This window comes from Xanthomonas sp. JAI131 (assembly GCF_013410075.1).
Taxonomy (GTDB): Bacteria; Pseudomonadota; Gammaproteobacteria; order Xanthomonadales; family Xanthomonadaceae; genus Xanthomonas_A; species Xanthomonas_A bonasiae.
Genome location: NZ_JACCCN010000005.1, coordinates 110,398 through 164,926 on the forward strand (window position 1 = coordinate 110,398; position 54,529 = coordinate 164,926).

Annotated in this window: 53 protein-coding genes, 2 tRNA genes and 1 other RNA gene (1 of these 56 cut by a window edge); 41 read left to right on the forward strand and 15 right to left on the reverse strand. The window is 70.3% G+C overall.

The genetic code is table 11. From position 1 onward, the window contains the following. Positions 1–28 precede the first annotated feature (28 nt). Complete coding sequence (locus HDC36_RS20080) at positions 29–286, reverse strand: DUF2798 domain-containing protein (protein ID WP_179570642.1); 258 nt, start codon at positions 284–286, stop codon at positions 29–31. A 198-nt stretch (positions 287–484) separates the two neighbouring features. Next, the gene (locus HDC36_RS20085) at positions 485–1,534 is read right to left on the reverse strand and encodes a glycosyltransferase family 9 protein (protein ID WP_179570643.1); all 1,050 of its coding nucleotides are present in this window, start codon (positions 1,532–1,534) and stop codon (positions 485–487) included. A gap of 20 nt (positions 1,535–1,554) precedes the next feature. Here HDC36_RS20085 and HDC36_RS20090 point away from each other — a divergent pair, with 20 nt between their 5' ends. The 7 genes from HDC36_RS20090 to HDC36_RS20120 are packed head-to-tail and all read left to right on the forward strand — an operon-like array spanning position 1,555 to position 5,700. Next, positions 1,555–2,304 (forward strand): 3-deoxy-D-manno-octulosonic acid kinase, encoded by a 750-nt coding sequence (locus HDC36_RS20090; protein ID WP_179570644.1) that lies wholly within the window; start codon positions 1,555–1,557, stop codon positions 2,302–2,304. Next, positions 2,304–3,059 carry an MBL fold metallo-hydrolase gene (locus tag HDC36_RS20095; RefSeq protein ID WP_179570645.1) on the forward strand — a complete coding sequence of 252 codons (756 nt, stop codon included), beginning with the start codon at positions 2,304–2,306 and terminating at the stop codon, positions 3,057–3,059. The genes HDC36_RS20090 and HDC36_RS20095 overlap by 1 nt, the downstream gene beginning before the upstream one ends. Beyond that, positions 3,056–4,096 carry a GTP 3',8-cyclase MoaA gene (gene moaA, locus HDC36_RS20100; protein WP_179570646.1) on the forward strand — a complete coding sequence of 347 codons (1,041 nt, stop codon included), beginning with the start codon at positions 3,056–3,058 and terminating at the stop codon, positions 4,094–4,096. Before HDC36_RS20095 ends, moaA begins: the two co-directional genes overlap by 4 nt. A 5-nt stretch (positions 4,097–4,101) precedes the next feature. After that, positions 4,102–4,479 (forward strand): nuclear transport factor 2 family protein, encoded by a 378-nt coding sequence (locus HDC36_RS20105; RefSeq protein ID WP_179570647.1) that lies wholly within the window; start codon positions 4,102–4,104, stop codon positions 4,477–4,479. Between the two features lie 31 nt (positions 4,480–4,510). After that, the gene (gene moaC, locus HDC36_RS20110) at positions 4,511–5,026 is read left to right on the forward strand and encodes a cyclic pyranopterin monophosphate synthase MoaC (RefSeq protein WP_179570648.1); all 516 of its coding nucleotides are present in this window, start codon (positions 4,511–4,513) and stop codon (positions 5,024–5,026) included. Beyond that, a complete protein-coding gene (locus tag HDC36_RS20115) occupies positions 5,023–5,268 on the forward strand; it encodes a MoaD/ThiS family protein (protein ID WP_003468589.1) in 246 nt (81 codons plus the stop codon). Before moaC ends, HDC36_RS20115 begins: the two co-directional genes overlap by 4 nt. Before the next feature lie 3 nt (positions 5,269–5,271). Continuing rightward, positions 5,272–5,700, forward strand: a complete 429-nt coding sequence (locus HDC36_RS20120) for a molybdenum cofactor biosynthesis protein MoaE (protein WP_179570649.1) — start codon at positions 5,272–5,274, stop codon at positions 5,698–5,700. Positions 5,701–6,195: 495 nt separating this feature from the next. Here the strand turns inward: HDC36_RS20120 and ffs are convergent. Both ffs and HDC36_RS20130 read right to left on the reverse strand, forming a co-directional pair. Next, an RNA gene (ffs, locus tag HDC36_RS20125) (signal recognition particle sRNA small type) lies at positions 6,196–6,292 on the reverse strand. A 99-nt stretch (positions 6,293–6,391) separates the two neighbouring features. Then, positions 6,392–6,484 (reverse strand) — tRNA-Ser (locus HDC36_RS20130). A 239-nt stretch (positions 6,485–6,723) separates the two neighbouring features. Here HDC36_RS20130 and dnaX point away from each other — a divergent pair. The 4 genes from dnaX (at position 6,724) to HDC36_RS20150 (ending at position 10,126) form a co-directional block, all read left to right on the forward strand. Beyond that, on the forward strand, positions 6,724–8,595 hold the full coding sequence (gene dnaX, locus HDC36_RS20135; protein WP_179570650.1) for a DNA polymerase III subunit gamma/tau: 1,872 nt from the start codon (positions 6,724–6,726) through the stop codon (positions 8,593–8,595). Positions 8,596–8,601: 6 nt separating this feature from the next. Further along, on the forward strand, positions 8,602–8,922 hold the full coding sequence (locus HDC36_RS20140; RefSeq protein ID WP_003479775.1) for a YbaB/EbfC family nucleoid-associated protein: 321 nt from the start codon (positions 8,602–8,604) through the stop codon (positions 8,920–8,922). A gap of 97 nt (positions 8,923–9,019) precedes the next feature. Beyond that, positions 9,020–9,631 (forward strand): recombination mediator RecR, encoded by a 612-nt coding sequence (gene recR, locus HDC36_RS20145; RefSeq protein WP_179570651.1) that lies wholly within the window; start codon positions 9,020–9,022, stop codon positions 9,629–9,631. 147 nt (positions 9,632–9,778) lie between these two features. After that, entirely contained in the window at positions 9,779–10,126 is a 348-nt protein-coding gene (locus tag HDC36_RS20150; protein ID WP_003479777.1) for a histidine triad nucleotide-binding protein, read from the forward strand. A 108-nt stretch (positions 10,127–10,234) separates the two neighbouring features. Here the strand turns inward: HDC36_RS20150 and HDC36_RS20155 are convergent, their stop codons facing one another. The 4 genes from HDC36_RS20155 to HDC36_RS20170 are packed head-to-tail and all read right to left on the reverse strand — an operon-like array spanning position 10,235 to position 14,616. After that, complete coding sequence (locus HDC36_RS20155; protein ID WP_179570652.1) at positions 10,235–10,762, reverse strand: Slp family lipoprotein; 528 nt, start codon at positions 10,760–10,762, stop codon at positions 10,235–10,237. Beyond that, a complete protein-coding gene (locus HDC36_RS20160; protein ID WP_179570653.1) occupies positions 10,759–12,708 on the reverse strand; it encodes a DUF3488 and transglutaminase-like domain-containing protein in 1,950 nt (649 codons plus the stop codon). Before HDC36_RS20160 ends, HDC36_RS20155 begins: the two co-directional genes overlap by 4 nt. Further along, positions 12,701–13,657, reverse strand: coding sequence for a DUF58 domain-containing protein (locus tag HDC36_RS20165; protein WP_179570654.1), 957 nt, complete (start codon positions 13,655–13,657; stop codon positions 12,701–12,703). Before HDC36_RS20165 ends, HDC36_RS20160 begins: the two co-directional genes overlap by 8 nt. A 5-nt stretch (positions 13,658–13,662) precedes the next feature. Next, entirely contained in the window at positions 13,663–14,616 is a 954-nt protein-coding gene (locus tag HDC36_RS20170; protein ID WP_179570655.1) for a MoxR family ATPase, read from the reverse strand. A gap of 36 nt (positions 14,617–14,652) precedes the next feature. Here HDC36_RS20170 and HDC36_RS20175 point away from each other — a divergent pair, with 36 nt between their 5' ends. The 3 genes from HDC36_RS20175 to HDC36_RS20185 are packed head-to-tail and all read left to right on the forward strand — an operon-like array spanning position 14,653 to position 19,392. Further along, complete coding sequence (locus tag HDC36_RS20175; RefSeq protein ID WP_179570656.1) at positions 14,653–16,500, forward strand: glycosyltransferase family 39 protein; 1,848 nt, start codon at positions 14,653–14,655, stop codon at positions 16,498–16,500. Positions 16,501–16,549: 49 nt separating this feature from the next. After that, entirely contained in the window at positions 16,550–17,545 is a 996-nt protein-coding gene (locus tag HDC36_RS20180; RefSeq protein ID WP_179570657.1) for a glycosyltransferase family 2 protein, read from the forward strand. Beyond that, positions 17,542–19,392: a glycosyltransferase 87 family protein gene (locus HDC36_RS20185; protein ID WP_179570658.1), complete on the forward strand. Its 1,851-nt coding sequence runs from the start codon at positions 17,542–17,544 to the stop codon at positions 19,390–19,392. Before HDC36_RS20180 ends, HDC36_RS20185 begins: the two co-directional genes overlap by 4 nt. Positions 19,393–19,596: 204 nt before the next feature. On the opposite strand, the gene HDC36_RS20190 is transcribed toward HDC36_RS20185, so the two are convergent. Then, entirely contained in the window at positions 19,597–20,169 is a 573-nt protein-coding gene (locus HDC36_RS20190; RefSeq protein ID WP_179570659.1) for a Maf family nucleotide pyrophosphatase, read from the reverse strand. Between the two features lie 126 nt (positions 20,170–20,295). On the opposite strand from HDC36_RS20190, the gene HDC36_RS20195 reads away from it, so the two are divergent. The 16 genes from HDC36_RS20195 (at position 20,296) to HDC36_RS20270 (ending at position 33,134) form a co-directional block, all read left to right on the forward strand. Beyond that, positions 20,296–20,805, forward strand: coding sequence for a YceD family protein (locus tag HDC36_RS20195; RefSeq protein ID WP_179570660.1), 510 nt, complete (start codon positions 20,296–20,298; stop codon positions 20,803–20,805). A 104-nt stretch (positions 20,806–20,909) separates the two neighbouring features. Continuing rightward, positions 20,910–21,104, forward strand: a complete 195-nt coding sequence (gene rpmF / locus HDC36_RS20200) for a 50S ribosomal protein L32 (RefSeq protein ID WP_009608206.1) — start codon at positions 20,910–20,912, stop codon at positions 21,102–21,104. Between the two features lie 96 nt (positions 21,105–21,200). Then, entirely contained in the window at positions 21,201–22,184 is a 984-nt protein-coding gene (locus HDC36_RS20205; RefSeq protein ID WP_179570661.1) for a beta-ketoacyl-ACP synthase III, read from the forward strand. 221 nt (positions 22,185–22,405) lie between these two features. Beyond that, a complete protein-coding gene (locus tag HDC36_RS20210; protein ID WP_179570662.1) occupies positions 22,406–23,065 on the forward strand; it encodes a glutathione S-transferase family protein in 660 nt (219 codons plus the stop codon). Positions 23,066–23,193: 128 nt separating this feature from the next. Beyond that, positions 23,194–24,138, forward strand: a complete 945-nt coding sequence (gene fabD, locus HDC36_RS20215; protein WP_179570663.1) for an ACP S-malonyltransferase — start codon at positions 23,194–23,196, stop codon at positions 24,136–24,138. An 88-nt stretch (positions 24,139–24,226) separates the two neighbouring features. After that, positions 24,227–24,970: a 3-oxoacyl-ACP reductase FabG gene (fabG, locus tag HDC36_RS20220; RefSeq protein ID WP_179570664.1), complete on the forward strand. Its 744-nt coding sequence runs from the start codon at positions 24,227–24,229 to the stop codon at positions 24,968–24,970. A 153-nt stretch (positions 24,971–25,123) separates the two neighbouring features. Beyond that, positions 25,124–25,363 (forward strand): acyl carrier protein, encoded by a 240-nt coding sequence (gene acpP / locus HDC36_RS20225; protein ID WP_046981398.1) that lies wholly within the window; start codon positions 25,124–25,126, stop codon positions 25,361–25,363. A 129-nt stretch (positions 25,364–25,492) separates the two neighbouring features. Beyond that, the gene (gene fabF / locus HDC36_RS20230) at positions 25,493–26,728 is read left to right on the forward strand and encodes a beta-ketoacyl-ACP synthase II (protein WP_179570665.1); all 1,236 of its coding nucleotides are present in this window, start codon (positions 25,493–25,495) and stop codon (positions 26,726–26,728) included. A 425-nt stretch (positions 26,729–27,153) separates the two neighbouring features. Continuing rightward, positions 27,154–28,503: an aminodeoxychorismate synthase component I gene (locus HDC36_RS20235; RefSeq protein ID WP_179570666.1), complete on the forward strand. Its 1,350-nt coding sequence runs from the start codon at positions 27,154–27,156 to the stop codon at positions 28,501–28,503. Positions 28,504–28,578: 75 nt separating this feature from the next. Beyond that, positions 28,579–29,640 carry an endolytic transglycosylase MltG gene (mltG, locus tag HDC36_RS20240; protein WP_179570667.1) on the forward strand — a complete coding sequence of 354 codons (1,062 nt, stop codon included), beginning with the start codon at positions 28,579–28,581 and terminating at the stop codon, positions 29,638–29,640. Next, a complete protein-coding gene (gene tmk, locus HDC36_RS20245) occupies positions 29,637–30,305 on the forward strand; it encodes a dTMP kinase (protein ID WP_179570668.1) in 669 nt (222 codons plus the stop codon). The genes mltG and tmk overlap by 4 nt, the downstream gene beginning before the upstream one ends. After that, positions 30,302–31,264 (forward strand): DNA polymerase III subunit delta', encoded by a 963-nt coding sequence (locus HDC36_RS20250; protein ID WP_179570669.1) that lies wholly within the window; start codon positions 30,302–30,304, stop codon positions 31,262–31,264. The genes tmk and HDC36_RS20250 overlap by 4 nt, the downstream gene beginning before the upstream one ends. After that, the gene (locus tag HDC36_RS20255; RefSeq protein ID WP_003468813.1) at positions 31,261–31,614 is read left to right on the forward strand and encodes a PilZ domain-containing protein; all 354 of its coding nucleotides are present in this window, start codon (positions 31,261–31,263) and stop codon (positions 31,612–31,614) included. The genes HDC36_RS20250 and HDC36_RS20255 overlap by 4 nt, the downstream gene beginning before the upstream one ends. Before the next feature lie 76 nt (positions 31,615–31,690). Then, positions 31,691–31,765 (forward strand) — tRNA-Val (locus HDC36_RS20260). Positions 31,766–31,976: 211 nt separating this feature from the next. Further along, the gene (locus tag HDC36_RS20265; protein WP_179570670.1) at positions 31,977–32,312 is read left to right on the forward strand and encodes a hypothetical protein; all 336 of its coding nucleotides are present in this window, start codon (positions 31,977–31,979) and stop codon (positions 32,310–32,312) included. Positions 32,313–32,378: 66 nt separating this feature from the next. Further along, positions 32,379–33,134 (forward strand): DNA-formamidopyrimidine glycosylase family protein, encoded by a 756-nt coding sequence (locus HDC36_RS20270; RefSeq protein ID WP_179570671.1) that lies wholly within the window; start codon positions 32,379–32,381, stop codon positions 33,132–33,134. Between the two features lie 136 nt (positions 33,135–33,270). Here HDC36_RS20270 and HDC36_RS20275 read toward each other — a convergent pair whose 3' ends face one another. After that, positions 33,271–33,993 carry a helix-turn-helix transcriptional regulator gene (locus HDC36_RS20275; protein ID WP_179570672.1) on the reverse strand — a complete coding sequence of 241 codons (723 nt, stop codon included), beginning with the start codon at positions 33,991–33,993 and terminating at the stop codon, positions 33,271–33,273. 123 nt (positions 33,994–34,116) lie between these two features. On the opposite strand from HDC36_RS20275, the gene HDC36_RS20280 reads away from it, so the two are divergent. The 3 genes from HDC36_RS20280 to HDC36_RS20290 all read left to right on the forward strand — a co-directional run bounded on the left by HDC36_RS20280 (position 34,117) and on the right by HDC36_RS20290 (position 36,503). Then, the gene (locus HDC36_RS20280) at positions 34,117–34,566 is read left to right on the forward strand and encodes a nuclear transport factor 2 family protein (RefSeq protein WP_179570673.1); all 450 of its coding nucleotides are present in this window, start codon (positions 34,117–34,119) and stop codon (positions 34,564–34,566) included. Between the two features lie 246 nt (positions 34,567–34,812). Further along, a complete protein-coding gene (locus tag HDC36_RS20285) occupies positions 34,813–35,424 on the forward strand; it encodes a hypothetical protein (RefSeq protein WP_255432839.1) in 612 nt (203 codons plus the stop codon). Between the two features lie 788 nt (positions 35,425–36,212). After that, complete coding sequence (locus tag HDC36_RS20290; protein WP_179570674.1) at positions 36,213–36,503, forward strand: hypothetical protein; 291 nt, start codon at positions 36,213–36,215, stop codon at positions 36,501–36,503. Between the two features lie 50 nt (positions 36,504–36,553). Here HDC36_RS20290 and HDC36_RS20295 read toward each other — a convergent pair whose 3' ends face one another. The 5 genes from HDC36_RS20295 to HDC36_RS20315 all read right to left on the reverse strand — a co-directional run bounded on the left by HDC36_RS20295 (position 36,554) and on the right by HDC36_RS20315 (position 43,861). Continuing rightward, on the reverse strand, positions 36,554–39,748 hold the full coding sequence (locus HDC36_RS20295; RefSeq protein ID WP_255432841.1) for an error-prone DNA polymerase: 3,195 nt from the start codon (positions 39,746–39,748) through the stop codon (positions 36,554–36,556). Then, positions 39,745–41,196 carry a DNA polymerase Y family protein gene (locus tag HDC36_RS20300; protein WP_179570675.1) on the reverse strand — a complete coding sequence of 484 codons (1,452 nt, stop codon included), beginning with the start codon at positions 41,194–41,196 and terminating at the stop codon, positions 39,745–39,747. The genes HDC36_RS20295 and HDC36_RS20300 overlap by 4 nt, the downstream gene beginning before the upstream one ends. A gap of 10 nt (positions 41,197–41,206) precedes the next feature. After that, on the reverse strand, positions 41,207–41,842 hold the full coding sequence (gene imuA, locus HDC36_RS20305) for a translesion DNA synthesis-associated protein ImuA (protein WP_179570676.1): 636 nt from the start codon (positions 41,840–41,842) through the stop codon (positions 41,207–41,209). Further along, on the reverse strand, positions 41,842–42,450 hold the full coding sequence (lexA, locus tag HDC36_RS20310) for a transcriptional repressor LexA (RefSeq protein WP_179570677.1): 609 nt from the start codon (positions 42,448–42,450) through the stop codon (positions 41,842–41,844). Before lexA ends, imuA begins: the two co-directional genes overlap by 1 nt. 175 nt (positions 42,451–42,625) lie before the next feature. Continuing rightward, a complete protein-coding gene (locus HDC36_RS20315) occupies positions 42,626–43,861 on the reverse strand; it encodes a citrate synthase family protein (RefSeq protein ID WP_179570678.1) in 1,236 nt (411 codons plus the stop codon). A 119-nt stretch (positions 43,862–43,980) separates the two neighbouring features. Here HDC36_RS20315 and prpB point away from each other — a divergent pair, with 119 nt between their 5' ends. From prpB to HDC36_RS20355, 8 genes are all read left to right on the forward strand, one after another. After that, entirely contained in the window at positions 43,981–44,868 is an 888-nt protein-coding gene (gene prpB, locus HDC36_RS20320; RefSeq protein ID WP_179570679.1) for a methylisocitrate lyase, read from the forward strand. A 31-nt stretch (positions 44,869–44,899) separates the two neighbouring features. After that, positions 44,900–45,502, forward strand: a complete 603-nt coding sequence (locus HDC36_RS20325) for a DUF1003 domain-containing protein (protein ID WP_179570680.1) — start codon at positions 44,900–44,902, stop codon at positions 45,500–45,502. A gap of 41 nt (positions 45,503–45,543) precedes the next feature. Then, a complete protein-coding gene (gene prpC, locus HDC36_RS20330) occupies positions 45,544–46,710 on the forward strand; it encodes a 2-methylcitrate synthase (protein WP_179570681.1) in 1,167 nt (388 codons plus the stop codon). A 215-nt stretch (positions 46,711–46,925) separates the two neighbouring features. Beyond that, positions 46,926–49,541, forward strand: coding sequence for a Fe/S-dependent 2-methylisocitrate dehydratase AcnD (gene acnD / locus HDC36_RS20335; RefSeq protein WP_179570682.1), 2,616 nt, complete (start codon positions 46,926–46,928; stop codon positions 49,539–49,541). A 66-nt stretch (positions 49,542–49,607) separates the two neighbouring features. Beyond that, positions 49,608–50,069, forward strand: coding sequence for an SRPBCC family protein (locus HDC36_RS20340; protein ID WP_179570683.1), 462 nt, complete (start codon positions 49,608–49,610; stop codon positions 50,067–50,069). A gap of 36 nt (positions 50,070–50,105) precedes the next feature. Continuing rightward, positions 50,106–51,299, forward strand: a complete 1,194-nt coding sequence (gene prpF / locus HDC36_RS20345) for a 2-methylaconitate cis-trans isomerase PrpF (protein WP_179570684.1) — start codon at positions 50,106–50,108, stop codon at positions 51,297–51,299. A 404-nt stretch (positions 51,300–51,703) separates the two neighbouring features. Then, entirely contained in the window at positions 51,704–53,923 is a 2,220-nt protein-coding gene (locus HDC36_RS20350) for a TonB-dependent receptor (RefSeq protein ID WP_179570685.1), read from the forward strand. Between the two features lie 75 nt (positions 53,924–53,998). After that, a protein-coding gene (locus tag HDC36_RS20355) for a nucleoside hydrolase (RefSeq protein ID WP_179570686.1) crosses the window boundary here: on the forward strand, positions 53,999–54,529 show its 5' portion. 516 nt of this gene lie beyond the right edge of the window; 531 of the gene's 1,047 nt are visible here — the first part of the coding sequence; its start codon is at positions 53,999–54,001; its stop codon lies beyond the right edge, outside the window.

Sequence of the window (54,529 nt, forward strand, 5' to 3'; positions counted from 1 at the left end):
CGGCCCGTGCGGGCCAGGGACGGGTGGATCAGGCGCGGGCGACCAGGAGTGCGGTCAGCCGGCGCACCAGCGGCAACGCCAGCAGCAGGGTGGGGAAGGCGATCAGCCACGACAACGCCCAGGCGCCCAGCCACAGCGCGTATACGCCCGGCGCCAGGCCGACCGTGCGCAGGGTACTGATCATCGAGACCACGCAGGTCATCAGGATCGACAACAACAGCGGCATCACCCAGCCGGCATGGCGGGGATGCAGCTTGCGCGGGAAAAACCGAGGGGAACGGGACATGGTGCGAACTCCGTAAGCCGGTCGAAGCAAAGGCGCCACCCGCACGCGCCGGGGCGCTCACGGGAAACGGCCCCGGACGAATCCGGCGCGGTTGGCGCGTTGCTTGACGTAAACGCTTACGGCGGCGTCCGCAGACCGAAACGGTGGCGAACGCGCTCGCGCATGGTAAGGCCGCGCTCGGCCCGCGCACAAGCCGGCTTACATGCCCTGGTCGGTGCGGTAGCGCTCGAACGCGGCGATCGCGTCGTCCACGCCGATCAGCGCCATCACCGCGTCGACTTCGATCTTGCTGCCCCATTTCAGGTGTTCGGCCGGTTTGCCGAGGAACTTGCGCGCCGCCGCGTCGTACTTGTCCACGCAGTAGCGGATGTCCGAATACGGGCCGCTGCGGCGCGGGTTGCTCGCCGCGTGCAGGCCCAGCACCTTGCTGCCCACGGCATTGGCGATGTGCATCGGGCCGGAGTCGGGAGTCATCACCAGCGCGGCGCGCTGCAGCAGCGCCGGCAGCTGCTTGAGCGTGTCGCGCCCGACCAGGTCCAGCACCGGCGCGCGCATCGCCGCGACGATGGCATCGGCGGTGCTGCGCTCCAGCTCGCTGCGCCCGCCGCACAGCACCACCCGCCAGCCCTGCGCGGCGGCGTGGTCGGCGACCGCGGCGTAGCGGTCGGCGTACCAGTTGCGGCGCACGTGGCTGGAGCAGGGCGAGATCAGCAGTGCCGGGCGGCCGTCCTCGGGCCATTGCGCCTGCGCCCAGGCGTGCGCGTCGTCCGGGATCGGCAGGTCCCAGCGCACCTCGGTCTGGCGCAGGCCCAGCGGTTCGCAGAAGCTGCCGATCGCGTCGAGCACGTGGATGCCGGGGCGGTCGGGGATGCGTTCGTTGACGAACAGGCCGTGCAGGTCCTTGGAGCGGCTGCGGTCGTAGCCGATGCGGCGTCGCGCGCGAACGAACGCGGACAGCACGTTGGCGCGCAGCGCCACCTGCATCTGCAGCAGCGCATCGAAGCCCTGCGCCGGCAGGTCGCGGCGCAGCGCGCGCATGCCGGCCAGGCCGCTGCGCTTGTCGTAGTCGTGGAAAATCACTCCGGGCAGGCCGTCGAGCAGCCTGTGCCCGGCCTTGTCGATGATCCAGTGCAGCGGCGGCGCGGCGGGCCAGGCGCGCTGCAGGGTGCGGACCAGCGGCACCACATGGGTCACGTCCCCCAGCGCCGACAGGCGCAACAGGCACAGCGAAGGGAGCGTTGCTGCCATGGTGTTGTTAGACTCGCTGAATGGTTGCATTCGACGCCACCGAAGCGCTGACGCCGTACCGCGAGGGCCGCGGCTATGGCGCCATTCTGTTCGACCGCCAACGGCTGCGGCAAGCCGAGCCGGCGCTGTTCTCCGCCGCGTACTGGGCCGAGCGCGCGCGCCCGGTGGACGAGGGCGGCCGCGGCGGCGCCTGGTTCGTCGATGCCCCGTTCGGCGCCAGCGTGCTGCGCCAGTACCGGCGCGGCGGCCTGGTCGCCAAGCTCAGTCGCGATCGCTACCTGTGGTCCGGCGCCGACCGTACCCGCAGCTTCGCCGAGTTCCGGCTGATGCGCGCGTTGATCGCGCGCAAGCTGCCGGTGCCGCGGCCGCTGGCCGCCTGCTACCTGCGCCAGGGGCTGCGCTACCGCGCCGCGATCCTGATGGAGCGGCTGGAAGGGGTGCGCTCGCTGGCCGACCGCGCGCATGTCGCCGGGCGCGGCGCGCCGTGGGAGGAGACCGGGCGGCTGGTCGCGCGCTTCCACCGCGCCGGGCTGGATCACGCCGATCTCAACGCGCACAACATCCTGTTCGACGGCAACGGCCGCGGCTGGCTGATCGATTTCGACCGCGGCGTGCTGCGCATCCCGGCCACGCGCTGGCGCGAGCGCAACCTCAAGCGCCTGCACCGCTCGCTGCTGAAGCTGCGCGGCGAGCGCAGCGTGGACGAGGTCAACAAGGACTACGCGCGCCTGCGCCGCGCCTACGACCTGGCCTGGAACCGGGGCTACTGATGGCCTGGGCGCTGCGCTTCCAGGGCGTCGGCAATGCGTCGGCGGTGGAACTGGGGTCGCCGATGGCCACGATCGAGCGCGATGGCGCGCCGTGGCTGAGCATCGACTGCGGCGGCGAAGGCCTGGGCGCCTACCAGGCGCACTATGCGGCGATGCCGCAGGCGCTGTTCGTGACCCATGTGCATCTGGACCACGTGGCCGGGTTCGAACGGCTGTTCGTGGACGCCTATTTCTCTGCGCGGCGCGGCAAGGTGCGGGTCTACGTGCCGGCGCCGGTGCTGCCGCTGCTGCATCGCCGGATCGGCGACTACCCGAACGTGCTGGCCGAGGGCGGCGCCAATTTCTGGGACGCGTTCCAGCTGATCGCGGTCGGCGATGCGTTCTGGCACGACGGGGTGCGGCTGGAGGTGTTCCCGGTACGCCACCACTGGCCTGACACCGCCTACGGGCTGCGCCTGCAGGGTGCGCTGGTGTGGAGCGGCGATACCCGGCCGATCCCGGAAATGCTGAGCCGTTATGCCGGCGACGGCGAGCTGGTCGCGCATGACTGCGGCCTTCACGGCAATCCGTCGCATACTGGGGTGGATGACCTGGAGCGGGAATATCCCGCCGAGTTGCTGCAACGCATGATGCTGTACCACTACGCCAGCGCCGAGGATGCCGAGGCCTTGCGCGCGCGCGGCCACCGCGTCGCGCGGCCGGGCGAGTGCGTGGCGCTGCAGACGCCGCGCGCGCCGCAGGTGCCGGCGCCATGAGCGCCGTCCTGCGTCCGCCGCTGCCGCTCGCGCCCATCGCGCCGTTGGATCGGCTGGGGCGGCCGTTGCGCGACCTGCGCCTGTCGGTGATCGAGGCCTGCAATTTCCGCTGCGGCTACTGCATGCCGGCCGACAAGGTGCCCGACGACTACGGCTTCGATGCGGCCTCGCGGTTGTCGTTCGAACAACTCGAGACGCTGGTGCGCGGCTTCGTGCGCAACGGCGTCAGCAAGCTGCGCCTGACCGGCGGCGAGCCGCTGCTGCGCCGCGACCTGCCCGAACTGGTACGGCGCCTGGCGCGCATTCCCGGTCTCGACGACCTGGCCATGACCACCAACGGTTCGCTGCTGGCGCGGCACGCGCAGGCCCTGCGCGATGCGGGATTGCGCCGGGTCACGGTGAGCCTGGACGCGATCGATGCGGCGACCTTCCGGCGCATGTCCGGCGACCGCGGCGAGGTGGCGCAGGTGCTGGCCGGCATCGACGCGGCGGTGGCGGCCGGGCTGGGGCCGGTGAAGATCAATTGCGTGGTCCAACGCGGCATCAACGACGACCAGGTGCTGCCGCTGCTGGCGCACTTTCGCGGTAGCGGCCACGTGCTGCGTTTCATCGAATACATGGACGTGGGCACCTGCAATGCCTGGCGCCGCGAACGGGTGGTGCCTTCGGCCGAACTGCATGCGCGCATCGCCGCACGCTGGCCGTTGCGCGCGCTCGATCCGCACTACGTCGGCGAAGTCGCGGCGCGCCATGCCTTCGTCGATGGCGGCGGCGAGATCGGCTTCGTCAGTTCGGTCAGCGCGCCGTTCTGCGGCGATTGCCATCGCGCGCGCGTGTCGGCCGACGGCCAGCTCTACACCTGCCTGTTCGCCGCCGCCGGCACCGACCTGAAGCCGGCCCTGGCCGGCGGCGAGGACGCGCTGGCCGAGCGCGTGCGGGCGCTGTGGGGCCAGCGCGGCGACCGCTACAGCGAACTGCGCGGCGATGCGCGCGCGGCGCGCGGCAAGCACGTCGAGATGTTCCTGATCGGCGGATGAGCGGAATGGACGAGGCGCTGAAGCAGCGGTTGTTCGCGCTGGAGCTGGAATTGCTGGAGCCGGCGACGCGCGCCTCGGTGGCGCGGTTGTCGGCGCTGCTCGACGAGGCGTTCGTCGAATTCGGCGCGTCCGGGCGAAGCATCGACAGGCAGGCGTTGCTGCAGGCATTGCCGGCAGAGGCCGGCGCGGTCCGCTATCGCGCGTTCGATTTGCAGGCGTGGTTGCCGGCGCCGGATCTGGCGCAGCTGCGCTATCGCAGCGAGCGCCGCGATGGCGACGGCGCGCCGGTGCGGCATGCGCTGCGCAGTTCGCTGTGGCGCTGCCGCGACGGCGAATGGCGCATGCTGTTCCACCAGGGCACGCCGATTCCCGGCGCCGCCTGAGCAAGGTGCCGTGGGAGCGGCAGCGCAGTCTATGAGCGAAGAAAAGGCCAACTACGCCGTCGCGGCGCGCAAGCGGCTGACCCATCTGGACCCGCAGGGGCTGCCGACGATGGTGGACGTCTCGGCCAAGGCGGTCACCGCGCGCGTCGCGGTGGCCGAGTCGCGGGTACGCTTTCCCGCGGCGGTGGCCGCGCAATTGCGCGCCGACGCGCTACGCAGCGCCAAGGGCGGCATCGTCGACACCGCGGTGATCGCCGGCACCATGGCGGTCAAGCGCACCCACGAACTGATCCCGTTCTGCCATCCGTTGCCGATCGACGGCTGCCGCTTCGCGATCGACTGGGCGTCGCCGCAGGTGCTGCGGATCGAATGCACGGTGCGCACCGTGCACCGCACCGGCGTGGAGATGGAGGCGCTGACCGGCGCCAGCGTCGCCGCGCTGACCGTCTACGACATGTGCAAGGCGCTGACCCACGCGATGACGATCGGCCCGGTGCGGCTGCTCGGCAAGCGCGGCGGCAAGCGCGACGTCGGGAGCGCGGCATGAGCGTGCGCGTGACCGTGCTGTATTTCGCCAGCCTGCGCGAGGCGGCGGGCATCGAGCGCGAACAGGTGCAGACCGCGGCCGCCGACCTGCGCGCGCTGTACGCCGAACTCGACGCGCGGCATGGCCTGCGCTGGCCCTCGCAGCGCCTGCGCGTGGCCGTGGACGGCGCCTTCGTGGGCTGGGACGACGCGCTGCGCGAGGGCAGCGAAGTGGTGTTCATTCCGCCGGTCTCGGGAGGCTGACCGATGTCCGACACGCACCGCTTCCATCTCGCCGACAGCGCCCTCGACATCGCCGCGCTGCGCGCGCCGCTGGCGCATGCGCAGGCCGGCGCCTACGCCAGTTTCGAAGGCTGGGTGCGCGACCACAACGATGGCCGCGCGGTCGATGGCCTGCGCTACGAGGCCTATGCGGCGCTGGCCGAGGCCGAAGGCCGGCGCATCGCCGACGAAGCCCTGGCCCGCTTCGACATCCTCGACCTGCGTTGCGTGCATCGCGTCGGCGACCTGGCGATCGGCGACTTGGCGGTCTGGGTGGGCGTGGTCGCGGCGCACCGCGACGCCGCCTTCGGCGCCTGCCGCTACGTCATCGACGAGGTCAAGGCGCGGGTGCCGATCTGGAAGCGCGAGCGCTACCGCGAAGGCGACGCCGGCTGGTTGCACCCGGAGACCTAGCGCCTGCGGTGTCGGCCGCGACGCGGCGGACCAGCAGGCGCGAACGCCGCAAGCAGGCGTCGAATCGGCCCGTGCGGCTGCGCTGCGAAATTAGGGTGGCGACCCCGCCGGCTGACCGCGCTGAGGGAGCGCTGCCGTTGCGGGGATGTCCGGGCCGTCGCCACGGCCGCTGCCAATGACTGGCCAGGACTTGAGCGGATTGCCGCCATGCGATCCATGGCCATAGCTCGCGCGGACAACGCCATCTGTACAGGCGTCGAATCGGCCCGTGCGGCTGCGCTGCGAAATTAGGGTGGCGACCCCGCCGGCTGACCGCGCTGAGGGAGCGCTGCCGTTGCGGGGATGTCCGGGCCGTCGCCACGGCCGGTGCCAATGACTGGCCAGGACTTGAGCGGATTGCCGCCATGCGATCCATGGCCATAGCTCGCGCGGACAACGCCATCTGTACAGGCGTCGAATCGACCCGTGCGGCTGCGTTTCAGAATTAGGGTGGCGACCCCGCCGGCTGACCTCGGCGCCCGCGTCGATCGATACCGTTGCTGCCTTCCGGCCCTGGCGGAGTTTTCGACCTAGCGTCGCGAGGGGCCGACGGGGCCACCATAGAGACGAAACCGCGCCGTGGCGCGGTCTTTCCCTTTGAGTTCTTTCGCCGGCGGCGAAGGAACCCTGCGAGGGAAGCGCAATTCGAATCTGGCGGAGAGAGGGGGATTCGAACCCCCGAAGCGCGGTTTAGACGCTTACACACTTTCCAGGCGTGCTCCTTCAACCACTCGGACACCTCTCCGGACCTGCCGGCGCGAGGTAGCCGACGGCAGGGGCGGGATTCTAGCCGTCGCGGGCCCCGTTAACAAGGAGAGCTGTCTGCGGAAGCGGGGACGCGCCGCCAGTGCCGGCTGCCGGTCGCGGAAGCGCGCTGGCCGGCCGCCGTCCTGGCCAGTGGCGGCGGGCCGGTCGCGGCTGCCGCTGAACGATCGACGCGGCGCGACATGGCACAATGGCGGTTCAGATGAAGACGGTTGCCTGATGTCCTATCTCGTTCTCGCCCGCAAGTGGCGCCCCAAGCGTTTTGCCGAGCTGGTGGGGCAGGAGCACGTGGTCCGCGCGCTCACCAATGCGCTGGACAGCGGGCGCGTGCACCACGCGTTCCTGTTCACCGGCACCCGCGGCGTCGGCAAGACCACCATCGCGCGGATCTTCGCCAAGTCGCTGAACTGCGAGCAGGGCACCAGCGCCGACCCGTGCGGGCAGTGCCCGGCGTGCCTGGACATCGACGCCGGCCGCTACATCGACCTGCTGGAGATCGACGCCGCGTCCAACACCGGCGTGGACGACGTGCGCGAGGTGATCGAGAACGCGCAGTACATGCCCTCGCGCGGCAAGTACAAGGTGTACCTGATCGACGAAGTGCACATGCTGTCCAAGGCGGCGTTCAACGCGCTGCTGAAGACGCTGGAAGAGCCGCCGGAGCACGTCAAGTTCCTGCTGGCGACCACCGACCCGCAGAAGCTGCCGGTGACGGTGCTGTCGCGCTGCCTGCAGTTCAACCTCAAGCGCCTGGACGAGGAGCAGATCCAGGGGCAGATGACCAGGATTCTGGCCGCCGAGCAGATCGAGGTCGACGCCTCGGCGATCGTACAGCTGGCCAAGGCCGCCGACGGCAGCCTGCGCGACGGCCTGTCGCTGCTCGACCAGGCCATCGCCTACGCAGGCGGCGCGCTGCGCGACGACGTGGTGCGGGCGATGCTGGGCACGGTCGACCGCACCCAGGTCGGGGCGATGCTCGAGGCGCTGGCCGATGGCGACGGGCAGCGCCTGCTGCAGGTGGTCGCCGGGCTGGCCGAGTTCTCGCCGGACTGGGGCGGGGTGCTGGAGGCGCTGGCCGAGGCACTGCACCGGATCCAGGTGCGGCAGCTGGTGCCGGGCGCGGCGGCGGCCGGCCTGGACGGGCTGGACCCGGCGCCGTTCGCCGAGCGCCTGCGTCCGGAAATCGTGCAGCTGTGGTACCAGATGGCCTTGAACGGCCGCCGCGATCTGTACCTGGCGCCGAGTCCGCGCGCCGGGTTCGAGATGGCGGTGCTGCGCATGCTGGCGTTCCGCCCGGCGGGCGCGGCACCGCTGCCGGCCGCATCCGGGTCGGGGACGACGACGGAAGGCCGTACGCCCGCCGCACCGGCGGCGGCGCCTGCTGCCGCTGCGGCCAGCGTCGCCACGCCGTCCGTCGCCGCGATGCCTGCGCCCGCCGCACCGATGATGGCGCCAGCGCCGACAGCGGCCGCGGTCGCAGACAAACCGGCACCGGCACCCGCACCGGTCGCGGCGCCCGCCGTGCTCGACCCGCCGTGGGAAACCGCGGCACCGGCACCGGCACCGGCAACGCCGCCCGCCGCGACCATGGCGCCGGTCGCGCCGGTCCCCGCGCCCGCGGCCGAGCCGGAAATGGCGATGGTGCCACCGCTGGCCGTCGCTGCGCGCACGCCGACCGAATACGCCGCGCCGCGCGTGCTGCACGCGGCCGAAGACTGGCTGGAACTGGTCGCCGATTGCGGCCTGACCGGGCCGTCGCGGCAGCTCGCGGCCAACTCGGCCTTCGTCAGCCACGCCGACGGCGTGCTGCGGCTGTCGCTGTCGCCGGGCTTCGAATACCTGCAGTCCGAGCGCTCGCTCGGCGAACTGGCCGCGGCGCTGGCCGACGCGCTGGGCAGCCGACCGAAGATCGTGATCGAAAGCGGCATTGCGGTCGATGCCGAGACCCTGCACGAGCGCTCGCACCGGCAGCGCGGCGAGCGCCAGAGCGCGGCCGAGACCGCGTTCCTGCACGACCCGGCGGTGCAAGCGCTGATCCAGCAGCAGGGCGCGCGGGTCGTGCCCGATTCCATCCGCCCCTACCAAGAGTAATCAAGCATGCGTGGGAACATCGCCCAATTGATGCAGCAGGCGCAGAAGATGCAGGAAAACCTGCAGCGCGCCCAGGAAGAACTGGCCCAGCTGGAAGTCACCGGCAGCGCCGGCGGCGGCATGGTCAGCGTGACCCTGACCGGCGCCAAGGAGTGCCGCAAGGTGCGGATCGATCCGAGCATCCTCTCCGACCAGGAGATGGCCGAGGATCTGATCGCCGCCGCCTTCAACGATGCCTCCAACAAGATCGACGCCGAGTCCAAGTCGCGGATGGGCGCGGCCACCGCCGGCATGCCGATCCCGCCGGGGATGAAGCTGCCGTTCTGAGCAGACGGGATTCGGGAATGGGGAGTGGGGATTCGCCAAGGCAAGAGCGAAGCCGCTGCGTCCCGATCCCGGATCCCGACGTCCGACTCCCGAATTCATGTCTTCCCTGCTCGAACAACTGATCGAGGCCTTCCGGATCCTGCCGGGCGTGGGCCAGAAGTCGGCGCAGCGCATGGCCTATCACGTGCTCGAGCGCGAGCGCGAAGGCGGGCTGCGCCTGGCGAACGTGCTGGCCGAGGCGGTGGAGAAGGTCGGCCACTGCACGCAGTGCCGCGATTTCAGCGAGACCGAGCTGTGCGCGATCTGCGCCAGCGCCGGCCGCGACCGCCAGCAGCTGTGCGCGGTGGAGTCGCCCGCCGACCGCCTGGCGATCGAGCACGCCACCGGCTACCGCGGGCTGTATTTCATCCTGCAGGGGCGGCTGTCGCCGCTGGACGGGGTCGGCCCGCGCGAGCTCGGTCTGGACCGGCTCGGGACGCGGCTGGCGCAGGGCGAGATCGCCGAATTGATCATCGCCACCAATTCCACCGTCGAAGGCGAGGCCACCGCGCACTATCTGGCGCAGCTGGCGCGCCGCCATGGGGTACGCCCGAGCCGGCTGGCGCAGGGCCTGCCGCTGGGCGGGGAACTGGAATACGTGGACCGCGGCACGCTGTCGCATGCGTTCGGCAGCCGCAACGAAGTTCCGCGGGGCGGCGCAGGCGAGTAGGGCCTGCCGTCAGGTTGCACCGCTCCTGCGCGCGCGCGCGGGGACAAGCACCAGGAAGGACGACGCGGGGGCCTCGCGCGGCAGTGCCTGCGTGCCGCCGAATTCGGCTATAACGACTGCCCCCCTTTCCGCTGTGCGAGCCAGTCCATGGACACCATCTTCGGCAAGATCATCCGCCGCGAAATTCCCGCGAGCATCGTGTACGAGAACGACGACGTGCTCGGCTTCAAGGACATCGCGCCGCAGGCGCCGGTGCACGTGCTGTTCATTCCCAAGCAGGTGGAGATCCCCACCCTCGACGACCTGGCGCCGGAGCAGGCGCCGCTGGTCGGCAAGCTGGTGCTGGCCGCCGCCGCGTATGCGCGCGAACAGGGTCTGGCCGAGGACGGCTACCGGGTGGTGATGAACTGCCGCGAGCATGCCGGGCAGACCGTGTTCCATCTGCACCTGCACCTGCTGGCCGGCGCGCCGCTGGGCCGCTTCGGCACGCCCTGAGCGGCCGGCGCGGCGCGATTTGCCACAGCCCTGCCGGGCAAACGGAAAACGCCGCTTTTCAGCGGCGTTTTCTTCTCCATCATGGCACAACGCGTGCCAGCGGGCGGCTTACCACCAGCCGCGGCCCCAGCCCCAGCGTGGACCCCACGGATCCCACGGGCCCCAGGGGCCGTACGGGTAGGCGGGCACCACGTCGACCTGGCGCACCACCGGCCACAGGTAGACCACGTCGGCGTCGATCTTCGGCAGGCGGTAGTCGTACTCGCCGATGCGGGTGCTCTCGTAGCCGGCGACGTGGCCGATGAAGGTCACCTCGCGGCCGGGTTCGAACACCGCCGGGTCGTAGAAGCCGGAGCGGCAGGCGATGAAGCGGCCGTCGCTGGCGTCGGCCGAGTCGCTGTCCGGGCGGCCGCTGGCGCTCAACGGCCGCGACAGCATCTGGAAGCAGGTCTGGCCCTGGCCGGGCTTGGTCTGGATGATCTTGCCGCCCCAGCGCACCGAGGTACCGACCTGCTGGCCGGCGACCGAGTCGCGCGGGGTGACGGTGGCGAATTGGCCTTGCAGCGGCTTGGGCGCGGTCGCGCAGGCTCCCAGGGCGAGAACGGCCAGGACGGGGAACAGCAATCGGATCTTCATCGAGATGCTCCGGTGTGCGGACGGTGCCTGCGCAGGTCGCGCAACAATGAAGCCCTGTCCGAATCAGCGCCAGCGTAGCGCGAATCAGCGAAACGTTGGCTGAGCGAAAGCAACGCGTTTGCCTCCATCACCTGGTGTACACGCAGCGCCCACGTCAAGGCCGGTTCGTGCGCCTCGCGGCCCAGGCCGAGCCGGGCGTAGCGCCGGCCCAGCCGGCGCCAGGCGCGCAGCAGCGGGTCGCGCTCGCGTTCGCCGCGGGCCAGCAGCCAGGCCATCCAGCCCAGCAGCAACGCGGCGAAGCCGGCGAACAGGGCGACCAGTTGCGCCGGCTCCAGCTTGGCGATGCCCAGCTCGCTCAACAGCCGCTGCTGGCGGTTGGCGTCGAAGGACAGCACCAGGTCGTTCCAGCCGCGGCGCAGCCAGTCGCCGACGTCGCGCAGCTGCCAGTCGGCGATGCCGCCCCGGGTGCCGGCAGCGCTGCCGAGGCGGTCCTCCAACGTGTCGTAGATGCGTTCCGGGGCGACCGCGGCGGTCGGGTCCACGCGCACCCAGCCGCGCTGCGGCAGCCACACTTCGGCCCAGGCGTGGGCGTCCATGCGCCGCACCACCCAGTAGTCGCCGAACGGATTGCGGGTGCCGCCGGCATAGCCGGTGACCACGCGCGCGGGGATGCCGGCGCCGCGCATCAGCACCACGAAGGCGGAGCTGAAGTGCTGGCAGAACCCGGCCTTCTGCTGGAACAGGAATTCGTCGACGCCGTCGCGGCCGGGCAGCGGCGTTTCCAGCGTGTAGGCGAAATCGCGGCGGATCCATTGCAGCGCGCGCGCCACGATCGCGGCGTCGTCGGCGCCGGCCTGTTGCCGCCATTGCCGGGCCAGCGTCAGGGTGCGCGGGTTGTAGCCGGGCGGCAGCGCCAGCGCGCGCTGGCGCTGCGCCGACGTCAGCGTGCTCTCGAAGCGCAGCGGCGGCGCCGAGCGCAGGCGCCAGCGGCTCAGCGCGCCGAGCGGGCGCTCGCTGTGCAGCACGTAGTCGGCGGAGAGGCGGGTGCCCTCGGGTGCCTGCAGCGGCAGGTCCAGCGCGACCAGCTGGCGGCGGTCGGTCGGCTCGACCTCGATCTCGTAGTCCCACGCGTTCGCGCTGGTCTGCACCGCCGGCGCCGGCAGGTAGTCGTTGCCGCGTTGCGCACGCCAGGTACGGCCGTCGAAATCCCACAGCACCGGCCCGCGCCAGTAGCGCTGCGCCGGCGCTGGCACGCGGCCGAAGAACTGCACGCGCAGCGCCGGGGTGTCGTCGGCCATCAGGTCCAGCCACTGGCCGGGACTCATCGTGTCCGACAGGCCAGGCCGCGCCAGCGCGCGCTCGGGCACGCCCCACAGCGGCGAGCCCAGCCGCGGGAACAGCCAGAACGCGGCCAGTGCCAGCGGCAGGCCCAGCGCCAGCAGCCGGCCGACGCCGCGCAGCTGGCCGCGCAGCGGCGGCGCCGCGCTGTGGCCTTCCTGGTCGGCCAGGCGCTGCATGCACAGCAGCGCGGCGATCACCGCGGCCAGTCCGAGCAGCATCGTGACCGGTCCCTGGTCCAGCAGGAACGCGGCGAACGGCGCGAACAGGGCGAAGCCGAGCAGGCTGCGCGCGTCGCGCAGCGTCTTCAGTTCCGACGGCTTGATCGCCAGCATCGCCGCGAGCATGGCGCAGCCGGTGTCGCGGCCGAAGCGCATGCCGACCTGCCAGTAGATCGCCGCCAGCATCGCCGCCACCAGCAGCAGGCGCAGCGCGGCCGGCAGCGGCCGCCATGCCGAGCTGGCGCCGATCAGCAGCGCGGTCGCCGCGAACAGCAGCGCCAGCGCGCCAGGCAACTGCAGCAGCAGCGGCAGCAGCGACAGCAGGCCGGCGGCGAGCGCCCAGTGGCGGCTGGCGTCGCTCAGCGCGGGCGAGCGCGGCTCAGCCATGCGGCAGCAGCGCCAGCGCGCGCAGGCACAGGTGCCGGTGTTGCGGGCCGCGGCCCGGACCCAGCGGCGGCTGCCCCGGCAGCAGCAGGCGATAGCGGCGGCCGTCGCGCTCGGCCTCGTTGACCCAGCGCGCCAGCCGCGCGATGCGGCGCTCGTAGGGCAGCGCCGGCAGGGTGCGCCAGTCCAGCACCACGTCCACGCCGATCGGGCGTTCGTATTCGCGCACCAGCAGCGTGTCGCGGCGCGCCGAGTGCTTCCAGGAGATCGCGCGCGGCGCATCGCCGTCGCGGTACGGGCGCAACTGGTGCAGCTCTTCGCCGAGCGCGTGCAGGCGGGTCTGGGTCGGGGTGCCGTCGCCGTGCGGCAGCGGCGGCCCGTCGTGTTCCGGTTGCGGGTAAACCAACAGCGGTGCGTCCGGCCAGAACCAGGCCCAGGCGCGCAGCAGGCCCAGCGGCTGGGTGGTGGAAACGCGGATGCGCTGCAGGTCCAGCCAGCCGCGGCGTTCGGTGGGCAGCTCCAGGTCGGCTTCGTTGGCGCCGTCGCCGTGCAGGTCGATGTAGGTGTGCCGGTCGGCATGCGCCACGCGCAGGCCGCGGCGGTGCCGGGCGTCGTCGGCGGCCAGCGCCAGGCGCAGCCGCAGCGGGGTGCCGGCCGCGACCGGTTCGGCCGACAGCGCGTCCAGGCGCAGTCCCGACAGCTGTAGGTGCGCCGCGATCGCGCTGGCGATGGCGGCCGCGCCGAGCAGCATCGCCAGCAGCAAGGCGGGGTTGTTGTTGTAGTTCAGCGCGCCAAGCAGCATCGCGCCGAGCAGCAGCGCCAGGAAGCCGCCGAACGGCGTGGGCAGGATGTAGATCCGGCGCCGGTCCAGCCGCACCGGCAGCGGCTCGGGATCGCGCGGCCGCGCCAGCCGTGCCAGCGCCTGCCGCCACTCGCGCAGCCGTGCCCGCATTCGGGTCAGTCCACTGCGACGCTGTGCAGGATCGCCTTGGCCAGCGCTTGCCCGGAGGCCGATTCCTGTTCGGCCACCAGGCGGTGCTCTGCGACCGCCACGAACAGCGCCTGCACGTCCTCGGGCAGCGCATGCGCGCGACCCAGCAGCAGCGCGTGCGCCTTGGCCGCGCGCAGCAGCGCGATGCCGGCGCGCGGCGACAGCCCCACGCGCACGCCCGGATGCTGGCGGCTGCGCGCGAGCAGCGCCTGCACGTAGCCGACCAGCGCGTCGCTGGCATGGATCTGCTCCACGCTGTGCCGCAGCGTGGCCATGTCGGTGTCGCCGAGCAGTGGCCGCGCCTGTGCGATCAGGTCGCGGCGGTCGCTGCCGCTGAGCAGCGCGCGTTCGGATTCGGCGTTGGGATAGCCCAGCGCCAGCCGCAGCAGGAAGCGGTCCAGCTGCGAATCGGGCAGCGGGAAGGTGCCCGACAGGTCCACCGGATTCTGCGTGGCGATGACGAAGAACGGCGCCGGCAGCGGATGCGTGGTGCCGTCCAGCGTGACCTGCTGTTCGGCCATCGCTTCCAGCAGCGCACTCTGCGTGCGCGGCGGCGCGCGGTTGATCTCGTCGGCGAGCAGCACGTGGGCGAACACCGGGCCGGGATGAAACTGGAACTGGCGCGATTGCGCGTCGTACACCGACACGCCGAGCACGTCGGCCGGCAGCAGGTCGGAGGTGAACTGCACGCGCTGGAAGCTCAATCCCAGGCTCGCGGCCAGCGCATGCGCCAGCGTGGTCTTGCCCAGCCCGGGCAGATCCTCGATCAGCAGATGTCCGCCGGACAACAGCGCGACAAACGCCAGCCGCACCTGTTGCGGCTTGCCCAGAACCAGCGAATTGACCTGCTGCTGGGCCTGCGCGAGCGCCTCGCGCAGCGTATCGGTTAGCATTTCCGGCAAGCGGGGCGGAGTAGGCATCGCATTCTCGCAACGGTTTAGGGGAGTCTAAAGGCAATGCAAGGCGAACAACGTGCACGCACCACCTTCATGGTGCTGTGGATGCTGGTCACCGCAGCCAAGCTGCTGGTGGCCGCGCGCCTGCCGTTGTTCGTCGACGAGGCGTTCTATTGGCAGGAAGGCCAGCACCTGGCCGCCGCCTATTCGGATCTGCCCGGGCTGACCGCCTGGCTGGCGCGGCTGGGCGTGGCGCTGGGCGGCGAGCACCTGCTGGCGCTGCGCGCGCCGTTCCTGCTGGTGTCGGCGGCGATGCCGTGGCTGATCGCGCGCATCGCCACGCGCTGGTTCGGTGCGGTGGCCGGTTGGCGCGCCGGCAGCCTGACCTTGCTGATGCCGCTGTCGGGCACGCTCGGCATCCTCGCCCTGCCGGACGTGCCGATGGCGCTGGCGACGATCCTGTGCATGGACGCCAGCGCGCGGCTGCTGCGCCAGATCGATGCGATGAGCGCGGTGGAGCTGGCGCTGGGCCTGACCCTGGGCGCGCTGAGCCATTACCGCTTCGCCGGGGTGATCGGGGTCGGCGCGATCGCGCTGCTGCTGATCCCGCAGGGCCGGCGCATGCTGCGCGATCCGCAGGTGTGGGTGGCGCTGGCGATGGGCATCGTCGCCTGGCTGCCGTTGCTGGCTTGGAACGCCGACAACGGCGAGGCCGGGGTCAGGTTCCAGCTGATCGACCGGCATCCGTGGAGCTTCCAGCCCAGCGGCATCGCCTTCGTGCTGATCCAGGGCCTGCTGGTCACGCCGCTGCTGGCGGTGGCGATGTGGAAAGTGGCGCTGGTGGCCACGCGCGGCGGCGGCAGCGGTGGCGCGCGCGTGCAGTGGCGCTATTTCGGCCTGCTCGGCGGCGTGTCCACGCTGGGCATCTTCCTGCTCGGTTTCTTCACCGATGCCGAGCGCATCAGTTTCCATTGGCCGTTGCCGGGCTACCTGGCCTTGCTGATCGCCGCGCCGGTGATCCTCCACGGCTGGCCGAAGCCGCTGCGCCGCGCGACCTGGCTGCTGACCGGGCTGGGCCTGGTCGGCGCGTTCGGCTACTACCTGGCGGTGTCGGTGCCGGCGGTGCGCGAGCATGCCGCCGGCGACAAGTACTACCCGCGCAACTTCGCCGGCTGGAAGCCGCTGGCGTCGGCGGTACGCCGCGAACTGGCGGCGATGCCGGCGGGCACCCAGGTGCTGGCCGACAATTTCAAGGTCGGCGCCGAGCTCGGTTTCGAGCTGGGCGATGCCGACATCCAGGTGCTGCCGCATCCGCTGAACGACAAGCACGGGCGCAGCGCGCAGCTGCGCCAGTGGGGCCTGCTCAGCGACGGCCGGCGCGATGGGCCGCGGCTGCTGGTGCTGTCGCCCAGCGACATGAAATACCGGCTGCTGCTGCAGCGCTATCACGCGGTTTGCGAGCTGGTCGGCCCGTTGCCGCCGCCGAAGGTGGTATCCAGCGATCACGGCAGCCAGCGCTTCCTGCTGTTCGCGCTGCCGGCGCAGCGCCTGCCGGGGCCGTGCACGACGCCGGCGATGGCCTGGTTCAATGCGCCGGAGGTGGGCGACAAGGTGGCGCCCCATTTCGCGGTGTCCGGCTGGGCGTTCAAGGACGGCGTGGGCATCGCCCGGGTCGAGGTGCTGCTCGACGGCAAGGTCGCCGCGCAGGCGCGCTACGGCGAGAACTACGACATCACCGCGTTCTGGAAGATCTCCACCGATCCGGGCCATCCCAACGTCGGCTTCCGCGCCGAACTCGATGCCAGCGGATTGGCGCCGGGCACGCATTGGCTCGGCCTGCGCCTGCATGGCCGCGACGGCAGCGTCGAGGAGTGGTGGGAGCAGCCGATCGAACTGCGCCGCCGCTGATAGCATGGCGCGCCTTTCCACGCCCGCCGCGCAGGACCGCCCACCGCCCATGCCGAGTCTTTCTGCTGCCCACGCCGCGGCCATGCCGCGGATCGCGGTGCTGGTTCCCTGCCACAACGAAGCGGCCACGATCGCCCAGGTCGTCGCCGCGTTCGCCGCGCAGTTGCCGACGGCGAGCATCCACGTGTTCGACAACAATTCCAGCGACGCCACCATCGCGCGGGCGCGCGCGGCCGGCGCGCAGGTGCGCGAAGTCGCACTGCAGGGCAAGGGCAACGTGGTGCGGCGCCTGTTCGCCGATGTGGATGCCGATGTGTACGTGCTGGTCGATGGCGATGCGACCTACGACGCGGCGATGGCGCCGGCGCTGATCGAGCGCCTGCTGCGCGATGGCCTGGACATGGTGGTCGGCGCGCGGCGCAGCGAGGAGGCCGCCGCCTACCGCGCCGGGCACCGCGTCGGCAACGTGCTGCTGACCCGCTGCGTGAGCTTCCTGTTCGGGCGCAGTTTCGACGACATGCTGTCCGGCTACCGGGTGTTCTCGCGCCGCTACGTGAAGTCGTTTCCCGCCCATGCCGCCGGCTTCGAGACCGAGACCGAACTGGCGGTGCACGCGCTGCAGCTGCGCATGCCGGTGGCGGAGGTGGCCACGGCCTACGGCGCGCGGCCGCAAGGCTCGCAGAGCAAGCTGCGCACCTGGCACGACGGCACCCGGATCCTGCTGACCATCCTGCGCCTGTTCAAGGCCGAACGGCCGTTGCTGTTCTTCTCGCTGGGCTTCGGCGCCTGCGTGCTGCTGGCGCTGGGGCTGGCGGTGCCGCTGGTGCTCACCTACGCGCACACCGGCCTGGTGCCGCGCTTTCCGACCGCGATCCTGTGCTCGGCGCTGGTGCTGCTCGGCTTCCTGTTGCTGGCCTGCGGGCTGATCCTGGACACGGTGACCCGCGGCCGGGTCGAGGCCAAGCGCCTGGCCTATCTGGCGATCCCGGCGCTGCCGTTGCGGTCGCCGGCGGCGTCTCCCGCAGCCGAAGACGACCGCGCATGAGTGCGGCAAGCGCGGCAGTGCCGCGTCCAACTCGCCGCCAGCGCCTGCTGCGCGCGCTGGATCGCCGCTTCGCTTTCCACGACCGCGGCAACGTGATCGCCGCCGGCATCGCGGTCGCGCTGCTCGGCGGCGTGCTGTCGCTGCTGCTGGGCCAGGACGCCAACTGGGATCTGCGCAACTACCACCTGTACAACGGCTATGCCGCGCTGCATGGCCGCCTGGGCACGGACCTGGCGCCGGCGCAGCTGCAGAGCTACTTCAATCCGCTGCTGGACATGCTGCACTACGCGCTGATGACCGGCCTGCCGGCGCCGCTGGCGGGATTTGCGATGGGCGCGCTGCACGCGCTGGCGTTCCTGCTGCTGGCCGGCATCGTCTGGCAGGTGCTGGACCCGCGCCTGGACCGGGCGCGGCTGGCGCCGTGGCTGGCCCTGGCCGGCATGTGCAGCGCCGCGTTCCTGTCCGAATTCGCCGGCACCATGGCCGACAACAGCAGTGCGCTGCCGGTGCTGGGCGCGTTGCTGGCCGCGCTGCACGCGCAGCGCCGGCAACAGGCGGCCGGGCAGGGCGTGGCGATTGCGTGGTGGGCGCTGGCCGGTGCGTTGCTGGGCCTGGCGCTGGCCTGCAAGCTGACCAATGCGGCGTTCGCGCTTGCGCTGGGCGTGGCGGCGCTGGCCGCGGGCGGCCGCATGCGGCAACGCGTCGGCGGCGCCGCGGTACTGACCGCGGTCACCGTGCTCGGCTTCGCGGTCCTGGCCGGGCCGTGGTTGCTGGGCGTGTGGAAGGCCTTCGGCAACCCGCTGTTCCCGCAGTTCAACAGCCACTTCCTGGCGCCGCTGGCGCAGCCGGTGGCGCTCAGCGATACGCGTTGGCTGCCGCAGGGCTGGTTGCAGCGGCTGAGCTGGCCGCTGCACTTCTCGTTCGCGCCGAACCGGGTCAGCGAGGTCGCCTTGCGGCAGATCGTCTGGCCGTTGCTTTACCTGGTCGGCCTGGCCGCGCTGCTGCGGTTCGCGCTGCGCCGGCCACCCCGGCCCGCGGCGGCCAGCGACGTGGTCGCGCCGGCGTGGCGCGCGCTGCTGGTGTTCTTCGTGGTCGCGTATCTGGCCTGGCAGTCGGTCTTCAGCATCCAGCGCTACCTGGTGGTGCCGGAGTTGCTGGCGCCGCTGGTGCTGTGGGTCGGGCTGCGGCGCTTGCTGCCGGCACGCATCGCCGCCCCGGCGGCGCGCTGGACGCTGATCGCCTGCGCGCTGGTCGCGCTACAGGGCTGGGGCGACTGGGGCCACGAGCGCTGGGCGCGCGCGGCGTTCCGGGTGCAGGCGCCGAGCATGCCGCAGCCGGCGCGCAGCCTGGTGCTGCTGGTCGGCGACGTGCCGCAGTCGTGGCGCATCCCGTTCCTGCCGGCGCAGGCGGCGTACGCGTCGGTGGCGTCCAATTTCCCCGAGTCGCCGGCCTACGCCGAGCGCGTGCAGGCGCTGCTGGCCGAACGCGGCCAGGGCTATGCGCTGTTGCCGGCGACGGTGGATCGCAACGTCGCGCGGTTGCAGCGGCTCAATGCGCTGGCTGCGCGGCTGGGCCTGGACCGGGGGCCGGACTGCCGGCTGATGCGGCGCCTGGCGCACCGGCCGGTACGCGCGGCGGTGACCGAGCGCGATGGCCGCTGCCAGTGGACGATCCTGCCGGAGCGGGCCATCGACATCGCCGCGGGCGACCGCGCGGCGCTGGCCCTGGCCGACCAGCAACTGGCCCGCTACGGCCTGGCCTTGCAGCTGGGCACCTGCGCAGTCCACGAGTCCTGGGTCGGGCAGGCGCGCTTCCCCTACCAGTGGTGCCGCGTCGGCCGGCGTTGACGCCGGCCTCGCCGGGCTAGGGCGTGTCATCGATTCCCGAGTAGGTCGCGTTGGGCCTGACAGGCCCAACCCGCAGGGCCGCTCTTGTGCGCCTTCGGCGCTACGTCATCGCCCGGGCGGAACCATCCTCCATACCTTCCCGCTCTTGCTTGCCTCGTGCACCCACAAGAGCGGCGCGATCTGCTCGGGGATTGATGGCGCGCCCTAGGGCAGCACGTAGCCGGCCTCGCGCAGCAGCCCGGCCAGGCCGATCAGCGGCAGCCCGACCAGCGCGGTCGGGTCCTGGCTGTGGATCGCGCTGAACAGGCTGATGCCCAGGCCTTCGCACTTGAAGCTGCCGGCGCAGTCCAGCGGCTGCTCGGCGGCGATGTAGCGGGCGATCTCCTCGGCCTGCAGCACGCGGAAGCGCACTTCGGTCAGGTCGCACAGCTGCAGCGCCCGCTTGCCGCGCAGCAGGCACACCGCGGTATGGAAACGCACGCTGCGCCCGGACATCGCCGCCAGCTGCGCCTGCGCGGCCTCGGCATGGCCGGGCTTGCCCAGCGGCTGGCCGTCGAGTTCGGCGACCTGGTCGGAGCCGATCACCCAGGCATCGGCGGCGCCGGCGGCCACCGCTGCGGCCTTGGCCCGCGCCAGGCGCTGCGCCAGCGCCAGCGGCGCTTCCCCGGGCAGCGGCGTCTCCTCGACCTGCGGGCGGGCGCTGTCGAACGGCAGGCGCAGGCGCTGCAGCAGCTCGCGGCGGTAGACGGAGGTGGAGGCCAGGATCAGGCGCGGCATTGGCGAGGTCGGGCAGGGCGGCGCGGGCGCCGGGGCCGGCAGTCTGCGGCGCTGCGTGCGGCCGGGCAAGCAGGAGGACAGGACGGTTTGACAGAGCCTGTCCTAGTCCTTAACATTCTGCGGCTTATGTCCGCGAACGTGCCCGAACTGTTGGATGCCTGGCGGATGGTCGCAGCGCGCAGGGTCTTCGAAGACCGCCTGCCGCTCTCGGCGATGACCCGTCTGCAAGGCAGCCTGGCCGATACCGAAGGCGAATGCCGCTACACGCTGGAATTCGGCCGCGACGCTGTACTGCAAGTGTCCTACGTCGAACTGACGCTCGAAACCGAGCTGCCGCTGATCTGTCAGCGCAGCCTGCAGCGCTTCCTGCTGCCGGTGTCCAGCGTACAGCGGCTGGGACTGATCCGCAGCGAGGCCGAAGAGGCCGCGCTGCCGCCGGATTACGAGGCCTTGCTGGTGCCGGACGACGGCATGCTGCGGCCCGCCGATCTGGTCGAGGACGAGTTGGTGCTGGCGGTTCCGCTGGTGCCGGTGGCGCCCGGAAGCGAGGCGGTCGAACAGGACTGGCCGGCGACCGAGGAAGAGGTGAGCAAGGCCAACCCGTTCGCGGCGTTGGCGGCGCTGAAGAAACAGTAGCGGTCGGCCCGCCGGCGCGCTGCCTTGAAGGTTGTTGCCGGACGCGCGCGTCCTGCGCGACGTAATGACGACAGATGTAAACGAACCGAGTTTGGAGCAATCCCATGGCTGTGCAGAAATCCCGTGTCACCCCGTCCCGCCGCGGCCAGCGCCGTTCGCACGACGCCCTCAGCGCCAAGCAGCTGTCGACCGACCCGACCAGCGGCGAGATCCACCTGCGCCACCACATCACCGCCGACGGCTACTACCGCGGCAAGAAGGTGATCGCCACCAAGACCTCGCAGGTCGAAGAAGATTGATCCGTGCCCGTCCCTCGCGCCGCGGCGGACGGAGTCACCCATCTTCACAGGCCGCGCCCGCGCGGGCGGCCTGCGTAACAGGCAACAGGAATCAGCATGAGCAAGCGGATCTATTCCAGGATCGCGGGCACCGGTAGCTATTTGCCTGAAAAAGTGTTGACCAACGACGATCTGTCGCACATGGTCGATACCAGCGACGAATGGATCCGTAGCCGTACCGGCATCCGCGAGCGGCACATCGCCGCGCCGGGCCAGACCGCCGGCGACCTCGGCTACGAAGCCGCGTTGAAGGCGATCGAGGCGGCCGGTATCGAGGTCGCCGCGCTCGACATGATCGTCGTCGGCACCACCACCCCGGATCTGATCTTCCCGTCCACCGCCTGCCTGATCCAGGCGCGGCTGGGTGCGGTCGGTTGCGCCGCGCTCGACGTCAATGCCGCCTGCTCGGGCTTCGTCTACGCGCTCAGCGTGGCCGACAAGTTCATCCGCTGCGGTGACGCCAAGACCGTGCTGGTGATCGGCACCGAGACCCTCAGCCGCATCGTCGACTGGACCGAGCGCACCACCTGCGTGCTGTTCGGCGACGGGGCCGGCGCGGTGGTCCTGCGCGCCGATGAAGACACCGGCATCCTCAGCACCCACCTGCACGCCGACGGCAGCAAGAAGGAACTGCTGTGGAATCCGGTCGGCATCTCCACCGGGCTCGGCGACGGCACCGGCGACGCCTCCGCCGGCGGCATCCAGATGAAGGGCAGCGAGGTGTTCAAGTACGCGGTCAAGGCGCTGGACGCGGTGGTCGACGAGACCCTCGACGCCAACGGCCTGAACAAGGGCGACCTGGACTGGCTGATCCCGCACCAGGCCAACCTGCGCATCATCGAAGCCACCGCCAAGCGCCTGGAACTGTCGATGGACCAGGTGGTGGTGACGGTGGACATGCACGGCAACACCTCGTCCGCCTCGGTGCCGATGGCGCTGGACGTGGCGGTGCGTTCCGGCCGCGTGCAGCGCGGCCAGCTGCTGCTGCTGGAAGCCTTCGGTGGCGGCTTCACCTGGGGCTCGGCGCTGCTGCGCTACTGATCGTCGCGCGGGCGCCCGCCGCCCGCGCCACCGCGTCTCCTCTCCTGCAAGACACCTGCGCGCCCGGCCGGCGCCCCGCCGGGCGCGGGGCTGTGGTCGCGCGGTTCCGTGCCCGCGGCCGTGTGCGCCATCCACGCATGTCGATTTCCGTCTCCGCCGAGCGTCGTCAGGACAGCAGCGCCTCCGCGCCTGCTCCGGTCTTCACTTCGAGGTGTTCGACGATGTCATTGACGCTCTATGCCCATCCATTCTCGTCCTACTGCCAGAAAGTCCTGGTCGCGCTGTACGAGAACGGCACGCCGTTCGCGTATCGCCAGCTGGCTGGCGACGACCCGCAGCCCATGGCCGAACTGGGCGCACGCTGGCCACTGAAACGCTTTCCGCTGCTGGTGGATGCCGGCCGCAGCGTCGCCGAGGCGACGATCATCATCGAGCATCTGGCCTTGCACCATCCCGGGCCGGTGCCGTTGCTGCCGGCCGATCCGCGCGCGGCGCTGGAGGTCCGCTTCATGGACCGCTTCTTCGACAACTACCTCGCCACGCCGCAGCAGAAGATCGTGGCCGATCGCCTGAGGCCTGAGGGCGAACGCGATCCGCGCGGCGTGGCCGATGCGCGCGCCACGCTCGACACCGCGTATGCGTGGCTGGATCGGACCATGGCCGACCGGACCTGGGCCGCCGGCGAGGACTTCAGCCTGGCCGATTGCGCGGCGGCGCCGTTCCTGTTCTATGCGGACTGGACGCATCGCATCGCCGCCTCGTTCGCGCATGTCCGCGCGTATCGCGCGCGCTTGCTGGCGCGCGCCGCGTTCGCCCGCGCCGTGGACGAGGCGCGGCCGTATCGCGGCCTGTTCCCGCTCGGCGCGCCCGACCGCGATTGAGCGTTTCCGGCAGCGCCCGCGCCTGGCGCGGCGCCGGCGTTGCTGCAGGCGCACATACGCCCGGGTACAGACGCACGGCCGGTTTCGCCCTTATCATCGCCGCTCGTTTTTCGCTGTTGGGCATTTCAGTGACCGATTCCACACTCGCCTTCGTTTTCCCCGGCCAGGGTTCGCAGTCGCTGGGCATGCTGGCCGAACTGTCCGAACTGCACCCGCCGCTGCGCGACAGCTTCGTCGAGGCCTCCGACGGCGCCGGCGTCGACCTGTGGGCGCTGACCCAGGGCGGCCCCGAGGAAATGCTCAACCGCACCGAATACACCCAGCCGGCGCTGCTGGCGGCGAGCGTGGCGCTGTGGCGGCTGTGGCTGGCCCAGGGCGGCGCGCGGCCGGCGCTGCTGGCCGGGCACAGCCTGGGCGAATACAGCGCGCTGGTCGCGGCCGGCGCGCTGTCGCTGCACGACGGCGCGCACCTGGTGCGCCTGCGCGGCCAGTTGATGCAGGACGCGGCCCCCGCCGGGGTCGGCGCGATGGCCGCGGTGATCGGCACCGAGGACGCGCTGGTCGAGGAGGTCTGCGCGCAGGCCGCCGGCAGCCAGGTGGTGGTCCCGGCCAACTACAACTCGCCCGGCCAGGTGGTGATCGGCGGCGACGCGGCGGCGGTCGACCGCGCGCTGGCGCTGCTGGCCGAGCGCGGCGTGCGCAAGACGGTGAAGCTGGCGGTCAGCGTGCCCTCGCACACGCCGCTGATGCGCGAGGCCGCCAACCGCCTGGCCGAGGCGATGCGCGGCCTGGCCTGGCACGCGCCGCAGCTGCCGGTGGTGCAGAACGTGGATGCGCAGGTGCACGACGGCATCGATGCGATCCGCCAGGCGCTGGTCGAGCAGTTGTACCTGCCGGTGCGCTGGACCGGCTGCGTGCAGGCGCTGGCCGCGCGCGGCGCCACCCGCGTGGCCGAATGCGGCCCGGGCAAGGTGCTGACCGGGCTGATCAAGCGCATCGACAAGTCGCTGGACGGGCGCGCGCTGGCCACCCCGGCCGACTTCGCCACCGCGCTCGAGACCTGGGCCGCCTGATCCCGCTGCCGCGCGCGGGCGCTTGCGCCCGCGGCGGCGGCCTTTCCCGCGGCGCTTCGCGCGCCGTCCTTCCCCCAAGGAACAGCAGATGAGCAAGCCATTGCAGGGCGAGATCGCCCTGGTCACCGGCGCCAGCCGCGGCATCGGCGCGGCCATCGCCGACACCCTGGCCGCGCAGGGCGCCACCGTCATCGGCACCGCCACCTCCGCCTCCGGCGCGCAGGCGATCGGCGAGCGGATGGCCGCCAACGGCGGTCACGGCCGCGCGCTGGACGTCACCGATCCGGCCGCGGTCGAGGCGCTGATCGAGGCGATCGGCAAGGAATTCGGCGCGGTCTCGATCCTGGTCAACAACGCCGGCATCACCCGCGACAACCTGCTGATGCGGATGAAGGAAGAGGACTGGCAGGCGATCATCGACACCAACCTGACCAGCGTGTTCCGCACCTCCAAGGCGGTGCTGCGCGGCATGATGAAGGCGCGCAAGGGCCGCATCGTCAACATCGCCTCGGTGGTCGGCGTGACCGGCAATCCGGGCCAGGCCAACTACGCCGCGGCCAAGGCCGGGATCATCGCCTTCTCCAAGTCGATGGCCAAGGAAATCGGCTCGCGCGGCATCACCGTCAACGTGGTCGCGCCGGGTTTCATCGACACCGACATGACCAAGGCCCTGCCCGAGGCGCAGCGCACCGCGCTGCTGGAGCAGATCGCGCTGGGCCAGCTCGGCCAGCCGGCCGACATCGCCAACGCGGTGGCGTTCCTGGTCGGCCCCGGGGCCGGCTACATCACCGGAGAGACCCTGCATGTGAACGGCGGGATGTACATGCCGTAAGCCTGCGGCGCAAGGACTGCGCCTAAGTGGCTGATCGATGGGCGTTTGTGCAGCGATGCAAGCGCCGGGCGGTTTCCACTACACTATCCAACGCGGCCATCGCAGCCCGATGGCGTTTCGAACCACCACTACTCCATCTGGAGCGATATCCCAATGAGCACCATCGAAGAACGCGTCAAGAAAATCGTCGTCGAACAACTCGGCGTCAAGGAAGAAGAAGTCACCAACAGCGCATCGTTCGTCGATGACCTCGGTGCCGACTCGCTGGACACCGTCGAGCTGGTGATGGCGCTGGAAGAAGAGTTCGAGTGCGAAATTCCGGACGAAGAAGCCGAGAAGATCACCTCGGTGCAGCAGGCCATCGACTACGTCAAGGCGCACGTCAAGAGCTGATGCTCCGTTCTCGATCGCGATCGGCGCCTGCGTGGGTCCGGTCCGCGTGACAATCCCATGGGGCCGCGCATGCGGCCCTGTGTTTTTACAGCGTCAACGCCGCGCGCATCGCGGCGAGGAGATTTCGCAATGAGCCGTCGCGTCGTCGTAACCGGCATGGGCCTGGTATCGCCGTTGGGCAATGACCTGGCCAGCAGTTGGGAAGGAATCGTCAACGGGCGTTCCGGCATCGGCCCGATCACCCAGATCGATGCGTCGCAGTTCACCACCAAGATCGCCGGCGAGATCAAGGATTTCGATCCGACCAAGTTCGTGTCGGTCAAGGACGCCAAGAAGATGGATTCGTTCATCCACTACGGCGTCGGCGCCTCGTTCATGGCGCTGGACGATTCGGGCCTGGTGATCGACGACAGCAACGCCGAGCGCATCGGCGCGATCCTCGGCTCGGGCATCGGCGGCCTGCTCGGCATCGAGGAGCAGACCATCAAATTCCACGAGGGCGGCGCGCGCAAGATCTCGCCGTTCTACGTGCCCAGCACCATCATCAACATGCTCCCCGGGCAGGTGAGCCTGATCAAGGGCCTGAAGGGCCCGACCTTCTCGGCGGTCTCGGCCTGCGCCACCTCCAACCATTCGATCGGCACCGCGCTGCGCATGATCCAGCACGGCGATGCCGACGTGATGCTGGCCGGCGGCGCCGAGCGCGGCTCCTCGCCGACCTCGGTCGGCGGCTTCTGCTCGATGAAGGCGATGTCCACCCGCAACGACGATCCCGCCGCCGCCTCGCGGCCGTGGGACAAGGGCCGCGACGGCTTCGTGCTCGGCGACGGCGCCGGCGTGCTGGTGCTGGAAGAGTACGAACACGCCAAGGCGCGCGGCGCGCGCATCTATGCCGAACTGGTCGGCTTCGGCGCCAGCTCCGACGCGTTCCACATGACCGCCCCGAGCGAGGACGGCGAAGGCGCCGCGCGCAGCATGCTGGCGGCGATCAAGGACGCCAAGCTCAACCCCGACCAGATCGACTACCTCAACGCGCACGGCACCTCCACGCCGCTGGGCGACCTGGCCGAGACCCTGGCGATGAAGCGCGCGCTGGGCGACCACGCCTACAAGACCATGGTCAGCTCGACCAAGTCGATGACCGGGCACCTGCTCGGCGCGGCCGGCGGCGCCGAGGCGATCTTCTCGGTGATGGCGCTGCACACCGGCATCATCCCGCCGACGATCAACCTGGAAGAGCCCAGCGAAGGCTGCGACCTGGACTACGTGCCGAATGTGGCGCGCGAGAAGAAGATCGACGTGGCGATGTCCAATGGGTTCGGCTTCGGCGGGACCAATGGGACCTTGGTGTTCAAGCGGATGTGATTGAGCCGGGATTGGGGAGTGGGGATTCGGGATTGGCAAGAGCTGGAGCCGTCCCGGTTCCTCTCGCGATCCGCGCTTCGTTTGTTTGTCGGTCTGCGCAAGACGCCCGGTGGTGCGGATGCTTCTGGGGTCGCGCGTTGTCCGGTACGCGCGATGACGCGCCTGCAGCGCTGAGGCGTGGTCCGCACGCGCCAGCGCTCTGGTGGCGCGCGTCGCCAGGTCAATTGCAGTCGCGGTGGTGCCGGATAGGCGTCGTGTAGCCTGGCGGTTTGCTGCGGTGACGGCGCCGGTTCGTTCTATCGCATGCTGCAGCACGCCAGTGCCAGGCGCTTCGCGAGGTAGCGGGTTGTAGGCGCCGATCGTTCGCATGGAGCAGGGCGCCGCCGCCTGCATCCGCATCACCTCCATCTTCCACCGGGTCTTCGATGCTGCGTACCGTTCCCCTGCCGGCCGACACCGATCTGCTGGCGCTGCACCGCCTGGCGCCGCAGCGCTATCCGTTGCTGCTGGAATCGGCGGCGTCGGGGACCGCGCAGGGCCGCTGGGACCTGTTGCTGATCGCCGGCGGCGAGGGCCTGCGCCTGGACCGCGATGGCGTCACCCGCGACCTGCGCGGCGCGGTTGTCGAGGGCGATTTCCTGGCCGCGCTGGACGCGCACTGGCAGGCCGAACGCTGCGCGCGCGACGAACCGCGCTGGCCGTTCCGCGGCGGCTGGGCGCTGCTGCTGGATTACGAGCTGGCGGCGCAGGTCGAGCCGGTGCTGCAGTTGCCGCAGGGGCAGGCGGCGGCGCCGGTCGCGCTGGCATTGCGCTGCCCGGCCGCGCTGCTGCGCGACCATGCCAGCGGCGAGTGCGTGGCGCTGGCGGAAACCGCGCACGCAGGGCTGCTGGACCAACTGCTCGCCGATCTGCAGGCCGTGCCGGCCGCCGCGCCGCTGCCGGCCTGGACCCCGCCGCTGGCGATCGACGAAGACCCGCCGCAGCGCTTCGTCGATGGCGTGCGCCGCATCCTCGACTACCTGCGCGCCGGCGACGTGTTCCAGGTCAACCTGTCGCGGCGCTGGTCGGCGCGTTTCGCCGCCGCGCTGGATCCGGCCGCGCTGTACGCGCAGCTGCGCCGCGCCAATCCGGCGCCGTTCGCAGGCCTGTTCGTCGGCCATGGCCGCGCCGTGGTCAGTTCCTCGCCGGAACGGCTGGTATCGGTGCGCGGCGACGTGGTCGAGACCCGGCCGATCGCCGGCACCCGCCCGCGCGCGCCCGGCGACGACGAGGCCGCGCGCATCCGCGAGCTGGTCGGGCACCCCAAGGAACGCGCCGAGCACGTGATGCTGATCGACCTGGAGCGCAACGACCTGGGCCGGGTCTGCGCGCCGGGCAGCGTCGAGGTCGACGAGCTGATGACGGTGGAAAGCTACGCCCACGTGCACCACATCGTCAGCAACGTGCGCGGGCGGCTGCGCGCCGGGGTCAGCCCCGGCGACGTGATCCGCGCCACCTTCCCCGGCGGCACCATCACCGGCTGCCCCAAGGTGCGCTGCATGCAGATCATCGCCGAGCTGGAACAGACTCCGCGCGGCGCCTACACCGGCGCGTTCGGCTGGCTCAACCGCGACGGCGACATGGACCTGAACATCCTGATCCGCACCGCCGAAGTGGACGGTGCGCAGGCGCATTTCCGCACCGGCGCCGGCATCGTGGTCGATTCGCAGCCCGAGCGCGAACTCGACGAAACCCGGGCCAAGGCGCGCGGCCTGCTGCGCGCGCTGGAACCGTGAGCGGCACGGTCGCGATACCGGCCGATGCCGGCCGCGCGGTATCCTGCACCCCGTTGAATTCGCTTCGAGGTGGTCGTGGCTTGGGCTAAACGCGGGTGTCTGACCCTGCTGGCGGCATTGCTGGTGCTTGCGCTGCTGGCCGCCGCGGCCGGCGCGCGGTGGTGGCAGGGCTATCGCGCCTTCGCCGACCAGCCGCTGCACGCGGCGCAGCCCAGCGTGGAGGTGGCGCGCGGCGATTCGTTCAACGGCGTGCTGCGCAAGTTGCGTGCGGCCGGGGTCGAACAGGGCAGCAACCTGCAGTGGCAACTGCTGGCGCGCCAGCTCGATGCCGCCGGCAAGCTCAAGGTCGGCGAATACGCGCTGCAGCCGGCGCTGACGCCGCGCGAACTGCTGATCCGCATGCGCAAGGGCCAGGTGATCCACTACCGCTTCACCATCGTCGAAGGCTGGAACATCCGCCAGCTGCGCGCGGCGCTGAACGCGGCCACGCCGCTGCGCCACGTCGCCACCGAGTTCAGCGACAGCGAACTGATGGCCAAGCTCGGCCAGCCCGGGCAGCACCCGGAAGGCCGCTTCCTGCCGGAGACCTACCTGTACCAGCGCGAGGACAGCGATCTGGACGTGCTGCAGCGCGCCCATGCGGCGATGGACAAGGCGCTGGCCGAGGCCTGGGACGCGCGCGCCGACGGGCTGCCGCTGCAGTCGCCGGAGCAGGCGCTGACCCTGGCCTCGATCGTGGAGAAGGAAACCGGTCTGGCCGCCGAGCGGCCGCAGATCGCCGGCGTGTTCGTGCGCCGCCTGCAGCAGGGCATGAAGCTGCAGACCGATCCGACCGTGATCTACGGCATCGGCAGCGCCTACGACGGCAACATCCGCAAGCGCGACCTGGAAACCGATACCCCGTACAACACCTACACCCGCAGCGGCCTGCCGCCGACCCCGATCGCCATGCCTGGCCGCGATGCGCTGCGCGCGGCGACCAATCCGGCGCCCGGCGACAGCCTGTACTTCGTCGCGGTCGGCGACGGCAGCGGCGCGCACGTGTTTTCCGCCAGCTATGCCGAGCACACCGCGGCGGTGGCGCGCTATCTGCAGCGCTTGCGCCAGGCGCGCAGCGGCGCGGCGGTGACGCCATGAGCGAGGCCGTGCTGCGCCACCATCGCTTCGTCAGCCTGGAAGGCGGCGAGGGCGCCGGCAAGACCACCGCGATCAACGCGATCCGCGACTGGTTGCAGGCGCAGGGCCACGAGGTGGTGCTGACCCGCGAGCCCGGCGGCACCCCGCTGGCCGAACGCATCCGCGAGCTGCTGCTCAACAACGCGCCGGCGCTGCAGCCGGCCGAGCCGCTGGCCGCCGAGACCGAACTGCTGCTGGTGTTCGCCGCGCGCGCCCAGCATGTGCGCGAGGTGATCCGTCCGGCGCTGCAACGCGGCGCCTACGTGGTCAGCGACCGCTTCACCGATTCCAGCTACGCCTACCAGGGCGAAGGCCGCGGCCTGGACCGAGCCTGGATCGCCGACCTGGAGCGGCGCGCGGTCGGCCTGCAGCCGGGGCTGACCCTGCTGCTGGACCTGGACGTGCAGATCGGCCGCGCCCGCACCAGCGGCCGCGACCTGTGGCCGGACCGGATCGAGAGCGAGCAGGACGATTTCTTCCAGCGCGTGCGCGCCGGCTTCCGCCAGCGCGCCGCACAGGACCCGCAGCGCTTCCGCACCATCGACGCCAGCCAGCCGCCGCAGGCGGTGGCGCACGACGTGGCCGCGGCGCTGGCGGCCTGGGTACAGCAGGGGAGCACGCCATGAGCGAGCTGCCCTTCGCGCCCTGGCAGCAGCGCGCCTACGAGCAGACCGTGGCCGCGCTCGACGCCGGCCGGCTCGGCCACGGCCTGCTGATCTGCGGCCCGGACGGCCTGGGCAAGCGCGCGGTGGCGCTGAAGCTGGCCGCGCACGTGCTCGGCCAGGGCGAGCCGGCCGCGAACCTGCGCAGCGCGCAGCTGATCGCCGCCGGCACCCATCCCGACCTGCAGCTGATCTCGTTCATTCCCAACCGCACCGGCGACAAGCTGCGCACCGAGATCGTCATCGAACAGGTGCGCGAGATCTCGCAGAAGCTGTCGCTGACCCCGCAGTACGGTGTCGCCCAGGTGGTGGTGGTGGACCCGGCCGACGCGATCAACCGCGCCGCCTGCAACGCCCTGCTCAAGACCCTGGAGGAGCCGCAACCCGGCCGCTACCTGTGGCTGATCAGCGCGCAGCCGGCGCGGCTGCCGGCGACGATCCGCAGCCGCTGCCAGCGCCTGGAATTCAAGCTGCCGCCGGCCGACGAGGCGATCGCCTGGCTGCTGGCCCAGGAGTTCCCGGAAAAGACCGCGCGCGAAGCGCTGGCCGCCGCGCGCGGCCATCCCGGCCTGGCCGCGCAGTGGCTGCGCGAGGACGGCCTGAAGCTGCGCCGGCAGGTGGCCGCGGACCTGGAGCAGGTCGCCGCGGGCAAGCTGGGCACGGTCGAGGCGGCACAGCGCTGGAGCGCCGACGGCTTCGCCGAGCAGCGCCTGGGCCATGCCGCCGACCTGGCGCTGGCGCAGGCCTCGCAGGCCGGCTTGACCGACCCGGCGCGATTGCACAAGCTGGCCACCTGGTTCGACGCAGCCAATCGCACCCGCGACCTGCTGCGCACCACCGTCCGTGGCGACCTGGCCATCGCGGAACTGTTGTTGGCCTGGCGCGATGGCGATCGCCCGGTCCGGAGAGGGGGACAACGATGAGTGCGATGAGCGGACGTCAGGGCATCCTGTCGCTGGCGGTGAAGGACAAGGCGGCGCTGTACAACGCGTACATGCCGTTCGTGAAGAACGGCGGCATCTTCGTGCCCACGCCCAAGCGCTATTTCCTGGGCGACGAAGTGTTCCTGCTGCTGACCCTGCCCGATTCCAGCGAGCGCCTGCCGGTGGCCGGCAAGGTGATCTGGGTGACCCCGATGGGCGCGCAGGGCAACCGCACCGCCGGCATCGGCGTGCAGCTGCCGGACAACAGCGAAGGCGAGACCATCCGCAACAAGATCGAGACCCAGCTGGCCGGCACCCTCAACGCCGACAAGCCCACCCAGACCATGTAGCGGCCGCGCCGGCACGGCCTCCGCGGGGACCGTTGACGCCAGCCGCAACGCCCCTATAATGTGCGGCTCGCGACACGGGCGGTTAGCTCAGCGGTAGAGCATTGCCTTCACACGGCAAGGGTCGCAGGTTCGAACCCTGCACCGCCCACCACGCGACAGACGACCAAGGCCACCCTCGCAGGTGGCCTTTTTCGTTGTGCCGATGAGTACGGCACGCTCGCCCTAGCCGTCGTCGTGTCGGTTGCTGCGACTGCCGCAGGCGCATGCCGGAAGCGGGCATGTCCGGTGGCTGGCGATCGCGCTGTGTTTTCGTAGCAAGAATCGCCGAGCAGTGTCTGCCCTTGCTGCATAGGATCGAAGAAATGTCCCTGAGTGAAACGGAAGTCGCGGCTGCGCTCGAGCGCATGCTTGGGAAGCTCAAAACGCTACCGGCGTGTTCAAGCAAAGAGGACGTGGTGCAAGCGCTCAGGGAGGCTGCCGCCAGTGCTCACCCCGACTGGACGGTTCCATCGCTTGCTCACGAAATGACCAAGTCATACGACGATGGGTCCGTACGCGTCGTACTCAACGCACATTTGCTTTTGATCAACCCAAGCGGGGCTTACGGAATCATTGATGTCCGCAAGGAAAAGATCTTCCATGAGTGTCCGTCGGCGTCTGGCGATCCATTCAAGATCCCGGAAGGATTCCGCATCTGACGGCAGATCACTAGCGTTCGCTTTCGGAATCACGAACCGCTCACGGCCGCCATCGATACTGCGGTCATGCCCGAAGGTCCTTCGATCGTCATCCTGAAAGAAGAGGCGGCCGCGTTCGCGGGGCGCAAGGTGTTGCGGGTGTCCGGCAACAGCAAGCAGGAGCTGGCGCGGATGCGCAACCGCAAGATCCTGTCGCTGCGCAGCTGGGGCAAGCACTTCCTGATCGAATTCGACGGGTTCAGCGTGCGCATCCATTTCCTGCTGTTCGGCAGCTACCGGATCAATGCGCGCAAGGAGGCATCGCCGCGGCTGAGCCTGGGCTTCGCCAAGGGCGAGGAACTGAACTTCTACGCGTGTTCGGTCAAGTTCATCGAAGGCGCGCTGGACGAGGCCTACGACTGGCGTGGGGACGTGATGAACCCGGATTGGGATGCGGGGCAGGCGCGGCGCAAGCTGCGCTTGCGGCCGCGCACGCTGGCCGCCGATGCGTTGCTGGACCAGGACGTGTTCGCCGGGGTCGGCAACATCATCAAGAACGAGGTGCTGTTCCGCATCCGCGTACATCCGGAGAGCGAAATCGGGGCGTTGCCGCCGCGCAAGCTGGCCGAGCTGGTGACGCAGGCGCGCGAATACAGCTTCGATTTCTATACCTGGAAAAAGGCCTTCGTGCTGAAGAAGCACTACCAGGTGCATACCAAGACCACCTGTCCGCGCGACGGACATCTGCTGACCTATCGCAAGCAGCTCGGCAAGGCGCAGCGGCGCGCGTTCTTCTGCGAGCATTGCCAGCGCCGGTACGCGCTGGACGCTTCCGAGGCATGAGCCTTCTAAAAAAGGCGTCGTTTGCGACCGGTGAGTTCGGATCCCTATGCGATCGCCGCGGCACTCCCCGCTGTCGCGCGATCCGATGCTGAGACTCTGCGTAGAGCGCATTGCAACCGTCGGAATGGTTTGCCGCTCAGGAAGCGAGCGGCAGTTCGTCCCCGGCAAGCCGGCCGATTCCCAGCTCGGTCTGCAGGCCGGCCCAGCCGATGTCGGTAATGTGGATCGCACGCGTGCCCTGTTCGCGGCGCAGCCAGTGTTTGGCGCAAAGCAGCGCAAGCAACTCGACGCCGAGCGGTCCGGCGAGGTGGTGCTTGCGTTCGGTCCAGTCCAGGCACTGTCGTGCGATGCCGAGCCTGGTCGGGACGAGGCGCGCAACGTCCAGCCCCATCCGCGCGAACCATGCGCTGCCTTCGGCGGATACCGCGTATTGCTTGTCGTCTTGTCTGACGATCAGCGCGCGCCGCTCCAGCGCTTCGGTCACCGCGATGCCCAGTCGCCCCGCCAGGTGGTCGTAACAGCATCTGGCCAAGGTCAGCGATTGTTGCTTGCGCCCCGCTTTCCGGCATCGCGGTGCGGCGGGCGCGGCGAGCGTCGCCAGATTCTCCAGTGCGAACGCGACGTGCGAACCGGCCAGCCGGTAGTAGCGGTGGCGGCCTTGGATCTCGACTGCCAGCAAGCCGCCGTCCAGCAGTTTCGCCAGGTGCGAACTGGCCGTCTGCGGGGTGACGCCGCCGGCGAAGGCGAGCTCGCCGGCAGGCAGTGCACGCCCGTCGATGAGCGCCATCAACATGGCGGCGCGGGCGGGATCGGCGATGAGGAACGTGGTCGCGGCAAGCTTGGGCTGTTCGACCGGCATCGTGTGCACTCCTGGCGGGCGCGGCCATCATAGACCGCGCCTCGCCGGAACGCTTCGACACGCATCGAATCGACGGCCTGCGCATGTTCCTAGACTGCAGTGCACTGCATCGGAGTGTCTTGCATGAGCGAAATCGAAGCGCGATCGAACGGATCGGAGGGCGATGCCCGCCGCATCTTCGAGCAATGGCACAAAAGCGTTGTCGAGCGGAATCTGGATGCGCTGATGGCGTTGTACGCGGAAGACGCGATGCTGGAAACGCCCTTGGCCTATGTGGTCTCCGCAGAGCGGCAGGATGGAAGGCTGCAGGGACGCGAAGCGCTCAGGACGTTCTTCGCGGCGTCCTTCGCCCAGCCCGAAAACGGCCTCGGCCGCTGGTATCGCAGCGGTCGTTGGCATGCTTCGCAGCGCCAGGTGGTCTGGGAATATCCGCGAGAAACGCCGGACGGCGATCAGGTCGACCTGGTGGAAGTCATGGACCTGGATGCGCGCGGCCTGATCGCGTGCCATCGGGTGTACTGGGGCTGGAAAGGCGTACAGACGCTGCTGACGGGGTTGGGCCGGAAGCCATAGTCGGTGCCGCGCAAGCTGCGCGGCGCAATCGGGTCTGGCAACGACCATCGTCTGCTCGGTTCCGAGTGGGCGACGCGGCCATTGGCGATAGTCGATCGAAGGCGTTCCCGGCTTTGCAGCAAGCGTCCGCTGTGGAGCGAGGCCATCAAGAGCGCGATTTGGTGGCCGTGCTGCATACCTGCGACGGTTATGATGGTTTCCATGACAAAAGCTTCAAAGAACTTGCGAAGCACTTGAAGGAAAAAAATGGCGATCATCCGGTTTCTGGCTATTGGTTTGTTCTCGCTTTGCCCCGTAGCGCCTGCACTCGCGGGCACGGCTGCGCTGCATTCGGGCAAGTACGAAGGGCTGATGCTCGCGGTGACGCCCGAGCATCGGATCGAAGGCTTCTACTCGGAAGAGATGGGCGAGGGCGTGAGCCGTGGCTGTACGTTCTATCTGCAGGGCAAGGCCGAGGGGAACGCGCCGGTCTCGGTCACCACGTGGTCGCACGAGGCCTACCCCGGAACCGTGGCGGCTTCGTCCGACGGCGTGACGCTGACCGTGAAGCAGGGCCGTCAGCATCCCGGTTGCCTCAATGTGTTGATGCCGGAAATCGCCACTGGCCTGGATCTGACCCGGACCGCCAGCAACACATGGATCGGCCTGGTGACGGTGTCCGCCGACAAGGCGTATCTGCAGAAAACGCCGGGCCCCAAGACGCCCAAGGGTGCTTATGTCGTCAAGGGCGATGTGGTGGGCGTGCTGGCGTTCAAGGATGGCTGGGCCCAGGTCGAATTCATCAATGCCAATAATGGTTCGTTCACCGGTTGGATCGGCCGCGACCAGTACGCGCGCCTGGCCGCTCCTGCCCACTGATCGCGGGCGCCGCACCTCGCAACGGGAGCGTGCCGGATGCAATTCCACGCTCTGCCGCACCGCCGGTTTCTGCCAGTCGATCCGCGCAGTTTTGACGGATAAAGAAACCGGATGCATTCGGCCTGTCCATGGCGTTCGACCGAAGAGCATGGCTGCCTGCGTGCGCGCCATGCTCGGCAAAACCCGACCACGGTCGTGTGTTCGACGCATCGCACGCCTTGATCGAAGACGAAGTCCAGGCGGGCGTTCGCCCGCTTGAAATGCCGTTTGCGCACAGTCGCGTTCTGCAGTGACGTAGCCAGGTCTTCTGGCAGGTGGACGGTCGAGCGCGCATGCGTTCGGTGCCTGCAGTCTGCCGCGCATCGCCAGCGGCTTTTCTGTCGTCGAATTGCGCCAGCCAGCCCGCCCGAACGCGCCCCGAACAGCGGATGGCTGCGCGCACGCTCCGACATGGGCGCCGTCCGTGCTTGCGCGATGGACGGCGCGCGGCGACGTTGCTGTCGCACTTCGCGCCGCTGATCCGATTGTTCGATCCGCCGCCGCCGGGTTTCGTCGCAACACGGCTGGCGACGGCAGTTGCCTTGGCTATCTTCCATCGGCGCTGTCCGCACTGAGCGGATGGCGATACGCGCGGCCCGATGCCGCTGCGGCCTGTTTGCCGGTGCTCTCGGTGGTGGTGTGGCGATGCCGCGCCGCGCGCTGCAGCGCTGTGCAGCGATGAGCTGCAGCGCTTCAGCCCTGCGCGGCCGCATGGGGATGGCGGTCTTCGTCTCCGCTTGGGAGCAGCTATGAACAAGACACTCGCGGCGCTGGGTTTTTCGTGTTTGCTGATGGCGTGCGCGCCGGTGCAGGCGGCACCGGTGGAGTGCGACAGCATGGCCGCGACGGCCAGGCTCGTGGCCAGGTATCGCCAGTTGGGCGGGCCGTTGTCGGACATCGCCAGTCACGGTTCGATCGGGTCGAGCAAGGCCAGGCGCGAGTTGGCCGCCACCATCTACCGCGAACGCCTGGGCGAAGCGGATGCGGTGCAACGGGCGATGCAGGCGTGCGGCCGTGCAGCGGATGCGCCCGCGCAATAACAGCGCCGGCCCGTTCGACGCGCAAGGCATGCAGCGTCGTGCTCATCGGCTCAATGGAAATCGCGGCTGCGGATGTCCAGTCCGAGCAGCAGCGGGGTCAGGTCTTCGAGGTGGCCGGCGATCAGGTGGCGCACGCCGTCGGCGGTTTCCAGGCGGCCGCGCACCGCCAGTAGCCTGGATTCGATCAGCGCCTGGCGCTGGCGGTCGGCCAGGCGGCGCCAGACCACGACGTTGACCAGGCCGTGTTCGTCTTCGAGGGTGAGGAAGGTGACGCCGCTGGCGGTCTGCGGGCGCTGGCGCATGGTCACCAGGCCGGCGATGGCGACCGCGCTGGCGTGGGGCAGGGCGTGCAGTTCGGCGGAGTGGCGATAGCGGCGCGCTTGCAGTTGCCGGCGCAGCAAGGTCAGCGGGTGCTTGCCCAGGGTGGTGCCGATGGTCGCGTAGTCGGCGCGGATGTCCTCGCCGAGGCTGGGCAGCGGCAGCGCCACCTGCTGTTCCGGCGTGGCGGCGAGCGGCTCGAACAGTGGACGTTGCGCTTCGACGCCGGCCACCGCCCAGCGTGCGCGGTGGCGGTGCCCGGCCAGCGGTTTCAGCGCACCGGCGTCGGCCAGGCTGTCACGCGCCTTGTCGTCGAGCGCGGCGCGCTGGCACAGGTCGGCGAGATCGTGGAACGGCGCCTGCGCGCGTGCCTGCTGCAGGCGCAGCGCAGCGTCTTCGGCCAGGCCGCGGACCAGGCGCAGGCCCAGGCGGATCGCCGGCTGCACCGCCGGATCGGCGCTGTAGGCTTCCAACCCGCAATCCCAGTCGCTGTAGCGCACGTCCACCGGACGCACCTGCAGGCCGTGGCGGCGGGCGTCCTGCAGCAATTGGTCGGGGCTGTAGAAGCCCATCGGCCAGCTGTTGATCAACGCGCAGGTGAAGGCCGCCGGTTCATGGCACTTGAGCCAGCAGCTGGCGTAGGTGAGCAGGGCGAAACTGGCGGCGTGGCTCTCGGGGAAGCCGTAGCTGCCGAAGCCCTTGATCTGTTCGAAGATGCGCGCGGCGAATTCGGCGCTGTAGCCGTTTTTCAGCATGCCGTTGGTCAGCTTCTCGCGATGCGGTTCCAGCCCGCCGTGGCGCTTCCAGGCGGCCATCGAGCGGCGCAGCTGGTCGGCTTCGCCGGGTTCGTAGTCGGCGGCGACGATCGCCAGCTGCATCACCTGTTCCTGGAACAGCGGCACCCCGAGGGTGCGTTTGAACACCTCCTTCAATTTCTCCGGCAAGTCGTCGGGTTGTTCCTCGCCGCTGCGCCGGCGCAGGTAGGGATGCACCATGCCGCCCTGGATCGGGCCGGGGCGCACGATCGCCACCTGGATCACTAGGTCGTAGAACTCGCGCGGTTTGAGTCGCGGCAGCATCGCCATCTGCGCGCGCGATTCGATCTGGAACACGCCGATGGTGTCGGCGCGCTGGATCATCTGGTAGGTCTTGTCGTCTTCGGCGGGAATGCTGGCCAGGTCCAGATCGCGGCCGCGGTGCGCACGCAGTAGGTCCAGCGTGCGCCGCAGCGCGCTGAGCATGCCCAGCGCGAGCACGTCCACCTTCATCAACCCGACCAGTTCCAGGTCGTCCTTGTCCCACTGGATCACGGTGCGCTCGGCCATCGCCGCGTTCTCCACCGGCACCAGCGTGTGCAGCGGGTGCTCGGAGATCACGAAGCCGCCGGGGTGCTGCGACAGGTGGCGGGGGAAGCCGATCAGCTCGGCGCTCAGCGCCAGCAGCCGGCGCATCAGCGCGGTATCCGGATCGAAACCGCGTTCGCGCAGGCGTTCGTGCGGCGGGACGTCGTCGTCCCACTGGCCCAGCGTGGAGGCCAGCGCGTCGATGCTGTCGCCGGGCAGGCCGAGCGCGCGCGCCACGTCGCGTACCGCGCTGCGGCCGTGGTACTGGATCGCCACCGTGGTCAATGCCGCGCGCTCGCGGCCGTAGTGGTTGAAGATGTACTGGATCACCTCCTCGCGGCGGTCGTGCTCGAAATCGACGTCGATGTCGGGCCGTTCCTTGCGCTCTTCGGAGATGAAACGCTCGAACAGCATGCCGATGCGGTCGGGGTCGATCGCGGTGACGCCCAACGCATAGCACACGGCCGAATTCGCCGCCGAGCCGCGGCCCTGGCACAGGATGTCGCGCGACCTGGCGAAACGCACCAGGTCGTAGACGGTGAGGAAGTACGACTCGTAGCCCAGGCGCTGGATCACGCCCAGTTCGTGCTCGATCAGGCGTCGCGCCTTTTCCGGCACGCCGTGCGGCCAGCGCGTGGCCGCGCCTTGCTCGGTGAGCGTGCGCAGCCATTGCGTCGGCGTCCGACCCGGCGGCACCAGCTCGTGCGGGTATTGGTAGCGCAGTTGGCCGAGGTCGAACGTGCAGCGCTGCGCGATGCGCACCGACTCGGCCAGCAGCGCATGCGGATACAGCGTGGCCAGGGTCGCGCGCGGACGCAGGTGGCGCTCGCCGTTGGCGAACAGGTGCGCGCCGGCCTCGCTCAGCGGCAGGCGCTGGCGGATCGCGGTCAGCGTGTCCTGCAGCGCGCGGCGGCCGCGCGCGTGCATGTGCACGTCGCCGCTGGCGACGGCGGGCAGGTGCAGGCGCCGGGCCAGCGCCAGGCGCGCGTGCAGCAGGGCGTCGTCGTCTGGGCCGCGCAGCAGTTCCACCGCCAGCCACAGGCGTTGCGCGAAGCGCGCCTGCAGCCAGGCGCCGTCGTTTGCGTCGCCGCCATTGTCGTCGCGCGGCAGCCACAGGCACAGCAGGCCGTCGAGATCGCCGTCGAAGTCCTCGCGCAGCGCGCGGTACGTGCCCTTGTCGGCGCGACGGCGGGCCAGGGTGATCAGCCGGCACAGGCACTGGTAGCCGTGCAGGGTCTCGGCCAGCAGCACCAGCTTGGGGCCGTGTTCGAGCTGGAATTCGCTGCCGACGATCAGCGCCAGGCCGGTGTCCCTGGCCGCCTGCCAGGCGCGCACGATGCCGGCCAGGGTGCATTCGTCGGTGATCGCCAGCGCGCGGTAGCCGTGGCGTGCGGCGCGTTCGAACAGTTCCCGCGCATGCGAGGCGCCGCGCTGGAAGCTGAAGTTCGACAGGCAGTGCAGTTCGGCGTAGTCCGGCGGCGGCGTGCGTGCGGACGTGGAGGTGGCGTCGTGCAGGGGGGCAGGTGGTTGCGCGGCAGGCGCCGGCACGGCACGCAGTCGCGGACGTGGCGGGCTGTGGCTCATGCGAACCAGCCGTGCAGCATCAGCGCGTCCGGCGCATCGGCCGGCGCGAACACCCAGGCGCGCTGGCCCTGGCGGGTACGCACGATGTAGTAGTCGCGGCGGATATCGCCGTCGTCCCACCAGCCGCTTTCGATGCGTTCCGGGCCGGCCAGGCGTTCGGGGTCGCGCTCGCGCAGCGGAGTCGGCCGGGTCAGCAGCCAGCCGGGGCGCGGCAGCGTGGTGGACGCAGCCGCGCGGGGCGCCCTCGGTTGCTTGGTCTTGCCTGCCTGCGCGGGCTTGCCGGATTCGGCGCGCCACGCCCATTCGGGGCGATGGTCGGCATGCGCGCGCAGGCCGTGCACCGCGTCGTCGCCGAGGCGGGCGCGCAGGCGTTCGCGCAGCTGTTCCCAGGGCAGCGCCTGCTGCGCGCGGTCGTCGAACAGTTCGCGCGCGGCCGGCACGAACGGCGGCAGTTCGTCGGCGCGCAGACGCATGGCCTGCACCGGCGCCGGCACGCTGGCATGTTGCAGGCGGCCGCGCGCCAGTTCGAACAGCATCGCCGCATCGCGCTCGGCGGCGAGCAGGCCGACCGGCACCACGCTGTCGTCCAGGCCTTCGTGTTCCAGATGCAGTTGGAAGCGTTGCACGCCGCCATCGCGCCCGGCCAGGAACGCGGCCAGGTCGGCAGTCAGCCGGCGCAGCGGGAACAGCAGGGCCTGGCTGGATTCCACCGCGTAGCCCAGTTCCAGCCGCGCATCGAAGCGGTCCGGCGGCAGGTAGTACTGCAGCGGCAGAGGCGCCTGCCCGCGCAAGGCGTCCAGGTGCTGCAGCAGCGTGGGCGGATAGCGCCGCGCCAGGCCGCTGCGCGGCAGCGCGAACAGCTGCCGCAGCGTGCGCAGGCCCATCCGCGCGAAGGCGTCGGCCAGGCCCGGTTCCAGCCCGGCGCGGGCGATCGGCAATTGGCCCAGTGCGCCGTGCAGCGCGGCGTTGTCGAGCAGGGCGATGCCGTCGTGCGCGTTGGCCAGCACGCGCGCGGCCAGCGGATGCGGCGCGACCACGATGCGGTGGCGGAAGCCCAGCGCGGTCAACTCCTCGCGCAGGCGCGCCTCGAAGCGCGGCCAGGGCCCGAACAGGCCCAGGCTGGCCTCGATTTCCAGCAGCAGCGCGCCGGGATAGTCGGTGCTGACCAGCGAGCTGAAGCGGTACGCCCACGCCGCCAGGAACTGCTGGCAGCGGCGGCTTTCCTCGGCATCGTGCAGGGCGGTGGCGAAGCGGTCGCACAGCGCCTGCGCGGTGGCCAGCGATTGCCCGGGCTGCAGGCCGCGCGCGCGCGCGGCGGCGTTGACCGCCTTCAGCGTGCGCCGCTGCGGCGGGCCGGCGAGCAGCGCCAGCGGTTGGTCCGGCGTCGGCCAGCGCCGCAGCACCGTGTCGAGCGCCAGTTGCGGCAGCAGGATGCAGGCCCAGCGCATGCACGCGTCCTCAAGCCGAGGCCGGCGACGGCATGGCCAGCGCGGACAGCGCAATGGCGCGCGCCGGCGGCATGCCGCCGCGGCACTTGAGCACGCGCAGCTGCGCCGGTGCGGCATCGATGGCGATACGCAGCGCGGCCGGCGACGGATTGGCCGCGGCTTTCAGCGGCCGGTAGGCGAAGCCCAGCGCGCGCCCGGTCTCGGCCGCCACCTGCAGCCGGCGCAGGGTCTTGTCGTTGGCCTGCGCCGGCCAGCACAGCACCGCCGCGCAGCTGCCCGAGCGCAGGCATTGCTCGGCGGCCCAGGCCGCGTCCGCGCCGGCGCGCACGATCTGCAACTGCGGCAGCGCCACGCCGGCCTGTTGCCAGGCGCCGGGGTAGGGCAGATAGGGCGGATCGACCAGCACGATGCGGCCGCCGCCCTGCGACAGCCGCGCCAGCGTCGGCCACAGCAGCTGCAGTTCGCCGATGCCGTCGGCGGCGTGCAGCAGTTCGGTCAGCGCCATCTCCGGCCAGCCGCGCGCCGGCAGCGCGGCGTCGAGCGCGGCATGGCCGGTGGGCTGCGCGCTGGGCGGCAGCGCGGTCGGCTGGCCGCGCCAGACCCGGCGTTCGGCCAGCAGGCGGTCGAGGGCGACGACGGCAGCCATCAGCCTTGCCGGATCAGCCCGCAGTAATGCCCTTCGATGGCGAAGTCCTGGCCCGGCTGCACCACGATCGGCGCATAGGCCGGGTTGCGCGGCAGCAACTGGATGCGTTCGCCATCGTGGTGATAGCGCTTGATGGTGATCTCGCCGTCCAGCCGCGCCACCACGATCTGGCCGTTGCGCGCATCGGCGCTGCGGCGCACGCCGACCAGGTCGCCGTCGAGGATGCCGTCGTCGATCATCGAATCGCCCTGCACGCGCAGCAGGTAGTCCGGACGCAGCGCGAACACGGCGCGGTCCAGCCGCAACTGCTGGTCCAGGCCGATATCGGCGCCGATCGGCGCGCCGGCGGCGACCCGGCCCAGCACCGGCAGCCGCAGCAGCCCGCTGCGCGGCTGTGCCTGCACCGGTCGCAGGCTGCGCGCCTGCTGCGGCACATGCTCCAGCAGCCCGGCCTCGACCAGCGCCTGCACGTGCTTGCGCGCCGCGTTGCGCGAGGCGAAGCCGAAGCGCTCGGCGATCTCGGCCAGGCTCGGCGGCCGTCCGGCCTGCTCGGCGCAGTCGTGGACGTAGGCGAGGATCGCGGCGCGTTGTGGGGAGAGGGTATCCATGGTGTACATTTGTACACCTTCATCGCCAGTTTGGCGACGCGGCTCACTGAATCCGGTCAGCCCTTTTTCTGCGGTGCGAGGGTGCGGGCTGCGATGCGGATTGCCGCGCAGCAACAGCAGGACATGCGCAATGGACGCCGCCGTCGATGCGGCGTTGCCGCGCAAGCTGCCGCCCTCAGCCCGGCGTCGAACCCTCGGGCATGACCCCGGCATAGCGCGCCCGCGGGCGGATCAGCTTGCCCAGCGCCTGCTGCTCCAGCGCATGCGCCAGCCAGCCGGACAGCCGGGCGGCGGCGAACAGGACCAGGGCGTGTGCGGCGGGCAGGTCGTGGATGAGGCAGAGCGCCGCGAGCATGCCGTCGATGTTGGGCGCCTGGCCGCTGCAGTCCTGCGCCGCGGCGAGCACCGTTTCCACATGCCGCATCTGCGGATGCTGGCCGCAGCGCTCGCGCAGCAGGCGCAGCACTTCGGCCGCGCGCGGGTCGCCATCCGGGTAGAGCGCATGGTGGAAGCCGGGCAGGTCGTCGCCGCGCTGCCAGCGTTCGGCGATGAAGGCGGCCGGGTCGGCGGCGTCCTGGGCATCGCGCAGCAGGGCGTGGGCGCGGGCGGTGGCGCCGCCATGGCGCGGGCCGGACAGCGCGGCCAGGCCGGCGCTGACGGTGGCGTGCAGCGGTGCGCCGGTGGAGGCGACCACGCGCGCGGCGAAGGCGGAGACGTTGAGTTCGTGATCGGCGCACAGCACCAGGGTGGCGCGCACCAGTTCGGCGAAGTCGGCATCGCCCGGGCGCCAGCGGTCGGCGATCAGGCGATGCACCGGCCGGGTGTCCGGTTGGGTGCCGACCAGCAGCGCGGCGTTCTGCCGCAGCAAGGTGGCGGCGATCTCGCGGCGCACCGTCGGCGCGGCGTTGAGCGGTTGGCGCAGTTCCAGGGCCAGCAGCGGAATGCAGGCCATGGCGCGTTCCAGCGGCGGCAGCGTGGCGTCGCCGGCCAGCGGCGCCACCCGTTGCGGCCATGGCGCGACCGGGGCCGCGGCGAACGGGTTTTCGTCCAGGCACTCCCACAGCAGCCGCGCGATGTCCTCCAGGCCGGCGCCTTCGCGCACCGCGGCGACCGCCGAGCGCCCGCGGTAGTAGGGGCTGTCGGGCCGGATCAGCGAGATGCGCGTCTCCAGCACCGGCAGGCCGCGGTCCAGGCTCTGCGCGGCCCCGCGCGCGGCGCCGCGGCCGACGCGCTTGCGCTGCGCCAGCCGTTCCACTTCCGCGCGCAGGTAGGCGCGGCTGCGATGGTCGGCGCCGGCGCGGGAACCGAGCAGGCCGCGGCTCACGTAGGCATAGAGCGTGGCGCTGCTGATGCCGAGCAGGGCGCAGGCCTCGGCGGCGGAGATCAGGTGGCGGTCGGCTTCGGGGGACATGGGGATCCGCTGATAGGTTGATTCATTGAATCAAGATTGATCGGCCCGGGCGATGGTGCCAGATTGGCGCCCATCGCGGAACGGCCGTGCGGGCCGCCGCCCTCGCTCAGGAGTTCGCCATGTCGCACGTTTCCGCCGGTGCCCGTTTCCGCGCCGCGCTGGCCGCCGAATCGCCGCTGCAGGTGATCGGCGCGATCAACGCCAACCACGCGCTGCTGGCGCAACGCGCCGGCTACCGGGCGATCTATCTGTCCGGCGGCGGCGTCGCCGCCGGGTCGCTGGGCCTGCCGGACCTGGGCATCAACACCCTCGACGACGTGCTGATCGACGTGCGCCGCATCACCGACGTCTGCGAGCTGCCGCTGCTGGTGGACATCGACACCGGCTTCGGCCCGAGCGCGTTCAACATCGAGCGCACCATCAAGTCGCTGATCAAGGCCGGCGCGGCCGCCTGCCATATCGAGGACCAGGTCGGCGCCAAGCGCTGCGGCCACCGGCCCGGCAAGGAGATCGTGAGCCAGGGCGAAATGGTCGACCGGGTCAAGGCCGCGGCCGATGCCAGGACCGATGCCGCCTTCTTCCTGATCGCGCGCACCGACGCGATCCAGGTGGATGGCGTGGACGCGGCGATCGCACGCGCCATCGCCTGCGTGGAGGCCGGCGCCGACGGCATCTTCGCCGAGGCCGCCTACGACCTGGACACCTACCGCCGTTTCGTCGACGCGGTGAAGGTGCCGGTGCTGGCCAACATCACCGAATTCGGCAAGACCCCGCTGTTCACCCGCGAGGAACTGGCATCGGCCGGGGTGGCGATCCAGCTGTTCCCGCTGTCGGCGTTCCGCGCCGCCAACAAGGCCGCCGAGGCCGTGTACACGGCGATCCGCCGCGACGGCCACCAGCAGAACGTGGTGGACACGATGCAGACCCGCGAGGAGCTGTACGAACGCATCGGCTACCACGCCTTCGAGCAGCGCCTGGACGCATTGTTCGCCGGCAAGGGCGCATGATCCACGCCGGTTCCCCTGTCCGAGCATGTCCATGAACACCCACGTCGGCACCATGCCGCCACGCGGCCGCATCGACCGCCGCCAGACCGCGCGGCAGCTGCTGCAGACCGAACTGGAGAAACTGCCCGACGCCGAGCGCGAGGTGGTGGAGCGCTTCATCGCCAAGCGCCACGTGGCGCGCGACATCGTCAAGCAGGCCGATCGCGACCGCACGCTCGGCGAGCGCATCGCCGACCGGGTCGCCGAGATCGGCGGCAGCTGGAGCTTCATCATCGGCTTCGGCCTGGTGCTGCTGGCGTGGATCGCGCTCAACAGCCTGGTGCTGGCGCACGCGTTCGATCCGTATCCCTACATCCTGCTCAACCTGTGCCTGTCGTGCCTGGCCGCGATCCAGGCGCCGGTGATCATGATGAGCCAGAACCGCCAGGCCGCGGTGGACCGCCTGCGTGCGCAGAACGACTACGAAGTGAACATCAAATCCGAGCTGGAAATCCTGCAGGTGCACGAGAAGCTCAACCAGCTGCGCGAGCAGGACTGGGCGACGCTGGTCGACCTGCAGAACCGCCAGATCGCCATGCTGCAGCAATTGCTCGAGCGCGGCGGTACCCCGCCACCGGCCGCGCACGCGCCCTGATCCGCCTCGATGACACGACCGAGCTACCCGGGAGACAACGCATGAACGACACCAACGCCAGTCAGGCCGCTCCGGCCTTCAAGCCGAAGAAATCGGTGGCCCTGTCCGGTACCGCCGCCGGCAACACCGCGCTGTGTACGGTGGGCCGCAGCGGCAACGATCTGCACTACCGCGGCTACGACATCCTGGACCTGGCGCGCAGCAGCCAGTTCGAGGAGATCGCCTACCTGCTGGTGCACGGCAAGCTGCCCAGCAACAGCGAGCTGCGCGGCTACAAGGCCAAGCTGCGCTCGCTGCGCGGAGTGCCGGCCGCGGTAAAAGCGGCGCTGGAGCAGCTGCCGCCGTCGGCGCATCCGATGGACGTGATGCGCACCGGCGTGTCGGTGCTGGGCTGCGTGCAGCCGGAGAAGGACGACCACAACCATCCCGGCGCGCGCGACATCGCCGACAAGCTGATGGCGTCGCTGGGCTCGATGCTGCTGTACTGGTACCACTACAGCCACAACGGCCGGCGCATCGAGGTGGAGACCGACGACGATTCGATCGGCGGCCATTTCCTGCATCTGCTGCACGGCTTCAAGCCGCACGAGGAATGGGTGCAGGCGATGCACACCAGCCTGATCCTGTACGCCGAGCACGAGTTCAACGCGTCCACCTTCGCCTGCCGGGTCATCGCCGGCACCGGCAGCGACATGTACAGCGCCATCGCCGGCGGCATCGGCGCGCTGCGCGGGCCCAAGCACGGCGGCGCCAACGAGGTCGCGTTCGAGGTGCAGAAGCGCTACGACACGCCTGACGAGGCGGAAGCGGACATCCGCGCGCGGGTCGAGCGCAAGGAAGTGATCATCGGCTTCGGCCACCCGGTGTATACCGTGTCCGACCCGCGCAACCAGGTGATCAAGGACGTGGCGCGCGAGCTGTCCGACGCGCAGGGCAGTCGCAAGATGTACGACATCGCCGAGCGCCTGGAGGCGGTGATGTGGGAGATCAAGAAGATGTTCCCGAACCTGGATTGGTTCAGCGCGGTCAGCTACCACATGATGGGCGTGCCGACCGCGATGTTCACCCCGCTGTTCGTGATCGCGCGTACCGCCGGCTGGAGCGCGCACATCATCGAGCAGCGCATCGACGGCAAGATCATCCGCCCCAGCGCGAACTACACCGGGCCGGAGGATCAGACGTTCGTGCCGATCGATCGGCGCAGTTGATTGCTCCCCTCTCCCGTCGGGAGAGGGGTAGGGGGTGAGGGTACGGGCGCAGCCTCGTGGCGTTTGGTCGCACCAGGCTTCGTTCGTACCCTCATCCGCCTCATGTGGGCTCTCATTCGCATTAGGCTTCGCCCGTACCCTCATCCGCCCCTTCGGGGCACCTTCTCCCGATGGGAGAAGGGTCAGCCTTCGCTTTATTTCTATTGTAGCCAGCCATGAACAGCCACTACCGCACCTCCCTGCCCGGCACTTCGCTGGATTACTTCAATGCGCGCGCCGCGGTCGATGCGCTCCGGCCCGGCGCCTATGCCGCGCTGCCGTACACCTCGCGCGTGTTCGCCGAGAACCTGGTGCGGCGCTGCGATCCGGCCACGCTGGACGCTTCGCTGATGCAGCTGATCGAATGCCGCCGCGACCTGGATTTCCCGTGGTTTCCGGCGCGCGTGGTGTGCCACGACATCCTCGGCCAGACCGCGCTGGTGGACCTGGCCGGGCTGCGCGATGCGATCGCCGAGCGCGGCGGGGATCCGGCGCAGGTCAATCCGGTGGTGCCGACGCAGCTGATCGTGGACCACTCGCTGGCGGTGGAATTCGGCGGCTTCGACAAGGCCGCGTTCGCCAAGAACCGCGCGGTGGAAGACCGCCGCAACGCCGACCGCTTCCACTTCATCGACTGGACCAAGCGCGCGTTCGAGAACGTCGACGTGATCCCGCCGGGCAACGGGATCATGCACCAGATCAATCTGGAGAAGATGTCGCCGGTGGTGCAGGTGCGCGACGGCGTGGCGTTCCCGGATACCTGCGTGGGCACCGACAGCCACACCCCGCACGTGGATGCGCTGGGCGTGCTGGCGATCGGCGTCGGCGGGCTGGAAGCGGAGAGCGTGATGCTCGGGCGCGCGTCGTGGATGCGCCTGCCGGACATCGTCGGCGTGGCGCTGCGCGGGCGGCCGCAGCCGGGCATCACCGCCACCGACGTGGTGCTGGCGCTGACCGAGTTCCTGCGCGCGCAGAAGGTGGTCGGCGCCTACCTGGAGTTCCATGGCGAAGGCGCGGCCGCGCTGACCCTGGGCGATCGCGCCACGATCTCCAACATGACCCCGGAGTTCGGCGCCACCGCGGCGATGTTCGCGATCGACCGGCAGACCATCGACTACCTGCGCCTGACCGGCCGCGACGACACGCAGGTCGCGCTGGTGGAAACCTATGCCAAGGTCGCAGGACTGTGGGCCGACGACCTGGTCGCGGCGCAGTACGAACGCGTGCTGCAGTTCGACCTGTCCAGCGTGACCCGCAACATGGCCGGCCCGTCCAATCCACACAAGCGCGTGGCGACCAGCGAGCTGGCCGCGCGCGGCATCGCCGACGAGGCCAAGTTGGCATCCGGAAAGGCCGAACAGGCGCAGGGGCTGATGCCCGACGGCGCGGTGATCATCGCCGCGATCACCAGCTGCACCAACACCAGCAATCCGCGCAACGTGATCGCTGCCGGTTTGCTTGCGCGCAACGCCAACGCACGCGGGCTGCTGCGCAAGCCATGGGTCAAGACCTCGCTGGCGCCGGGCTCCAAGGCGGTGCAGCTGTACCTGGAAGCATCCGGGCTGCTGCCGGAGCTGGAACAGCTGGGTTTCGGCATCGTCGGTTTCGCCTGCACCACCTGCAACGGCATGAGCGGCGCATTGGATCCGGCGATCCAGCAGGAGGTGATCGCACGCGACCTGTACGCCACCGCGGTGCTGTCGGGCAACCGCAATTTCGACGGGCGCATCCACCCCTACGCCAAGCAGGCGTTCCTGGCCTCGCCGCCGCTGGTGGTGGCGTATGCGATCGCCGGCACCATCCGTTTCGACATCGAGAAGGACGTGCTGGGCGTGGACAAGGACGGCCAGCCGGTGACGCTGAAGGACCTGTGGCCCAGCGACGCGGAGATCGACGCGATCGTCGCCGCCAGCGTCAAGCCCGAGCAGTTCCGCCAGGTCTACGAGCCGATGTTCGCGCGCAGCGGGCTGGCCGCCGCGCAGGTGGCGCCGCTGTACGCATGGCGTCCGCAAAGTACTTACATCCGCCGCCCGCCGTACTGGGAAGGCGCGCTGGCTGGCGAACGCACGCTGCGCGGCATGCGCGCGCTGGCGGTGCTCGGCGACAACATCACCACCGACCACCTGTCGCCGTCCAACGCGATCCTGGCCGACAGCGCCGCCGGCGAATACCTGACGCGGATGGGCGTGCCGGAAGAGGACTTCAATTCCTACGCCACCCACCGCGGCGATCACCTCACCGCGCAACGCGCCACCTTCGCCAATCCGCAATTGCTCAACGAAATGGCCGTGGTCGATGGCCAGCCGCAGCGCGGTTCGCTGACCCGGCTGGAGCCGGAAGGGCAGGTGATGCGCATGTGGGAGGCGATCGAAACCTACATCGCGCGCAAGCAGCCGCTGCTGATCGTCGCCGGCGCCGACTACGGGCAGGGCTCCTCGCGCGACTGGGCGGCCAAGGGCGTGCGCCTGGCCGGGGTCGAGGCGATCGTGGCCGAGGGCTTCGAGCGCATCCACCGCACCAACCTGGTCGGCATGGGCGTGCTGCCGCTGGAATTCCGGCCCGGCACCACGCGCAAGACCCTGGGCATCGACGGCAGCGAGGTGTTCGACGTGCTCGGCGCGCGCACCCCTGGCGCGACGCTGACCCTGTCCATCGCCCGCGCCGACGGTACCCGCGTGGAGGTGCCGGTGACCTGCCGCCTGGACACCGCCGAGGAACTGGCGATCTACGAGGCCGGTGGCGTGCTGCAGCGCTTCGCGCAGGATTTCCTGGACATGTCGAAAATCGCCTGACCCGTTCGTCGGTGTCATCAGGCGCGTGCCATCCTGATGCGCGCCTTCACCGCTGAGGACACCATCATGAGCAACGGCAAGACCGGTACCGTCCGCCTGCACCGCGTCCTGCGCGCGCCGGCCGAGCGCATCTACCGCGCGTTCCTGGAGCCGGCGGCGCTGGCCAAATGGCTGCCGCCGCACGGCCACACCGCCACCGTGCACGCCCTGGATGCGCGCGTGGGCGGCAGCTTCAGGATCTCCTTCAGCAATTTCGGCGCCGGCACCAGCGAATCCTTCGGCGGCACCTATCTGGAGCTGGTGCCGGGCGAGTTGATCCGCCACACCGACACCTTCGACAACCCGGGCCTGCCGGGCGAGATGATGGTGACGGTCAAGCTGCGCACGGTGGCCTGCGGTACCGAGCTGGACATCGTCCAGGACGGCATCCCCGCGCAGATCCCGGTGGAGTTCTGCCATCTCGGCTGGCAGGAGTCGCTGACCCTGCTGGCGCAGCTGGTCGAGGCCGAGATTCCCGCCAACCCCTGAGCTACTCGCCGCCTGTACGTCGATCGGAAAAACGCCATGTCCCACCTTCCCCAGCTCCGCATTCCTGCCACCTACATGCGTGGCGGCACCTCCAAGGGCGTGTTCTTCCGCCTGCAGGACCTGCCCGCTGCCGCACAGGTGCCCGGCGCCGCGCGCGATGCGCTGCTGCTGCGGGTGATCGGCAGCCCCGATCCCTACGCCAAGCAGATCGACGGCATGGGCGGGGCCACGTCCAGCACCAGCAAGGCGGTGATCGTGGCGCCGAGCGCGCGCGCGGACCACGACGTGGACTACCTGTTCGGGCAGGTGGCGATCGACCGCCCGTTCGTCGACTGGAGCGGCAACTGCGGCAACCTGTCGGCGGCGGTGGGGCCGTTCGCGATCGCCGCCGGGCTGGTCGATGCGGCGCGCATTCCGCACGACGGCACGGCCACGGTGCGGATCTGGCAGGCCAATATCGGCAAGACCATCCTCGCGCAGGTGCCGATCGTGGCCGGCGCGGTGCAGGAGAGCGGCGATTTCGAGCTGGACGGGGTGACCTTCCCGGCCGCCGAGGTCCAGCTCGACTTCCTCGATCCGGCCGCGGACGAGGACGGCGCGGACGGGGCGATGTTTCCCACCGGCCACCTGGTCGATACGCTGGAGGTGCCGGGCGTCGGGACGTTCGAGGCGACGCTGATCAACGCCGGTATCCCGACCATCTTCCTCGACGCGCAGGCGCTGGGCTACCGCGGCACCGAACTGCAGGACGCGATCAACGGCGATGCGCAGGCGCTGGCCAGGTTCGAGACGATCCGCGCCTACGGCGCGCTGCGCATGGGCCTGATCGCCAGGCTGGAAGACGCGGCGACGCGACAGCACACGCCGAAGGTGGCCTTCGTCGCGCCGCCGGCCGACTACGTCGCCTCCAGCGGCAAGCCGGTCGCCGCCGCCGACATCGACCTGCTGGTGCGGGCGATGTCGATGGGCAAGCTGCACCACGCGATGATGGGCACCGCCGCGGTGGCGATCGGCACCGCCGCGGCGATCCCGGGCACGCTGGTGAATCGCGCGGCCGGCGGCGGCGCACGCCAGGCGGTGCGCTTCGGCCATCCTTCAGGGACGTTGCGGGTTGGCGCCGAAGCGCAGCAGCAGGGGGACGGCCAGTGGAGCGTCACCAAGGCGATCATGAGCCGCAGCGCGCGGGTGCTGATGGACGGCTGGGTGCGGGTGCCGGGCGATATCTGCTGAGCCGGCAGCGCCGGCGGCAGGGCCGCATCGCTGTGGCGCCGCAAATCCGGGTCTTGTTCCTGTAGGCGCGGCTTCAGTCGCGACACGTTCTAACCGCAGTTGCTGTCGCGGCTGAAGCCGCTCCTACAGGGGCGGGTAAGGCGCAGCGGCGCGCGCTGTTGCACGGCCGAGGCCGCAATGGCGCCGGCCAGCCGGAAATCCGCAGTGCGATGTTGATAGACCTGGGGCGTCTGGACAGTGCACCTGCAGGGCATATGTGGCAGCCCATTGCGCGCTTGCAGCCTTAACACGTTCAAGTGACCGGGACATGCAAAGCGTGTGTATTTTGTGTTAATTATGTTGCGGCGCGGCATCGCTTGCCGGCGACGCGCATTCGCTCTTGCCCATTCCACTCCGGAGTCCCCATGTCCGCCAGTTGGTCGTTGCGCACCAGCGCACTTGCCGTAGCCGTCGTTTCCGCCCTCTCGTTCCCCGCCGCCGCCCAGCAGGCGGACAGCACGGACGGGGTCGCCCGCCTGGACACGGTCAAGGTCACCGCCGAACGGCGTTCGGAAGACTCCAAGGACGTGCCGATCTCCGCCAGCGTGCTGCGCCCGGAATACCTGGACGCGATCGCCACCAGCGGCTCGGACGTACGCGTGCTGGCCGGCAAGGCGCCCAGCCTCAATGTCGAATCCTCCAACGGCCGCGTGTTCCCGCGCTTCTACATCCGCGGCTACGGCAACACCGACTTCAACACCTACGCCTCGCAGCCGGTGTCGCTGGTGTACGACGACGTGGTGGCGGAGAACGCGTTCCTGAAGGGCTTCCCGATCTTCGACCTGGAAGGCCTGGAAGTGCTGCGCGGCCCGCAGGGCACGCTGTTCGGCCGCAACACCCCCGCCGGCGTGGTCAAGTTCAACTCGGTCAAGCCGAGCATCGGCGCCAACGACGGCTACGCCAGCCTGTCCTACGGCACCTACGGCACCATGACCATGGAAACCGGCCTGAGCATCGCCATGGGCGACAAGTGGGCCGCGCGCGTGTCGGCGCTGGGCCAGCGCCGCGACGACTGGGTCGACAACACCGTGGACAACCGTTCGTTCGAGGGCTACACCGACTCGGCGGTGCGGGTGCAGCTGCTGTTCCAGCCGGGCGAGGACTTCAGCGCGCTGTTCAACGCGCATGCGCGGCATCTCGACGGCACCGCGCGGCTGTTCCGCGCCAACATCTTCCAGCCGGGCAGCAACAAGCTGGTCGACGGCTTCGATCCGGACAAGGTGTCCATCGACGGCGGCAACACCCAGGAACTGCAGACCTACGGCGGCAGCGCCAACCTGACCTGGGACCTGGGCGACATCGTGCTGCACTCGATCACCGGCTACGAAGGCATCGGCAAGTACTACAGCCGCGGCGACATCGACGGCGGCTACGGCGCGGTGTTCGCGCCGCCGTCCGGCCCCGGCGTGATCGCGTTCCCGGTGGAAACCGCCGGCGGCATCAAGAACCTGGACCAGTACTCGCAGGAGCTGCGCGCCGAGTCGCAGTACGCCGGCCCGCTCAACTGGCAGGCCGGCCTGTACTACTTCCACGATTCGGTGGAAGGCGAGAACTACACCTACGACACCTTCGGCGGCGGCACCCTCAGCAGCTACCAGCTGACCCGCCAGCGCAACACCTCGTGGGCGGCGTTCGGCTCGCTGAACTACGCGGCCACCGATCGCCTGAACCTGCGCGCCGGTATCCGCTACACCTACGACAAGAAGACCTTCGACGTGCTGGCGCTGGATCGCGTCACGCTGCTCGAGCCGTCCACCGGCAGCACCGACAACTCCAAGGTCACCGGCGACGTCAGCGCGACCTACACCATCAACGACAACGTCAACGTCTACGCCCGCGCCGCGCGCGGTTTCCGCGGCGCCAGCTTCGGCGTGCCGTCGGCGACCGCGCCGCTGACCGTGGCAGCGCCGGAGACCGTGGACTCGTACGAGATCGGCATCAAGTCCGACCTGTTCGACAAGCGCGCGCGGATCAGCTTCGACATCTACGATTTCCAGGTGAAGAACCAGCAGCTGACCGCGGTCGGCGGCACCTCCAACGACGTGCGCCTGCTCAACGCCGACAAGTCCAAGGCGCGCGGCGCCGAGTTCGACTTCGAGGCGCTGCTCACCCAGAACCTGCGCTTCACCCTCGGCGGCGCCTACAACTGGACCCGCATCGAGGATCCGACCCTGTCGGTCGGCGTGTGCCGCACCTGCACCGTGACCGATCCGCTCAACGCCGCCGGCAACGCCATCATCGACGGCAACGTGCTGCCGCAGGCGGCCAAGTGGATGGGCAACGCCACGCTGCGCTACGGCATCCCGGTCGGCGACGACGCCGAGTTCTTCTTCTACACCGACTGGTCCTACCGCAGCGAGATCAACTTCTTCCTGTACGACTCGCGCGAATTCGTCGGCCAGCCGCTGCTCGAAGGCGGCGCCAAGATCGGCTACAACTGGGGCGCCGGCGCGTACGAGGTGTCGGTGTTCTGCCGCAACTGCACCAACCAGATCCGCGCCACCGGTGCGATCGACTTCAACAACCTCACCGGCTTCATCAACGATCCGCGGATCGTCGGCGCGCAGTTCCGCGCCAATTTCTGATCGGCGTGTCAGCGATGCGATGAACCAGGGGCCGCCGGCTATCATGCCGGCGGTTTCTTTTTATGGGAGGCGCGCATGCGCAGTCTGAAACGGTGGGCGGCGCTGGCGCTGCTGGCGTTGGCGCCGATCGCGGCAGCCGGCACTGCGGCGGACGCGGCCATGGGGCCGGTTGCGGCGCAGAAGGTGGTCGTGTCCACCGACATCGGCGACGACATCGACGATGCCTTCGCGCTGGCGCTGCTGCTGCGCAGCCCGGAGCTGGACGTGCTCGGCATCGCCTCGGCCTGGGGCGACACCGCACTGCGTGCGCAGTTGTTGCAGCGGTTGTTGCAACAGGCCGGGCGCAGCGAGATCCCGTTGGCGATCGGCCATGCCACGACCTCCACGATTCCCTTCAGCCAGGCGCGCTGGGCGGCGCAGGGCACGCTGCCGCGCAAGGCGCCGGACGCGGCGGACTTCATCCTGGCGCAGGCGCGGCGCCATCCCGGCCAGGTCACCTTGCTGGTGCTCGGACCGCTGACCGATGCGGCGCGCGCCGTGCAGCGCGACCCGCAGGGCTTCGCCCAGCTCAAGCAGGTGGTGCTGATGGGCGGGTCGGTGCGCGCG

What these genes read in the sequence shown, in the direction of transcription:
- HDC36_RS20080 (WP_179570642.1), bottom strand. Translation starts at nt 286, where the DNA reads ATGTCCCGTTCCCCTCGGTTTTTCCCGCGCAAGCTGCATCCCCGCCAT.
- HDC36_RS20085 (WP_179570643.1), bottom strand. Translation starts at nt 1,534, where the DNA reads ATGGCAGCAACGCTCCCTTCGCTGTGCCTGTTGCGCCTGTCGGCGCTG.
- HDC36_RS20090 (WP_179570644.1), top strand. Translation starts at nt 1,555, where the DNA reads ATGGTTGCATTCGACGCCACCGAAGCGCTGACGCCGTACCGCGAGGGC.
- HDC36_RS20095 (WP_179570645.1), top strand. Translation starts at nt 2,304, where the DNA reads ATGGCCTGGGCGCTGCGCTTCCAGGGCGTCGGCAATGCGTCGGCGGTG.
- moaA (WP_179570646.1), top strand. Translation starts at nt 3,056, where the DNA reads ATGAGCGCCGTCCTGCGTCCGCCGCTGCCGCTCGCGCCCATCGCGCCG.
- HDC36_RS20105 (WP_179570647.1), top strand. Translation starts at nt 4,102, where the DNA reads ATGGACGAGGCGCTGAAGCAGCGGTTGTTCGCGCTGGAGCTGGAATTG.
- moaC (WP_179570648.1), top strand. Translation starts at nt 4,511, where the DNA reads ATGAGCGAAGAAAAGGCCAACTACGCCGTCGCGGCGCGCAAGCGGCTG.
- HDC36_RS20115 (WP_003468589.1), top strand. Translation starts at nt 5,023, where the DNA reads ATGAGCGTGCGCGTGACCGTGCTGTATTTCGCCAGCCTGCGCGAGGCG.
- HDC36_RS20120 (WP_179570649.1), top strand. Translation starts at nt 5,272, where the DNA reads ATGTCCGACACGCACCGCTTCCATCTCGCCGACAGCGCCCTCGACATC.
- dnaX (WP_179570650.1), top strand. Translation starts at nt 6,724, where the DNA reads ATGTCCTATCTCGTTCTCGCCCGCAAGTGGCGCCCCAAGCGTTTTGCC.
- HDC36_RS20140 (WP_003479775.1), top strand. Translation starts at nt 8,602, where the DNA reads ATGCGTGGGAACATCGCCCAATTGATGCAGCAGGCGCAGAAGATGCAG.
- recR (WP_179570651.1), top strand. Translation starts at nt 9,020, where the DNA reads ATGTCTTCCCTGCTCGAACAACTGATCGAGGCCTTCCGGATCCTGCCG.
- HDC36_RS20150 (WP_003479777.1), top strand. Translation starts at nt 9,779, where the DNA reads ATGGACACCATCTTCGGCAAGATCATCCGCCGCGAAATTCCCGCGAGC.
- HDC36_RS20155 (WP_179570652.1), bottom strand. Translation starts at nt 10,762, where the DNA reads ATGAAGATCCGATTGCTGTTCCCCGTCCTGGCCGTTCTCGCCCTGGGA.
- HDC36_RS20160 (WP_179570653.1), bottom strand. Translation starts at nt 12,708, where the DNA reads ATGGCTGAGCCGCGCTCGCCCGCGCTGAGCGACGCCAGCCGCCACTGG.
- HDC36_RS20165 (WP_179570654.1), bottom strand. Translation starts at nt 13,657, where the DNA reads ATGCGGGCACGGCTGCGCGAGTGGCGGCAGGCGCTGGCACGGCTGGCG.
- HDC36_RS20170 (WP_179570655.1), bottom strand. Translation starts at nt 14,616, where the DNA reads ATGCCTACTCCGCCCCGCTTGCCGGAAATGCTAACCGATACGCTGCGC.
- HDC36_RS20175 (WP_179570656.1), top strand. Translation starts at nt 14,653, where the DNA reads ATGCAAGGCGAACAACGTGCACGCACCACCTTCATGGTGCTGTGGATG.
- HDC36_RS20180 (WP_179570657.1), top strand. Translation starts at nt 16,550, where the DNA reads ATGCCGAGTCTTTCTGCTGCCCACGCCGCGGCCATGCCGCGGATCGCG.
- HDC36_RS20185 (WP_179570658.1), top strand. Translation starts at nt 17,542, where the DNA reads ATGAGTGCGGCAAGCGCGGCAGTGCCGCGTCCAACTCGCCGCCAGCGC.
- HDC36_RS20190 (WP_179570659.1), bottom strand. Translation starts at nt 20,169, where the DNA reads ATGCCGCGCCTGATCCTGGCCTCCACCTCCGTCTACCGCCGCGAGCTG.
- HDC36_RS20195 (WP_179570660.1), top strand. Translation starts at nt 20,296, where the DNA reads ATGTCCGCGAACGTGCCCGAACTGTTGGATGCCTGGCGGATGGTCGCA.
- rpmF (WP_009608206.1), top strand. Translation starts at nt 20,910, where the DNA reads ATGGCTGTGCAGAAATCCCGTGTCACCCCGTCCCGCCGCGGCCAGCGC.
- HDC36_RS20205 (WP_179570661.1), top strand. Translation starts at nt 21,201, where the DNA reads ATGAGCAAGCGGATCTATTCCAGGATCGCGGGCACCGGTAGCTATTTG.
- HDC36_RS20210 (WP_179570662.1), top strand. Translation starts at nt 22,406, where the DNA reads ATGTCATTGACGCTCTATGCCCATCCATTCTCGTCCTACTGCCAGAAA.
- fabG (WP_179570664.1), top strand. Translation starts at nt 24,227, where the DNA reads ATGAGCAAGCCATTGCAGGGCGAGATCGCCCTGGTCACCGGCGCCAGC.
- acpP (WP_046981398.1), top strand. Translation starts at nt 25,124, where the DNA reads ATGAGCACCATCGAAGAACGCGTCAAGAAAATCGTCGTCGAACAACTC.
- fabF (WP_179570665.1), top strand. Translation starts at nt 25,493, where the DNA reads ATGAGCCGTCGCGTCGTCGTAACCGGCATGGGCCTGGTATCGCCGTTG.
- HDC36_RS20235 (WP_179570666.1), top strand. Translation starts at nt 27,154, where the DNA reads ATGCTGCGTACCGTTCCCCTGCCGGCCGACACCGATCTGCTGGCGCTG.
- tmk (WP_179570668.1), top strand. Translation starts at nt 29,637, where the DNA reads ATGAGCGAGGCCGTGCTGCGCCACCATCGCTTCGTCAGCCTGGAAGGC.
- HDC36_RS20250 (WP_179570669.1), top strand. Translation starts at nt 30,302, where the DNA reads ATGAGCGAGCTGCCCTTCGCGCCCTGGCAGCAGCGCGCCTACGAGCAG.
- HDC36_RS20255 (WP_003468813.1), top strand. Translation starts at nt 31,261, where the DNA reads ATGAGTGCGATGAGCGGACGTCAGGGCATCCTGTCGCTGGCGGTGAAG.
- HDC36_RS20265 (WP_179570670.1), top strand. Translation starts at nt 31,977, where the DNA reads ATGTCCCTGAGTGAAACGGAAGTCGCGGCTGCGCTCGAGCGCATGCTT.
- HDC36_RS20270 (WP_179570671.1), top strand. Translation starts at nt 32,379, where the DNA reads ATGCCCGAAGGTCCTTCGATCGTCATCCTGAAAGAAGAGGCGGCCGCG.
- HDC36_RS20275 (WP_179570672.1), bottom strand. Translation starts at nt 33,993, where the DNA reads ATGCCGGTCGAACAGCCCAAGCTTGCCGCGACCACGTTCCTCATCGCC.
- HDC36_RS20280 (WP_179570673.1), top strand. Translation starts at nt 34,117, where the DNA reads ATGAGCGAAATCGAAGCGCGATCGAACGGATCGGAGGGCGATGCCCGC.
- HDC36_RS20285 (WP_255432839.1), top strand. Translation starts at nt 34,813, where the DNA reads ATGGCGATCATCCGGTTTCTGGCTATTGGTTTGTTCTCGCTTTGCCCC.
- HDC36_RS20290 (WP_179570674.1), top strand. Translation starts at nt 36,213, where the DNA reads ATGAACAAGACACTCGCGGCGCTGGGTTTTTCGTGTTTGCTGATGGCG.
- HDC36_RS20295 (WP_255432841.1), bottom strand. Translation starts at nt 39,748, where the DNA reads ATGAGCCACAGCCCGCCACGTCCGCGACTGCGTGCCGTGCCGGCGCCT.
- HDC36_RS20300 (WP_179570675.1), bottom strand. Translation starts at nt 41,196, where the DNA reads ATGCGCTGGGCCTGCATCCTGCTGCCGCAACTGGCGCTCGACACGGTG.
- imuA (WP_179570676.1), bottom strand. Translation starts at nt 41,842, where the DNA reads ATGGCTGCCGTCGTCGCCCTCGACCGCCTGCTGGCCGAACGCCGGGTC.
- lexA (WP_179570677.1), bottom strand. Translation starts at nt 42,450, where the DNA reads ATGGATACCCTCTCCCCACAACGCGCCGCGATCCTCGCCTACGTCCAC.
- HDC36_RS20315 (WP_179570678.1), bottom strand. Translation starts at nt 43,861, where the DNA reads ATGTCCCCCGAAGCCGACCGCCACCTGATCTCCGCCGCCGAGGCCTGC.
- prpB (WP_179570679.1), top strand. Translation starts at nt 43,981, where the DNA reads ATGTCGCACGTTTCCGCCGGTGCCCGTTTCCGCGCCGCGCTGGCCGCC.
- HDC36_RS20325 (WP_179570680.1), top strand. Translation starts at nt 44,900, where the DNA reads ATGAACACCCACGTCGGCACCATGCCGCCACGCGGCCGCATCGACCGC.
- prpC (WP_179570681.1), top strand. Translation starts at nt 45,544, where the DNA reads ATGAACGACACCAACGCCAGTCAGGCCGCTCCGGCCTTCAAGCCGAAG.
- acnD (WP_179570682.1), top strand. Translation starts at nt 46,926, where the DNA reads ATGAACAGCCACTACCGCACCTCCCTGCCCGGCACTTCGCTGGATTAC.
- HDC36_RS20340 (WP_179570683.1), top strand. Translation starts at nt 49,608, where the DNA reads ATGAGCAACGGCAAGACCGGTACCGTCCGCCTGCACCGCGTCCTGCGC.
- prpF (WP_179570684.1), top strand. Translation starts at nt 50,106, where the DNA reads ATGTCCCACCTTCCCCAGCTCCGCATTCCTGCCACCTACATGCGTGGC.
- HDC36_RS20350 (WP_179570685.1), top strand. Translation starts at nt 51,704, where the DNA reads ATGTCCGCCAGTTGGTCGTTGCGCACCAGCGCACTTGCCGTAGCCGTC.